The sequence below is a fragment of the Mycobacterium sp. URHB0044 genome, from assembly GCF_000620625.1.
Taxonomy (GTDB): Bacteria; Actinomycetota; Actinomycetes; order Mycobacteriales; family Mycobacteriaceae; genus Mycobacterium.
Map to the genome: position 1 here is coordinate 223,672 of NZ_JIAW01000006.1, position 56,951 is coordinate 280,622.

Consider the following 56,951-nt stretch of genomic DNA (forward strand, 5'->3'; position numbering starts at 1 on the left):
CATATGGGGCAGGTTGACCGTTGCCGACGCCGAACTCGTGAAACGACGCGTCACCCAACTCGCCGCCAACCCCTGCCCCCACGACCCCCGCACCATGGGTGAACGCCGCTCCGCCGCACTCGGGGTAATCAGCGCCCTCGGCCTGCGCGGCGCCGAGGACGCCCGTCTGCCCTGCACGTGTGGGCGCACCGACTGCACCGCACCGGGACCCGATGCCCGCGCCGACGCCATCGTCATTCACATCCTCACCGACACACTTCCGGACGCGGGACCACCACCCGACCCCGAGCCGAACTCAGATCCCGACCGTGGGCCGGACGCTGGACCGACACCAGACACAGATCCAGACCCCGAACCGGGTCCCGCCGAGCCGGAACCCGACGTCGAACCCTCCGCTACCTCCACGGCAAAGCACCCACCTGCGCCCGAAAACCGCACCACCACTCCGGGGTTGGCGGTAATCGCCGGCTGCGGAATCGTGCCCACCCCGCTGCTGGCCGACCTCATTCGGCTCGGCGCACCCGTGCGCCCGGTACCGAACGCCGCCGAACTGTGCACCGAACCGCACTACCGACCGTCGGCCATGCTGGCGCGCTTCGTGCGCAACCGAGACCTCACGTGCTGCTTCCCGAATTGTGGCCGGGCGGCCGAACGCTGCGACCTCGACCACAGCACACCCTACGGCCCGGGCGGCCTGACACACCCCGGCAACATCAAATGTCTATGCCGAAAACACCACTTGCTCAAGACATTCTGGATCGGCCCCGGGGGTTGGACCGACCAACAGCTCTCCGACGGCACCATCGTGTGGATCAGCCCCACCGGACACCGCTACACCCGACCACCGGGCAGCAGACTGCACTTCCCACGATGGGACACCACCACACCGCTACCGGCCGGCACCCGCACACCACCGGCGACCACCTCCCCGGACCGCGGCCTGACCATGCCCACCCGCAAATACAGCCGCGCGCAGATTCGCCGCCAACGACTGCACGCGGAACGACAGCGCAACCAACGAGCCATCGACGAGGAACCGCCGCCCTTTTAGGGCGCTCGCATTATGGGTTCGGTCACTGTCTAGTAGGCCGCCAGGATCGGTTCCAGATCAGATCAGCACGGGTTCGTAGGCAGGCAACGGATTGACGATCGGTAGCAGCGTCTCACGGGCCTCCGCCTGGGTGATGACTTCACTCTCGGGGATCTGCGTGATCTCGACGGGGCCGATCGCGCCCCCGTGCTCCCCGATGAGTCGTGCCCGCTCGTCGTACGGCCAGAAGCTCGCCACCATCGTGGTCTTCCGATACCAGGCATCCAGCTCGTCGACGTCGTCGCCCATCGCCCGCAAGACCTCGCCACGGAGAAACTGATGGAAGTATGCCTCTTGCCCGAAACCTGAATCGTTAACTGCGATCTGCTCGTCGGTGACCGCGATGACGTTCGCGCCCACCGCCCTCATCTGGCGATACATCTCGTGAACCTGCGCGCCACGAATGATCTGACCACCCGTCGCCCCGAATTCGAGGATGTACACCGGCTCTTCGATCGTCATGTCGGGTGCGAAGATTGGCTCCCATTCGCCGGCCACCTCGAGCAGCGCATGCCGGCGATAGTTCGCCACTATTCGACGGTGTCTTGGGTTGTCCAGCGTCTCCAACAACCGGTCATGGGCAGCCGCATTGAGTCCGATGTCGAGTTTCATATCGAGGTCCTCCGTTGGTTCAGGCTGGTCGGTAGTGGATGTGCGGCAACGCTCATGAGGCCTGTACCCCGGCGAGAGTGGCAAAGAGGTCGCAAACGGGGTCGCTACCGTCCCACGAAACCGCGGACCGCCGGATGTGCTCGAAAAGTTGGGTGAACTCCGGCGAGGTGAGGTCAGCGACCTCGATCGCCGTGCCGTCGACGTTGTCCGCCAGGAAGTACGCGAAGCGGGCCGCACCCGCGATCGAGCCCTCACAAGTGGGAATCAAACCCAGCTCGTCGAGCCTCTTCAGGTCGCCATCGTAGGTCTGCGTCCAGCCCGACACGTGGTGCAGGCCTGCGCCCTTCGCGAGGCTGAAGTTCCGCCACGGCGAAGGCGCGTCGTTGAGCTGTTGTATGAGTTCGATCTGCACGTCGCCAAGGTTCGCGAGCGCGATGTTCAGGTCAGGTGCCGACGGCTCACCGTGGTAGGTGAAGTAGTCCAGCGGAACGTGATCGAGCCGATAAAACGGCCCGACGCCAACAACCGTGGTCCAGTGTCGGATGGCGGCGTCGAGATCGGTGACGACGTAGCCGTTCTGGCGGATACCGCCGAAGAATTTACTCATGAAACCTGGGCCTTCCAATCGAGAATTCGTCTGACGCAATAGCTAATGGCGGCGAGTCAACGCGGAAGCAAACCGCCATCGACCGTCAGCACCTTGTTGGTGAGATAGCCGTTCTCGAGCATCGCTACGGCGAAGGCGGCCAACTCATCGGTGTTTCCGATGCGGCCGACAGGAATCGTGGCGGTGTAGGCGCGTGCCGAATCCTCATCCATCATCGCCAGGCTGTGTTCGCCAACCAGCGCCGGGGCGAGCGTATTCACAGTCACCCCATGCCGGGCCGCCGCTCCCGCGAAGTAATGCGTGAGGCCGTGCAAAGCGGCCTTGCTTGCCGAATAGTCCGGCCCGAACGGTCCACCCAGCCATGCCGCCAAGGACGACACGAAGAGTATGCGGCCCCAGGATCGATCGATCATCAGCGGGAGGGCCCGCCGAGCCATCAGATACGGAGCACGCAGATTGACCGCCATCGCCTCGTCGAACTCGACGGCACCGACTTCCTCGCACGACCTCGCCGCTCCCGCGCCCGCATTGGCGACCAAGATGTCGACCGACCCGAAGTTGTCGGCGACAGCGTCGACGAGCCGTTCAGCCGCGCCCCCGTCGCGCAGATCCGCGGGTAGTGCAATTGCTCGTCGTCCATTCGACCGAATATCCGCGGCGAGCTGTTCCGCGACCTCTCGGCCACTGTGGTACGCGATCGCGACGTCGGCGCCGGCAGCAGCGAGCGCTCCTATCAGGGCAGATCCGACATGGCCGGCCGCGCCGGTGACCAACGCGACTCGACCGTTGAGGCGCGTGTCACCGAAGGCGACCGCCGGCTGTTCGGTGGCCGTCATCGTGTTGCCGCCCAGGCGAGTTCGGGAAGCGGCCGAAGCAGGGGCAACAGGCGTTCGCGCGCACCGTCGAGACTGATGAAGTCCTCGGGTGCGACGTGCTCGATGCGGTGCAATGGCTTGTCCTCATAGACGCGCTCGCCGATCAACCTCGCCCGCTCGTCGTACGGCCAGACCATCACGAAGTGTTGGATCTCGCGGTAATAGCCCTCCGGGTCGTCGACCGCGAAACCCTTCTCGATCAGGTTGTGCCCACGCTGATAGGTGACGAAGTTGGAATCGGATGCGAATCCCCAGTCATCGACCCAAAGCTGCTCGTTCTCCACCAACATCACGCACGTCTGGGTTTCGGCCAGGTTCCGGTAGATGTCCTTCACGGCATCGGCGCCGTCGGCGACCACGCCGTCGAATCCCGTGATGTTGAAGTAGTAGACGGGTTCCTCGACCATCATGTCGGGGGCGAAGATCCCTTCCCACTCACCGCATATTTCGAGGATTGCGTGGCGGCGATAATTCTCCAAGATCGCTCGATGGCGCGGGTTCGCCGTGGTTTCAAGCAGTTTGTCTGCAGCGCTGATCGTCTCGGCGATATCTCTGCGTGCCATCGGTCCGTCCTTCGGGTGGGTGCTGGGGCTGTGTCCGAACCTAGGCCCGAAGATCGGCTCGAAGCGCGTCTGGGCGTGCACCGAGCCTTGCCGATACGTGCACGGTGCCCAAAGCGTCGCGTTCAACCAATGGGTCGGCTATAGGCTGATCCGATATGGCATCCACGCAATCTCAAGGCTCCCAGGACATATCGGACTTCGGGGTGCTAATCGTCGGTGGCACATCCGGAATCGGACGCGCCGCTGCCCGAGCGTTCATCGACGCAGGCGCACCCCGACTGGTCCTCGTCGGGCGCGACCGCGAACGGGGTGCGGTGGTCTGCGACGAGCTGAGCGCGCGTTCACGAGCCAAGGTGCACTTCGTCGCCGCCGATGTCACCGACGTCGAAGGCGCGCAGCTGGTGGCGAAGGAGGCGCAACGCCATCTGGACCACATCGACGTGTTGATCAACGCCGCGGCAGCCCGGCATCTGCCAATGCTGCTGCACGACAATCCGATCGATTCCCTCCTCGGAATCCTCACGGACATCACGCTGCCTCCCCTATTGATGACGCGAGCCGTGCTGCCCCTGATGCGCGCCCAGCACTCGGGGTGCATCATCAACGTCGCCTCCGACGCTGCGAAGGTGCCCACACCTGGCGAATCCATCATCGGCGCAGCGATGGCGGCGATCGTCACATTCTCGAAGACGGTGGCCATGGAAGCCAAGCGCAACGGCGTCAGAGTCAACGCACTGACCCCCTCACTCGTCGAGGGGACCGGCACCGCGGAACGGCTGTTCGCGGACGCATTCAGCGCCCGTCTCTTCGGCAAGGCACGCGAACTGGCGCATCTCGGCGTCAGCACACCCGACGATCAAGCCGCACTGATGGTCTTCCTCGCGGGCCCACATGGGCGGCGCATCACCGGCCAGGCGATCAGTGTCAACGGCGGGATCAGCTCGGCGTAGCGAGCGCTCGGAGCTCGTGTGGCGCGATCCCGTACTCGGCCTTGAACGCCCGGGCGAAGTGACTCGCATTCTTGTAGCCCCACTGGCCCGAGATGTCGATGACGGCGGCTTCGGGCTGAGACAGGAGCGCTTCGCGACCACGTTCCAGCCGATGATGGCGGACATAGTCGCTCACCGACTCTCCCGTGTTGGCGAACATCGCATGCAATGTCCGCAACGAGATCGCATTGGCTTCAGCGATTCTCGATGGCGTCAGCTCGGGATCGCGCAGGTTCCGCTCGATGTACCGACGCACCTGGGGCAACAGAGTGACCCGCAGCGGTGCCGAGTCGGTCGGCGGGCAGTCGCTCGCGGTGATCAGTTGCACCAACTCGAGGGTGGCTTTGGCGGCAACGGTCACCGCCGCAGCGGGCAACGCCGCAAGTTCGCGCACCAACAGGCTCATGTAGTCGCCGAGCAATCGTGCGATCGGCGACTGAGCCGGCAGCTTGTCGGGCAGCGGGCCACGCATCGACACCAGTGTTTTCGGGATGACCAGTGTCACGGTGTGGATGCGGCTGGGAATGTGGCAAGTGCCGGGCAGGGCCGAGTCGACGACGAACATGTCGCCGGGTTCCAGCGTCGCCTGCCTGTCGCCCTGTTCGACGATTTCACGGCCGGCCGTCACCAAGGTGACGACCAGCAAGTCCGACTTGGCGCCGTGCGGTGCGTACGTGTTGCCCGAAAACACGTCCGGGACATCGCAATCGAGTATCGAGAGGCCATCGAACTGCGCGCGTCGCACGATGCACGGCGATCGGCGGGCCCGTCCGACGGGCTGCGTGGCGATCGAGAAGGGCACCATGGTTTCCGCCATGACGGATTGCATGCGCGTGCTCGCATCAAGCGTCTCGGATTCGATCACCCACTCGTCGAATACCACGCCCTTCATGACGGGACTCCAGGGTCACCCGGTGTTCGAGCACGGTATGCGTCGACGATCGGTTCCAGCTCGGCGGGCGTCGCACCATGGAGTATCACGCCGTCCGCACCGAGTGCCAGCTGTTCGCCGATGGTGGCGACACAGTTTTGCGGGCTGCCCGTCGCCGCGGGTGCCGTCCACTCAGGTGGAAGCAACCCCGCAATGTGCTCGAGCTGGTCGACGGTGGTGGTCGGGCTGTCAATCACCTGCAACCCACCTTCGCTGAAGCTCTTGACGACCACGTCCTCTCGGAAGCGCTGCAGGACTTCAGGATCCCAGCGGTTCGTTCGCACCATCAGGTCGCCGTAGCCTTGCAGGTAGGTGGCAAGCCGGCCAACGAGCTTTCGCAGGCGCGTTTCCTCGGGGATGTGGTCACCGATGGTCGCCAGGCAGGACCACACCTTGACGTCGTCCGGGTTCCGGCCGGCTCGTTCGGCACTCGACTTCACGGTCTTGACACAGCGGGCCAGCGTCTCGTCGGTGAAGAAGGTGTGCAGAATGACTTGATCCATCACGCGGCCGGCCAACTCCAGCGAGTTCGGCGCGAACGCCACCATTCCCATGGGGATGTCGACGTCGTAGTCCTGGCCCAGCCGAAGCGCGGGATACTTTCCGATCGGGCCGTCATGCCCCACGATCGTCTCGCCACGGAAGAGCCGGCGCATGACGCCGACGAAGTCCTCCATCTGCGCGGTGGTGATTCGCGGCATACCGAACGCATCCTGCAGGGGTGGCACGCCGCGACCAAGGCCCAGGGTGAAGCGGCCGTTGCTCATCCCATGCATCGTCAACGCATAGGCCGCGGTGACCATGGGGTGGCGGGTGTTGTGATTGGTCGCGCCGGTGGCGATGCCGATGTGTTCCGAGACGGCAGCTGCTGCCCCGGACAACGTGCAGGCTTCCTTGGTGTTGAAACGCTCGGAGATGAAGGCGTGACCTAGGCCCAGCGCTTCGGCATGGCGTATCTCGTCGACGATCACGCGCGGTGACTCCGGTTGTCCTCCAAGCGCGTAGAAGCCCAGCTCGGGATGGTCGGTCGTGGTCACGCGTTCGTCACCTCGGTCAGTTCGGACCATCGGTCGTGGTCGTGAATGCACGGGTTCCACACCTCGACGATGCGGCCCTCGGAAACGCGGTAGACCTCAATCGAGGCGATGACATCCTGGGTGTCGTCCTGTTTGACGATGTCTGCCTGATAGACGATTGAGCAGAGTTCGTCGTCGGCGACGATGCGCAGAAGCGTGAAGTGCACCCTCTTGACTCCTGCACACAGGTCGCGCACCCGCTGAACCGCTTGTTCGTGCGTTTGCACGACGCGGCCGCCAGGCGTGTTGCGGACGATTTCCTCGCCGATGATTTCCACGGCGACGGCGTAGTTTTGGTCGTTCCAGAGCTCATAGTTGTAGCGTTCGATGACCGTTTTCGGGCTGACATTCGATGCGGTCACCGGGCAGCCAACGTTGCTTGCTTGCGCCGAATGTCCCGCGCCAAAAGGTTGCTCATGGCTCGCGGCGCATCGACGAGATACGAACTGGCACCGATGCGCCGAGGCAGGCGCACGGAGGCGTGCCCGCCCTCGATCGCGGCCAGCGTGGCGCGGGTGATTTCGGCCGGTGTGATCAACCTGCTGAGGTGCAGTCGGTACAGCCGTTGCACCAACGCGCTGAAAATCGGATCGGTCCGGCCCTTCTCCATCAAGCCGGTGTCGGCCACCTCGCCGATCTCTACCTTGGTGAAACCGACTGGGGTGTCTCGAAACTCGGCCGCGAGGTTGACCGTCAAGTGAGTGATGAACGCCTTGGTCGCCGCGTAGACCGCGAGATTGGGCGGACAGATGACACCACCGAACGAGGATATGTTCACCACGTGGCCGCGGCCCCGTTCGATCATCCGGGGTAGGGCTTGGCGCTGCAGTTCGACGACGGCATGGACGTTGAGGTTCAAGATGAACTCCAATGTCTCGGAGGCCATTTCGTCGAACCTGCCGACCTTGTCGTCGCCGGCGTTGTTGACGAGGACGTCGACGGGGCCGTCGACCTCGACGCGGTCCAGCAGCCCCCCAACCGCCTCGTGGTCCGTGAGATCGGTGGGATAGGCCTTGCCGCCGAGTTCGTCAGCCAAGGCGAACAACTCGTCCGAAGGACGCGCCACCAAGGCTACTGCCGCCCCTGCACGGTGCAGTCCGAGCGCGAGGTCGGCGCCGATCCCCCTGCTGGCGCCGGTGACCAGGGCCCGGCTGCCCGCGATCCTCATTCGGCGGCCCGGTTCTTAGCGGCCAGGTCCGGCTGCTGCTTCGTGGGAAGTGTAACCATGGTCACGAGTATTACTTGTGCGAGCACAAGTAAACAAGTACTTTTCTAATATGACTTCGATTGTTCGGCATTTCCCCCGCTCCGCACCCGAGCTGACGTCCGATTGGCTGACGACGGTCCTCCAGTCATCCGGCGCCATCGCGCCGGGCTCCAGCGTCACGACGTTCCGAGCGGACAGGATCGCTGAAGGAGTTGGCTTCGCGTCGTTCCTATACCGAGTTCATCTCGACCTCGACAGTGACGGGCCGGCAACGGTGATCATCAAGTGGCCGACCGACTACCCCACCTACCTCGAACTAGCCCAGTCGATTCGCCTCTACGAGCGAGAAGTGGCCTTCTACAACGACGTCGCGCCCACGGCGCCGCTCAATGCCCCAAAGGCACACTTCGCCGAGATCGACCAACGGTCGAACGACTTCGTCATCGTGATGGAGGACCTCGCCGAGCTGGAGAACGCCGACCATCTCGCGGGGCTGAGCTTCGGCCGCGTCGAAGCCGTCTTGGACGAGTTGGCGCAGTTCCACGCGTGGGGCTGGGACATGAAGCCGCCTGCGACCAACAACCCGGCGTTCCTGAGCGTCGACGATCCGCGGATGTCCGGCCTGTTCGCCGTGGGCGGCGCAGGGGGCTGGCCGATCTATGCGAAGGTCGGGCGGGCAACCGCCCCGCAGGGCTTGGTGGAGGTGATCGGGGATTTCACGTCCAGCCTGCCCGTCCTGCTCGGCGCGCTGACCGAACCGGCCACACTGGTGAATGGCGATCTACGCGCCGACAACCTGTTCTTCAGCACAGCGGGGGCGCACACCACCGTCGACTTTCAATTTGCGAGTCGTGGGTGCGGCATGTGGGACGTGGCGTACCTCGTTGGCCAAGGCTTGACGCCCGACGAGCGCGGCGGACGCGAGCGGGAATTGGTCAGACGATACGTGGATACCCTGGAGGGCTTGGGAATTCACTACCCCTTCGACCGCGCATGGCAGCAGTTCCAGCTTGCGGTCGTCTCGCAGGTGGCCCTTCCGCTGCTCGCGATGATCTCCTGGGAGACGCTCAATCCCCGCGGCAGGGAATTGCTTCAAGTTCTGATGGAGCGTTGCTTCCAGATCGTCGCCGACACTGACGCGGTCAGCGCAGTGCAGGCGCTCACGGGCTGAATGGTCATTCGCTCTGCAACCGTGTCGCCACGCGGTCATGCCAGCGCGCCAACGTCGATTGAAAGTCCATGGCGCCCGGCCCCATCACCCATGCGTAGGCGTAGCCGATACCGGTCGCCATGATCTCCGAACTGATGTCTTCGGCCCCGGATCCGTTCGCGATGGATCCGTCGGCCTGCCCCTCGACGACCGCATCTCGAAGCCTCGTCTGCAACCGGTCGAGCCAGCCCTGGATTCGCCGGCGCAGGACGTCACGATCATGCAGCGCTTCGAAATTCAGGCTGAACATCGCGCGCAACAACTGTGGGTCATGCGCCGCGAACTCCCGCATGCCGAGAATCGGCGCGAGGACGCGTTGCAGACCGGTGGCTCCCGGCTCCGGCGCCACGTCGATCCGACGCTCGTAGTCTTGCAGGATCGTTTCGAGCAGCGCCTCCTTCGATCCGTACCGTTCGTGCACCATGGCCCGGCTGTATCCGGCCCGGATACCGATCTCCTGGGCAGTGGTGTTGGTGAAGCCCTTTTCGGCGATCAGCTCGATGGCGGCTTCGACGAGTCGGCGCGATGACTCCTCGACACGTTCGCGCTGCGAACGCCGGGACGAAGTACTCACCACCGTCTCGACTCCACGGTGACCTCGGAGCACAACCGGTACCGCGACCGCCCACCTGCCACCCTCAGCGATCCAGCCTTTACTTGCACGCGTGCAAGTTTAGCGATTGAGGGGTCCATGGCCGGGCGCAATCAGACTCTAGTTCCTTTTTTTATTTCGTGTTAGATTATTCACGACAATCCACGGGCGGGCAAGCATCCCCGGATGTCGCAGGCCGCTACGGTTGCGCCCCGACGAATGTGGTCGACGACGACCACAGGAGGTACGTGAAATGACGATCAGCGACAAGGTGGACCTGGTGTCGACCGCCGCCCGAATCGGTACGGCGGTCGCGTGGGAACGGTGGGGGCGCAACCCCGCACTGGTAGACGCAGGGACCGTGCCACCATCTGCCGAGTCGATTACACCGCAATGGCTTTCGTCCGTGCTGTGCTCGAACGTCCCGGGCGCCAAGGTGGTCGACGTCTCGATTGCAGGAGGCCACGACGGCACCAGTGTTCGACGAGCGTTGACCGTCGCGTACAACACCGCGGGTATCGAAGCCGGCCTGCCGACGAGACTCTTCTCGAAGAGTACTGCGTCCTTCGGGTCACGAATGCTCTTGGGCATCACCGGTATAGCCGAGGGCGAAGCGGTGTTCTACAACCGTGCACGACCAGGTCTCACGCTTCGGAGCCCGAAAGCCCACTACTCCGGATACGATGCGAAATCTTGTCGTTCGCTCGTCTTACTCGAAGATCTGACAACCCGCGACTGGACTTTCCCCAATCCTCTCGAGAACCCCGTGACCCGCGCTGACGCCGAAGACATGGTGTCCGAGATGGCGGTCTATCACAGTGCGCTCTGGGACAGCCCGCGGATGAACACAGACCTCAAGCTCCTGCGTCCCGCACTTCAGTGGCAGGAGAACATGAATCGCAAGGTGGGCTTCGAGAAACGGACGCTAGTCGGCCTCGAACGTGCACGCGACGTCGTGCCTACCGCCGTGTACGACCGGCGCCAGGACGTCTACGGGGCCTTCATGCACTCGCTGCGGCTGCACCAAGGCGGCCCAAACACCCTCCTTCACCAGGATCTCCATCTAGGAAACTGGTTGCGCGACGAGAACGGACGCATGGGCCTCTACGACTGGCAGTGCGTGGCTCGTGGCAACTGGGCGCTTGACTACTCGTATGCGATGGGCGGAGCCCTGACCACCGATGACCGCCGAAACTGGGAGGAGGATCTGCTCCGCTCGTACCTCGAGCACCTCCGGGAGGGCGGTGTGCAGAACGCACCCAGCTTCGACGAGGCCTGGCTTGCCTACCGTCAACAGACGATGCACGGATGGGTGTTTGGCGTGTTCACCCTGGGAGGCAGCCGGTTTGAGCCAGAGCTGCAACCCCGGGACTACACCATGGCTGCGGTCAAACGGATCTCACAGCAAGTCTCCGACCTGGACTCGTTGACGGCGTTGGCTGCGTAGACCCGGCCGCGCAAAACCAAAGGATGGCCTCCCCATGAAAACCGGACCTCGCGCGATCGACGATCTCGACGCCTTTGCCGCGGCCTACTCCGCCGCATGGACCCAGGATCCAGTCGGTCTGCTCGACTTCTTCGACCCGGCGGGCAGCTACACCGACATGGCCATGGGCACGACCTACGAGGGCCACGACGGCATCCTGCGCTTCCACAAGTGGATGCTGAAGTTCGCACCGGACTCCGTGATCGAATTCGGCGCACCGGCTGCTCGCGACGGAGTGCTCTACCTGGAATGGCTGTGGGACGGATCCTTTGAAGGCTCACTCCGACTCACCGACGGCTCGCTCATCCCGTCGAACGGTCAGCGGTTCAGCGTTCCGGGGATCGCCGCCTGCCGATTCGGGGAAGACGGCAAGCTCACGAGCCATCGGGACTTCTGGGACATCACCCAGATGATCGCCCAGCTACGCGCGGCATGAAGCACCCACAGGCTGCCGACTACGTCGTCGTCGGGGCGGGATCGGCGGGATCGATCATCGCAAGTCGCCTGGCGTCGGCCGGCGCGAGCGTGATCGTCGTGGAGGCTGGCGGCACCGATCGACGTCCCGACGTCGCCCTTCCGCTGGGAATCATCAGCCTCTACGCAACGGCCAATTGGAAGTACCCCACGGCGGCCGATCCGAGCAAGGATGGGGAGACTGGCGCCTTCGCCAGCGGGCGGATCGTGGGCGGAAGCGGATCCATCAACGCGATGGTCTATGCGCGCGGGCGGCATGCCGACTACGACGGTTGGGCAAGCGCCGGCGCGACCGGCTGGTCCCACCGCGACGTGCTCCCCCATTTCAAGGCGTTGGAGACCTGGGCCGACGGAGCCGACGAGTATCGCGGCGGATCCGGGCCCATCGCGGTGTCGTGGTGCGGCCACCACCACGAGATCGACGACGCGTTCATTCAGGCGGCGGTCGACGCCGGCCATCGACTCAATCCGGACCCGAACGGATCGGACCAAATCGGGGTGGCGCGCAGCCAGGTAAACCAACGCCGCGGTCTTCGCAGTTCATCTGGTCGCGAGTTCCTCGGTCGTCTTCCCCGCGGGCAGCGTCCACACGTCCTGACGCGGAAGACCGTCACACGCATCGTCGTCGAGCAGGGACGGGCCGTCGGGGTCCAGATCGGCGACGAGATCGTCAGGGCCCGCCAAGAAGTCGTCCTCTGCGCCGGCGCAATCGGCTCCGCCTCTCTGCTGATCAACAGCGGCATCGCCGCGGGCGGAGACGTGGCGAATCTGCCCGGGGTGGGTGAGAACTTTCACGACCACCTCGTCGTCACTCAGGGTTGGGCGTCGAAGGTACCGACGATCAACACGATCGGCGCGGTCCGTGGCGCCAAGGCACTCCGTCAGTTCCTCGCAGGCGGCCACGGTCCGTTGACCACCACCCCGTTCGAGGCGCAGATATTCACCGACGAGTTTCAAATCGCCGTGAGCCCCATCCGATACGAGCTCAACCCCGTCACCGGCCGGGCCAGGTTGAAGCGCTCCGACGCGTTCACGGCCTACACGGTTCTGATGCACCCCGAAGGTCGTGGGCGGGTCCGCGTCCGCGGCGGCAAACCGTACATCGAATTCGACCGCCTCGGCCGGCCTGACGACTTCCGAAAGCTATTGGAGGGCGCGGCACTAACGCGCGACCTCATCGAGTCGCAGGCTGCCATGCGCGGAATAACCGGTGCCAATCTCACTCCGACTGGAGACGACGAGCGACGCTGGCTGTCGTCCGCCGAGGGCAGCATCTATCACGCGGTCGGCACCTGCCGCATGGGAACCGACGACAGGTCGGTCGTCGGTCCGGACCTCCGAGTGCACGGGCTCGACGGTCTGCGCGTCGCCGACGCCTCAGTGATGCCCGCCATCACCTCGGGCAACACCAACGCACCCACCATGATGATCGCCCTTCGTGCAGTCGACCTCATCCTGCACGGTTGAGGAGCTCACACGACGTTGACGCCGTCGAGGAAGTTCTCTCCGTATGCGGAGTCGCCGCTGATCACGATGTCGTGGTCATGCCAGGACGATCGGCGGGTTCCCCAACCCGGAAACTGTTCGGCCGCAGCGTCGATGACAGCTACCGCTGCCGGACTGGCGCCATTGGCGACGCCGCGTCGGTCGATCGTCCACGTGCCACTGCCCTGGCCGTGCAGTCGTAGCGACACCGGTCGGTCCATCCACTCGGGTGTGGCCGCGGCGAGCTGGTTGCCGAGCACTGCAAGCATCCATTCGATCACCACCGCCATCCTGTTCGCATCCGACGGCGGCGCTTCTCGGCTGAGGGCAGGAGCCATGTCGAACCGCAGGTGCGTGTGCAGATCGAACACCAGCGCACTACCCAGCAGAAACGCGACGGGGAATCTTCCGAGCTCGGCCAGCGGCAATCGGAGGCGCCCCAATGGCAAGACCGTGGGAACCATGGACAGCCCGACGGCCAGGCACTCCACCGCTCGTACTCGGCGAAAACCTTGTCGGGTGGCCATGATCGACGTGCATCTACCATCACATCGTTGGAGCGTTCGATGTCGCTGCTGCGCAGCAGGGACAGCGCGGCGGGGGTGAACAGGGCGTGGCAAGCACCGCCGAGGTGCGCCACGACGTCTTGGATTCGCCATCCGACGGCGGCACTCGCCCTGCACCATTCAGCGTCGTCGAGGACGCCGCAGAACGACAGCATTGCGGCCCGCTCGGCACGCAACGCGGCGGGCCGATCGATCACCGCTGCAACCGGCCGAGTTCTCGCCCCACGACTGACACGAACGACACGCAGCCACCCGGACGTCCACCGAGGTTGTGCGTCAGCGCCGTATGGGGATCGGACAATTGGCGGTCACCGGCAGCGCCGCGGAACTGCAGCCACGCTTCGTAGAGCATGCGTAGTCCGCTGGCTCCCACGGGATGCCCGAACGACTTGAGCCCGCCATCGGGGTTGATCGGCAGCCGCCCTCCTGCGTCGAAGTCACCGGCGAGTACGTCCTTCCACCCGTGACCGGCCTCGGAGAAGCCCAAGTCCTCCATGAGGACGATTTCGGTGGGGGTGAAGCAATCATGGACCTCGGCGAACGACAGTTGCGTAGCGGGACTGTCGATCCCGGCCTGGCCATAGGCGTCTCGTGCTGCTTTGACCACTTCGGGGAAGGTCGTGTAGTCGAATGCCGCGTCCATCGAGCCTCGCATCGAGCCGGCGACGAGGGAGAGTCCCTTCACGTACATCGGGGTATCGGTGTAGTCAAGCGCTCGCTCCGCGGGCACGATCAGGGCACACGCCGCGCCGTCGGAGACTCCCGAGCAGTCGAACACCCCGAGCCGTCCGGCCACCTTGGCGGCCTTCTCGATGGTCTCCGGCGCCACCGGTGAACGGAACTGCGCCTTGGGGTTTCGTGAGCCGTTGTCGTGGTTCTTCCACGCCACGTGGGTCATGGCTGCCCGCATCTCATCGGGGTGCACGCCGTGCTTGGCGCAATAGGCCGGGTCCAGGAGCGAGAAGGCCGCCGGCGCGGTCATCGACAACTCCGGCGACGTTCCGTCACTCGGCGGGTCGCTGCGCATCAGACCGGAGAAACCGGAATCCTTTAGCTTCTCCACGCCCATGGCCATCACGACGTCGTAGGCTCCGGCGGCAACGCCGTAGCACGCGTTGCGGAAGGCCTCCGACCCCGTGGCGCAGTAGTTCTCGACGCGGGTCACGGGCTTGTCGTCGGTTCCCAGTGCGCGGCTCAGCGTCAATCCGGACTGGCCGGAGCCGAGCGTGCCGAGCCAGTAGGCGTCGATGTCGCCCTTGCCGACGTTCGGCACCGAGTCGAGGCATTCACCGAATGCCTCCAGGATCAGATCCTCGGTGGAACTGTCCCAGCGTTCGCCGAACCGGGTGCACCCCATGCCGACGACGGCGACCCGGTCAGTGATTCCGCGGCTGGCCATCGTTCTCCGATCTCGTGTCCAGTAGATGCGACTTCCAGAAATAGTCGTGCACGCCGCCTGCCGTGAACAGCCGACGGAAGGTGAAGGCCACCCTTGCCCCGACGCGCAGACGTTCGGGTTCGGTATCGGTGACCTCGATGGTGCAGCGCCCGCCGCCGTCGATGTCCAGGACCGCCTGAATCATCGGCGGTGAGGGTGAGTAGGCCAGATAGTCCACGGTGTGGGTGACGATGGTGCCGCGGAGCGCCGCGACGGGGGTTGGGGCCATCTCGTCGGTCGCGCCACAGCTGCGGCACACCCGCACCGGCGGCAGGTGCACGAATCCACACTGGCGGCACCGGGTTCCGGAGAAGCCGAACTTCCACCCCTCGGCGCGGGCGGCCGGCGGCGCCGCGGGCCGGTCCGGTTCGGGGCGGCGGGGCGGTTCGAGTTCGACCAGTCCGTGCCACGACAGGTAGGTCAGATGCGGCACCACGATGCCCTCGGCTCGCTGGAGGCTGACCGGCGTCGACTGGCGACCCGCCGGTAGCTGCGGCGTGGTGCGCAGCAGGACGGCGTCACAGCCGTCGAACGCCGAGAGCACCAGGATGGTCTCGCCCGGTTCGGCGACGTCGAGCACCGCGGCCAGGGCGATGCCGGCATCGGCGGTCCCGGAGAACCCCACCGGTGACGTGCGGGTGGACTTGAGGGCCTTGACCAGCGTGCCGATCCGCTTGGTGATGGCACTGTTGGGGCAGGCGACCACGGCGTGATCGACCTCGGTCACGCCGCTGTCGTCGAGAACGCGATCCACGGCGGCGCGGATCAGACCCGAGTAGCGGTCGGCGCCGAAGCGCTCTTCCCACTGCTCCCCCGTGACTGCCGTGGGTGAGCGCCAACGGTCCAGGAACTCGGCCGTGTGCGACGTGGTGGCGAGGACGTCGGCGATCGCGGGGCCATCGCCGAACAGCAGCGCCGCGGCGCCGTCACCGCCGAGCCGTTCGTCGGCAGAGCCGGGACGGCCGACGCGGATGTCGGCGGTCACCGCGAGACCGCCGGTCGCAATCGCGGTCCGCCAGGCCGCAATGCCGCTGCGACCCGTGCCACACAGGTCCGCGGCGAACGAGGCGGACGGCAGGCCGAGCGCTGAGTGGATGGCCGTCGCGTTGGTCTTGTCGGCGTAGGCAGGGGTACTGGTTGCGAAGTACAGGTTCGTGGGCAGCTCGTGTCCGTCGAGGGCTCGGGCTGCTGCGGCGACCGCCATGGTGGTGCTGTCCTCGTCGTAGGAGGCGATGACGCGGTCGCCACGACGCAACCCGACGTCGCCGCCGGCCAGACGGTACCGCGGGACGTAGGTTGCGTAGGCGATCAGGGACGCGGTCATCCTGCGACTCCTCGGAACAGTGCTGCGATGCCCTGTCCGCCTCCGATGCACATGGTTTCGAGCGCCAATCCGCCTCCGCGGGTCTGCAATTCGTACAGCATCGTGGTGAGGATGCGAACGCCGGTAGCGCCGATCGGATGGCCGAGGGAGATGCCGGACCCGTTGACGTTGAGCCGGTCGTCGACGTCGGTGAGCTTCACTCCCCACCCCGACAGCACCGCCAGAACCTGCACCGCGAAGGCCTCGTTGATCTCGATCAGGCTCAGGTCGTCGAAGCCGAATCCCGTCTTGGCGAACAACTTCTCGACGGCACCGACCGGTCCGATTCCCATTCGCGACGGCTCACATCCCACGGCGGCCCAACCTTCGAGGTAGCCGATCGGCTCCAGACCAAGCTCGTCGAGTCGATCCTCGGCCACAACGAGACACGCTGCGGCGGCGTCGTTCTGCTGGCTGGAGTTCCCTGCGGTCACGGTGCCGCCGGGCGTCAACGTGCGCAGCTTCGCCAGCGTCGACGTGGTGGTGTCGGGGCGGATGCCCTCGTCGACGTCGAACGTCACGGCGTCTCCCCGGCGCTGGGGGATCTCGACGGGGACGATCTCGGCGTCGAACGCGCCGCGTTGAGCAGCAGCCGCCGCACGGTGGTGACTGCGCGCAGCGAATGCGTCCGCCGCGTCGCGGTCGATGCCGTAGTCCGAGGCCAGGTTCTCCGCTGTCTCGATCATGCCGCTGATCTCGCCGAAACGCCATGCGGGTTGGGATCTCTCGCGGCCACGGTCCAGTCGGTCGTACAGCATCTGACTTCCCGACCTGGCCCCCCAGCGCGCCGTGGTCGTGTAGTGCTCGATGTTGCTCATCGATTCGACGCCTCCGGCGATCACGACGTCGGCCGCGCCGGTCTGCACCGTCATGGCGGCCGTGATGACGGCCTGCAGGCCACCGCCGCAACGCCGATCGATCTGCAGTCCAGGCACCGCAACCGGGAGGTTGGCGTGCAACGCCACCCACCGCCCGATGCACGGCGCCTCGGAGTTCGCATATGACTGCGCGAAGACGACGTCCTCGATGCGGCCGGGGTCAACGCCGCTGCGCTGCACGGTCGCCTCGACCACCTTCGCGGCGAGGTCTTCCGCCCGCAGCGGGCGCAGGCTCCCGCCGAAGGTTCCCACTGCGGTGCGTACCGGAGCGACGATTGCCGCGCGCCTCATTCGTCGCCCCGCCAGCGGTCGGCGGACGGGTCCAGCAGCTGGGCGAGTTTGCCTTCGGGCAGCCAGATGATGGTCTCGAGTTCCAGCGCGTCGAGGTAGCGCACCCGTCCGGTGCGGAGGTCCTCGAGCCGCAGTCGCGGCGAGTTCGCTTCACCGTCGATGTTCACCGAGACGTGGGCGAACTCGCTTTCGACCACGGGGCCGATGCCTGGCGCATTGACGGGGGCAGTTCCGCCGAATTCGAGGGTCATCAGATCAGGAATCCCATCGTCGGGATGGGCTTGTCCTTGTCCACCAGGACCACCTTCTTGTAGGACATCCGCAGCGTCCCCTCATCGCGACGAAGCCGGTACGTCACGCGCCCACCCCACACGTGGTTGCCGCGCGCGCGTGATTCCAGCACCACGAAGTTGGCTCCCACCTCGAGGTCGATGCCGCCCGACGCAGCTTCCCGGCCGCCGAGTAGTTCGACGTTGGATATCAACCGCCGCAGGTTGGACGGCGGCGCCTGGGCGTAGCGCCTGCCGGTGCGAAGTTGCTTGAGCCGAGTGGAGATTCGATTCCGATTGTCGTAGATCACCGACATCTGTTCCATCGGGTCGGCGCTGTCGTTTCCGGCGGGAACCCAGTACAGCGCGTCGTCGGTCCACAGCGCCTCCCATGAGTCGTAATCGCTCTCGTCGGCGAAACGTGCTTCGCGATAGAGGAACTGCTCGATCTCGCGGACGTCGTACCCGTCGGGGACGGGGGTCAGGCCGTCGCCGGTCTGGATGGCGCCGGTCTGGATGGCGCCGGTCTGGATGGCGTTGGTCACGGTGCCTCCATCAACGTTGCGTAGTGCGACCAGAAGCCGCGCATACCGGTCTCGTCGGTGGCCGATCCGATGGTGAATCCGTTGTCGTCGATGCGCTCCCGGTGCAATCCCCGTCGGACGTCCAGCCATTCGGGCTGCAGCGACTCGATGCCGAGCTGGTTGCGCTCGTACATCTCGGTGTCGTCGGCCAGCAACATGCCCGCCGGACCCACGGAGCCGACGCACTGGGAGACCATCCGCTTGTTCAGTTCCGGTGCACCCGCGAGTTGGACCGCCGTCGAGTATTGGACGCACTGGTTGACCGACACGGGCTGGATGTTGAACACCTGAATCTCGGCGATGAAGAGGTTGGGGAAGATCATCACGTGCGGCGCCCCCTCGATCAGGATCTGATCGGCGGCCTCACCGTGACGTTCTCGCATTGCCGAGACGTAGTTCGGTACTCGTTGTTCCGTGGTGCCGAACCACCGCATCGGTTCGGCGAACTTGCGGAACTCCGGGCGTAGGTCGTTCTCACTGTGTCCGTTGCCGAGATTTCTGGTGACTGCCGTGGACGCGTCGCTGTACAGCGGTCCGATCGTGCTTCCGGTGACGCCGAAGATCGAGCCGTGCACGAATTGCGGGTGGTAGCCGTCGGTTTCGTTCTCCGCCAGCAGCTTCCAGTTGGCGCCCGTCTCGTGTTGCAACCACCCTGCGGTCAGGTCGACTCGTCCCTCCGGGGAAAGGCGCACCAGACGGTCGATCTCGCCAGCGGCCGCTCCGAGGTGCTCCCGCAGTGTGGGCCCCTCTTCGGCGAAGCTGCCGAAGACGAATCCCTCGTAGGAGTCGACGCGGGGAACCCGGCCCATCGCCAGATCGAGTTTGCGGCCGTTGTATCCCTTGAAGAAGGGGAAGCCGATGAGTTCGCCGGTGTTGCGGTAGGTCCAGCCGTGGTAGGGGCAGCGGAACGTCGAAGAGTTGCCCTTGGCGTCGTCGCAGACTTGGTTACCGCGGTGCGCACACCGATTCAGCAGCAGGTTCACCCCGCCGTCGCGATCGCGGGTCATGATGACGTCCTGCAGGCCGAGCTTCTTGCGCACGTAGTCGCCCGGTTGTGCCACTTCGCTTTCGTGGCCGACGAATACCCATGTGCGGTACCAAATCTTCTGCAGCTCATCGGCGAAGATGGCGGGATCCGTGTAGAGCGAGCCGTGTACCTTGTCGGGTTTGATCAAGGGTGCGACCCGGCTGGCGGGCGGGTTGACCGTGGTGGTTTCCGTAGTCACTGGGGGATTCCTTCCTGGGGGCCGAAGACGGGGCGACGCTTCTCGCGAAACGCGGCGATGCCTTCGGCGAAGTCGTCGCTGCCGAAGAGTGCGGCCTGATGGGCGGCTTCACGGTCGAGCACGTTGAATGGCGACAAGCCGGGCGCCACCGCGAGGAGAGACTTGATCACGGCGTGCGCCTGCGCCGGGCCCGCAGCGAGCCGGGTGGCGTCCGCGAGAGCCGTCTCGAAGGCCTTCCCCGGCTCGGCAAGCGCGTCGACGAGACCGATGCCGAGCGCCTCCTCGGCGGGAATCGGCTTGGGTAACAACAGCATCTGCCGTGTCCGGGCGACGCCGATGCGCGCGGGCAAGGAGGCATACGCACCCATGTCGCCGGCCAGCCCGACCGACGTGAACGTCGTGGCGAACCGTGCGTCGCGTGCGGCGACGACGCGGTCACAGGCGGCGGCCAGTGCGGTGCCGGCGCCGAAGGCCGCACCCTCGACGGCCGCGATCACCGGCTTCTCTGTGCTCCAGATCGCCCGAATCACGCGCTGCGCCAGCTGCGCCCGCTCGAGCGCTTCCTGCGGTGCCATCCGCTCCATCGAGCCGATGTCGCCTCCGGAGCAGAAGGCCTTACCTGCCCCCGTCAGCACGATGGCACGCACCGCTGAATCGCGGTCTGCGGCTTCGATCGCGTCGGCGAGTGCCAATCGCAGCGGGATGTCGATGGCGTTGAGTTTGTCGGGGCGATTCAGCGTCACCACCGCGACCGCGCCGACCTTCTCGGTGAGCACTGGGCGGGACCGGAATTGCTGCGGTGACGCCGTCATCGCTGAAACCTCGGCGGTCGCCGCTCGATGACCGCCCGCAGCCCTTCGAGCGCATCGTCGGTGCCGGAGAGCTCGGAGACCGTCCGGGCCTCCTCGGCCAGACGCTGTTCCACGGATGCCCCGATGCCGCTCCACACCAGACGCTTGGTCGCCGACAACGCTTGCGTGGGCAGCTCGGCGAGTTGCGTGGCGAGCTCCTCCGCGCGAGCCTGGAGTTCGTCGTCCCCCACGACCTCGGTGACGAGACCGATGCGGAGTGCCTCGGCGGCGGTGAGCGTCGGATTGGTCAACACGATCCGCAGTGCCTGCCGCAGGCCGACCAACTGGGTGAGCGTGACCGACACTCCGCCGTCGGGAGCCATGCCGACGCGGACGGCGCCGGAGAAGAACTTCGCCGATTCCGCGGCGATCACGATGTCGGAGGCGCACACCAGGCCGAGGCCGCCACCGCCTGCCGCGAAGCCTTGGACCGCGGTCACCACGGGGACTCGCAACTGGATCAACGCCGCCGATGCGAGCTGCAGCCAGGCCGTTGCCTCCCTGAGGTAGTCCGGCAGCCCGGCGCCCTTGGACTCGAACGTGTGGATGTCGCCGCCGGCGCAGAAGTTGCGCCCTTCGCCGGTCAACAAGACGACGCGGACTCGTGGATCCGCGTGACAGGTGAGCACCGCTTCGTGGAGGGCCTTGAGCAACTCCACGTTCAACCCGTTGGAGACCTCGGGCCGGCTGAGCCGCAGGCGGGCGATACCACCGTCCACGTCGAGCGTGACGGGCGCCGTCGAACCAATCGTCGTCACCGAACTCCTCCTCGTTGGTTGAAGGCGGACGCACCGTTGCGCCCCGCACCCTCGCTGATGTGGCTCACGACCGCGTCGAGTTCATCGTCGAGACCCGCGGCGAGGGGCTGCCGCGTCCCATTGGTCACCAATCGCTTGATGGTGGTCAGCGCGCTGCGGTCGCGGCCCGCCATCGCCGATGTGAATCGTTCTGTAGCAGCGTCGAATTCAGCAGGTGGAAAGCTGCGGTAGGCCAAACCGAGTTGGACTGCTTCGGTGCCGGAGATCCGGTCGCCACTGAGGAGCACGGCCATCGCCTGCTGTCGGCCGATCAGGCGCGGCAACCGCTGGGTACTTCCGCCGCCGGGGATCATGCCGAAGCGGATGTGGTTGTCGGCGATCCGCGCGTCGTCGCTGACGAGCACGATGTCGGCCGCCTGCATCAGTTCGAAGCCGCCAGCCGCGGCCACCCCTTGCACGGCGACGATCACCGGCACGTCGACATCGGTGATGACATCACATGCTCGCCGGAAGGCCGTGAACAACGTCTTCAGCGCGGCGGGCCCTGCCGCGCGCAGTCGTTCCACCTCGGCGAAATCACCGCCGGCGCAGAAGTTTCCTCCCGCGCCGCGAATCTCGATGACGTTCACCGCCGGGTCGGCACCCAGGGCCGTGAGCGCACGCTCGAGCTCGACACTCAGCTCGACGGTGATCGCGTTCAGCTGGTCCGGCCGGTCGAGGGTGATCCGACCGATGCCCGCACTGGTGCTGACCCGCAGTGGTGCAGACATGGACAACACTTACTCCGACCGTGTTCGTGGACTGTTTCTAATCAATATTAAACTACAACGTCGGCCGTTTCAACCAACCGGAGATGCGGTCGGCTTCCATGGCTGACCACGGACTTCACCGCCGCACACCGCAGACGGGTGGTTCAGTGCGTTGGGTTGCCGTCGAGAAGGGGGCCCGAAGCGCCCTGCGGAGATGTCGTTTCTAGTTCCACGTCAAACGGTGCTGCACCCTCGACTGGTTTTTATACTATGTTAAATTGCGCAAGGTCAGCCCGGAGTCGAAGGGAGCGTCGGATTCTGAATCGTCTTTCGGCCACGGGTCTCGAAGTGGACCAGGTGTCCGCACACGTGGTACGAATCCCGCTGCCGCTGCCCTTGGCGGATCTGCGCGTCGTGAACGTCTATGCCGTCCTGGGCAACGACGGCGTGACGTTGGTGGACTCCGGCTGGGCGGACGAGCCAAGCGAATCCGTTCTCCTCGAGGCGCTGCGCGGACTCGGCTTCGGCCCCGGTGACGTGCGACGCATCCTGGTCACCCACGCCCACTGGGACCACTTCTCGCGCGCCATCATGTGGCAGCGGCGCTATGGCACCACGGTGTTCTTGGGCCGCCAGGAGCGCCACACCATCGCGGCGTTCGACGAGCTCGACGGTGCGTACCCGATGCAGGCGCGACTGTTGCGCAGGGCGGGGGCACCCGAACTCGCGCAGACGATCGCCGATCTGGAGCTCGAACCGTTCGAACGGGACGTGCCCTTCGGGCCACCCGATGTCTGGCTCGACGACGGTGACGAGATCGATTGCGGCGGAACGCTCCTCGTCGCTCGGGCGACGCCCGGTCACACGCGGGGCCACATGGTCTACGAGGACCGGAGTGCGGGCCTGACGTTCACCGGTGATCACATCCTGCCCCGCATCACGCCGTCGATCGCGTTGGAGCGGATGCCGGAAGAGCTTCCGCTGCGGTCGTATCTCGCCTCGCTTCGACTGTTCCTCGACTTGCCGGATGCATCGATGTTGCCTGCACACGGCGCGGTCACTCCGAGCGTGAAGGCGCGGGCCGAGGAATTGCTCGACCACCACCGGGACCGTCTCGACGTGGTTACCGCCCTGGTGGCGAAGGGGTCGTCCACGGCGTACGACGTGTCACGCCAGATGTTGTGGACGCGGCACGAACGGACCATCGACGAGCTCGGTGCCGTACACGGCATGACGGCGATCCTCGAAGTTGCCGCCCATCTCGACCTGTTGGTGGCCCGCGGTGTGCTGACCAGCGAATCGCTGGGGCCGGTCAGTCACTACGCAGCCGCGGCGTAAGCGGCGCGCCGTCAACCGTTAGTCCTGCTAGCATCCCGGTGTCTCACATCCCCGGGCGAAGGAGGGCCGAGTGGCCCGCACACTGGCATTGTCAGTGCTCGCCGTCGCGGCCGCGATGACATGGATGGCGCCGGCGGCCACGGCGGATCCGGGAACCACCGTCTTCGCCATCGGCAAGTGCTTCGACCCAGGCCAGCCCCCACTGCAACGACCCGACCGATTCGCGTACAACTGCGACGACACCGGCGTGATGGAAGACATGACGTGGACGTCGTGGGACGCCGAAGGTGCACAGGGCATCGGCACGGACAAGTCGATCGAGTGTCAGCCGAACTGCGCGCAGGGCCCGCTTCTCACCAACCCCATTCTCGTCCACGCGTGGAATCCGTTGCCGCCAAACACGGCTGGCTGTCCGCCCGACGTTCAGTTCTACTCCGACATGACCATCGCCTACCCAAATGGTGTGCCGCCCTGGATCAAACCCGGGACATCGTGGACGGACGGGACCGATTTCGTGACCGTTGACGGCCTGCCCGCCGTGCACTTCTCCGACTTGCAGCCGGACTGTCGAGCGGTGCAGTTCGTGCCTCCGAGGCCCGCTCTCGCCTGACGCAGGACGCGTTGCGTGAGTTCGTGAGCGCGTCCGCACCATGGGCCCGTTCTTCGGCAATTTTGACGTCGTACCCCGCCGTTTGACTGCCCACAATACATTCGCCAGAACAATACGATTGCGAATGCAATAGCATTACATTCTGAATCATAACCACTCTGATCAGCATTGATCATGCAACTGCCGATACGTGCGACCATTCAAGATCATTTGCTGACTTTCGACGAAACGCTAACGAAGAATCGAACGCAGTGGGACGATCGCTCTACCTCTACGGAAGCCCGGGGTGTCCGACTAGAGCGTGAATATCGAAGTCGGGGCTTTCCATGGGGGCAATGATGGGTGCAAGTGCATACGTAGGTCGTGTCGGAGCTTTGGCGGTCGCGTTGGGGGTGGGCATCGCGGTGGCCGCCGGCCAAGGGGTGGCGTCGGCCGACACCCCGGATCCGAGTTCGCCATCGGCAGCGTCGACGACCGATACCTCGACCGAAGCGCCGTCGGGGACCTCTGGTTCGACGCAGCCAGCGACGCAACCGTCGAACTCGGCGCCGGCATCCGGCATCACGTCCAGGGGCACCGTGAGCGCCCCGTCTGGCGTGGCGGTCAGCACCGGAGGGGCACAACTCAGCGGCACCACGGTGCACGACGACGACCAGACCGCATCCGAGGAACTGGACGACGAGACCGTTGCGCCGAGTGCTTCGTCGGCACCGGCTCCGTCGTCTGAATCGCGGACCAGGAAGCTGTCCAACCGGAATGAGACCCCGCCGACTCTGGCTTCGGTGAGCCGCAGTTCGGTGTCACCAACCCCAGCGCGCCCGGCGGCCGCCGTAACCGACACGGTCGCAACCGCGAAACTCGCTGCGAAGGACGTCGCGGATACGGTCATCCACCGGGTAGCGGACGCCGTGGTGTCGATGGCCGTCGCCGAGCCGGCTCCCGTGAAAGCCGCAGCACCGGTCGCGATGACCGCCGCTGCCACCGAACCCTCCGCGCCGGTGACTGCGCCCGTGCAAACTCTGCTGTCGAACGTGTTGGCCGCCTTCGGATTCGGCCCGCTCGCCACGAATACGCCATTCATTCCCGTCCCGTTCCCGGGAGCGTTGGCGCTCTTGGCCTTTGGGGCACGCCGTGAATTCGAGCAGAATGTGTCCAGCCTGGGCGCGACCTCGACCACGAGTAGTACGCCGGTGGCCACCGCGGCGTTCGCGGCCGCCCCCACCGCAGCCGTCACGGTGCCGGTGACCACGCGCATCGGCTGGGTGACGGGCCCCAACGGCGTGAACGACACGGCCCGGCGGTTCGGCATCGCGGGTACCGACGTTGGGACCATGTGGGACAACGGGATCACCGCAGACAACCCGGCCACGACGATCGTCGAGCAGCGCGAAGTTCTCATGGCGTTCGGCGACACGTTCAGCGGTCCCGCCATGACTGGCGCATGGCGGATGAACACGCTCTTCCGCAGTCCTGACGTTGTGCTGTCGGACGGATTGTTCGTACCGACTGGCGTCGTACATGATCCGGGCGCCTACAGCGGCTCACCGATGACGTACCCGAACTTCTCCAGGGAGATCATCGGCAACTACCACTACGGCACCTCCCCCGAGGTGACGATGATCCCGACCGCCGGGATCGCCGTTCCGGGGGCGGGCGTGAACGGCGCGACGCGGCAATACATCAACTTCATGGCCGTGAAGTCCTGGGATACGCCGGGCCGGTGGACGACGAACTACTCGGCGATCGCGTACTCGGACGACAACGGCCAGAACTGGACCGTGGTGCCGCCGTCATCCGTCCGCGCGGCCCGGTGGGGTAGCGCAACCGTGCCCTACGTGCCGGGCAACGAGAACTTTCAGCAGGGCGCCTTCGTCAAGCCACCGGCCGGTTCTTCGGATGCCGCTGCGGGCTGGGTCTATTCGTACGGCACTCCCGCGGGACGCGGCGGCACGGTGTACGTGTCGCGGGTCAACCAGTATCAGATTCTCGACCAGACCAAGTATCAGTACTGGAATGGCACGACGTGGGTTGCCAACAGGCCGTCCGCCGCCACGCCGATCCTCCCGGGCACGAAGACGAGCGGGTTCTTCGGGTGGGGCGCCACCACGACCTACCCCAGCGTCAGCGAGATGTCGGTGCAGTACAACCCGTACTTGAAGCAGTACGTCATGCTCTACGCCGACCAGAACAACAACGTCGTGATGCGGACGTCGACTACGCCGCAGGGCACCTGGTCGGCGCCGAAGACGCTGGTGACCTCTGCGCAGTATCCCGGTCTGTATGCGCCGATGATCCATCCGTGGTCGGGAACGAGTCAGTTGAGAAAGGCCGACGGCACTCCGGAGGATCCGCAGTATCTTTACTGGAATCTGTCGCAGTGGAATGAGTACAACGTGGCGTTGATGCGCACCGACCTGAGCAGGGTGTAGTGCCGGGGACCATCCAGAACATCGGCATGGCCGTGACGACGGTCGTCGCGGTCGCGACGCTCGGGGTGCCAGCGTCTGCCTACGCGGATCCCGTTGTACCGCAGGCTGATAGCCCGTGTTCGGAGCAGCTTGCCGGGACGCTCACCAAGCTGCCCGACGGAACGACCGTCCTGCAGTGCCAGGCCGTGGCGGGCGCTCATCGATGGTCCACGTACGCCAGTCCCTATCCGAACACCGACACGTGGCTGAGCTACGGTCCCGGCTTGAGGCTGCACGGTCAAGGCAAGCGCAACCCGGAGATCATGTCGGGCCGCTGGGTTGGCTCGCCGCTGGACTCGGACGGCCAGTGCAGCGCAGAGCAGTCGGCGGTCGTCAGTGCCGGCGAGGTCGGTCCGCCCCAGCTGTCGAGGGGCCAGCCAGGACAACCGCTCGAATTCGAGGTGTTGCCACTGGTTTTCGACATCGCGCTAACGGGCGACTGCGTTTGGCAGAAGGTGGAGTAACCGTCGAGCTGAACCGGTTACTTGGACTTGGCCGACGCCTTGCCGCCCTTGCGACCGGCAGCCTTCTTCTGTGCGGTGTTTCCACCACTGCCGCTGCCACTGCTGCGCCTGCTTTGACTGCTGCCCGAGCTCTTGCCGCCTTTACTGGAGGATTCGGGCGAGTTCGAGATCGCCGCGGCCCGGGACTTGCTCATTCCCTTCTTGCGCAAGCCCTCGTACTGCTTGTCGTTCTTCACACTTGAACCATGATCCTTTGTCATCACGCCTCCTCGGTCGTGTTCGTTCCGAGTACCCATCTTCAGGTGGAGGACACCTGGCGGGGAGGGCGCGCGCGTGGCCTCGCCGCACGGTCCTTGGGCGCAGCTGCCAACGGGAAACTCTGGGCTGACGGTTATCTACGCAACCGTTGATAATGGCGTCGGCAGCAGCGATTCACACAAATAGAAGTTTGCTACACGTTATAGATATGATACGTGTTCACGACCCCGATGACGTCGCGAGACGACTTCATTAGAGACGCAAGGACGCCGCGCGGGCGTGCCCCCCTACTCGGGCTGCGCACATCGACGGCAAAGTGTGAACACGTGGAAACAGCAGCGCGAGCGTCGAAACGTGCTGCAGAGCAGCGATAATACGAACTCCGCAGGTGATCGTAGTTTGCGATCGTTCCAAGCGGCGTCTTCGTCGTGGTGATTATTCGATCGGCGAAGGATAGAAACCGTCTTTCCCATACGTCAATTTAAAGGCAACCCCGACCCCCTTTTTCCGCGTTGACGGATGCGGCGAATATGAGTGTGCTGGCCGGTCCGAATTTCGGCTCTTGACTGGCCAGTCAGGCGACCATACATTGTTTGCTGTTGGATTGTTACCAATATCACAGCAAGACCTGCTAGAGCGGGCCGGGCACATCTAGTCGAGGGGCTGCAGCATGGGAAAACATCGCAAGACAACGCGGATATCGGCTCGTCAGTACGCAGCGACGGGCGTGGGCGGAGCCGCCATGATCGGCGTCGGCGTACTGCTGGCCGCTCCTCCGGGCGCACCGTCGCCGGCCCAAGCCTCCCCCGCGGTTCAGCTGATGAACACCGAGTCTGCATTGGCGCCCCAATCCCCGGCCTTTTGGTGGCTGGGTGACGGCGACGGCAGCCTGATCGGGAACAGCGTCACCCCGAACGCGCTTCTCAGTGCACTCACTCCCAGCCCGCTGCTCGCTCCAGTCAACGGCTTCAACATCTTCAATCCCATCGGTGCGGGCGGCTGGCTGATCGGCGACGGCATCGACGCCCAGGCGGGCTGTGTGGGAGATGCGTGCAACGGCGGCAACGCGGGATTGTTGTTCGGCACCGGCGGTGACGGGTTCAACGGCGGCCGCGGTGGCGCCGGCGGATGGTTCTTCGGCACCGGCGGCGCCGGCGGGCAAGGCGTCACCGGTACCGCTGGCGACACTGCCGGCGAAGCGGGCGGCAAGGGTGGCCAAGGCGGCGTCGGCGGCGCCGGCGGGTTCTTCTTCGGCACCGGCGGAGTCGGCGGCAAGGGCGGGACCGGCGGCGACGGGTTCACCAACGGTGGAGTGGATCCAGGCGGCATCGGCGGCGCCGGCGGAGATGCGGGAGCCGGCGGCGGCGGCGGGTTCTTCTTCGGCAGCGCCGGCGGAACGGGCAACGGCGGCACCGGCGGCGATGGCGGCCAGGGCTCCAACTTCGACAACGCCATCGGCGGCACCGGCGCTGCTGGTGGCGCCGGAGGTGCGGGCGAGGTCGGCGGCACCGGCGGCTCGGGTGGCCAAGGCGGCACCGGTGGCGGCGGCTTCGGCGGCGGCACCGGCGGCTCCGGCGGCCAGGGCGGCACCGGCACCACGACCGGCGGCGCCGGTGGCGTGGGCGGCCAAGGCGGGACTGGCGACAGCAACACCTCTGCCGGCGGCGACGGTGCCGTCGGCGGCACCGGCGGCACCGGCGGGAAGGGCGGCACAGGCGCCACCGGTGGCGACGGCGGTCTCGGAGGCGGCGGCGGGACCGGCGGCGAGGGCGGCACCGGTGCGGGCTCCACCGGCGGCGATGGCGGCACCGGCGGCCAAGGCGGCCAGGGCGGAATCGGCACCAATGGCGCAGGCGGCGACGGCGCTACGGGCGGTACCGGCGGCACCGGCGGCTCCACCGGTGCCGGCGGGGCCGGTGGCAACGGCGGCACGGGCGGCGGGGGCGGCGACGGAGGCCCTGGCAGCAGCGGCAACACCCCCGGCACCGGCGCCAACACCGGCACCAACCCCGGCAACAACCACAACGGCGCCGAGGGCGGCGCCGGCGGTGCGGGCGGTGCAGGCGGCGGAGGCGCCCCCGGCGCCTGACTCCGGTACTCGCGATGGATCGAGCCGCACTCTGACCCTCAGTCAGGGTGCGGCTCGACCGCGAAATACTCAGGGCGACCGAGGAAGCTGCGCGCCCTCGGCGCGGACCGAGCCCCGTCGCTTGGCAACGCCGGCGGCGGCCAGCGGGGTGGCGACGTCCTCGAGCGATCTGCCTTCGGCATCGACGGCGAGGAACCACGCCACCAGACCGCCAATGACCATCACGGCGGCACCGAGCAGGTAGCCCAGGAACAGTCGGAACGGTTGGGAGCCGTCGCCGATGAGCGCTCCGTAGATGACCGGCCCCAGGGCGCCGAAGCATTGCGCGATCGCGAAGAAGACGGCGATGGCCTTGGCCCTCACCTCGAGCGGGAAGATCTCGCTCACGGTCAGGTACGCCGAGCTGGCGCCCGCCGAGGCGAAGTAGAAGACGATGCACCACGCGATGGTCTGGGTGATGGCGTTCAGCACCCCGGCGTTGAAGAGCACGGCGCTGATGGCCAGCAGGATCCCGGACAGGATGTAGGTGCCGGCGATCATCTTCCTGCGGCCGATCGTGTCGAAGAAGTGACCGATGGTCAGTGGCCCGGCGAGGTTGCCGACGGCGAACGCGATCAGATACAGCGGCGTCGCCTCCGAGGCGACGCCATAGAACTTGCCCAACACCAGCGTGTAGGTGAAGAAGATCGCGTTGTAGAGGAACGACTGGCTGATCATCATGACGGCGCCCAGAATCGACCGACTTGGGTAGTCCCGGAACAGCACTCGGGTCAGCGCGATGTAGCCGATCTTCTCGGTGGGCCGCAGTTCGATGGCCTTGCTCTCGTCGACGCGGGGCAGTGCGACGCCGCTGGCCTCCACCTCCTCCTCGATGAAGGCGATCGACTGTTCGGCGGCTTCTTCGCGTCCGTTCATGACCTGCCAACGCGGGCTCTCCGGGAGGTTTCGACGTACCACCAGGATCACCAGACCCAGCACGGGGCCGATCAGGAAGGCGAGCCGCCAACCCAGGCTCAGGTCGATGACCCTCAGGAAGAGGAATGTCCCCAACGTTCCGAGAACCGCTCCCGCCCAATAGGTTCCGTTGATGGCGATGTCGACGCGGCCCCGGAATCGCGCCGGGATGAGTTCGTCGATCGCCGAGTTGATGGCCGCGTACTCGCCGCCGATGCCCATGCCGGCGATGAACCGGGTGACGTAGAGGAAGGCCAACCAGCCGGCGCCGTTGCCCAGGGTCAGCGCCGTCAGGCCACTGCCGGCGAGATACACGCCCAGCGTGACCATGAACAGGTTGCGTCGGCCCAGCTTGTCGGACAGGCGCCCGAAGAACAGTGCGCCGACGACCTCGCCTGCCAGGTACACCGTGGCCAGGAGTCCTACTGCGGCCGACGACAATCCGAGCGTCTCGGGCTGTGTCAGCGTCTCGGCGACGGCGCTGGCGACGGTGATCTCGAGTCCGTCGAGGATCCAGGCCACCCCGAGCGCCACGACCATTCGCGTGTGAAACGCCGACCAGGGCAGTCGGTCGATGCGGGCTGGAATCAGACTGCGGATGGCACCTTCGGTGTCGGTTGGGCTCGCCATGTTCGCCTCCTTGCGCACGGGCCTGTAGGCAATCGGGATTTCCCGGCGAGGTGTGGTTGGAAACACCGAACGACGAGCAAATACGCGGCCGCAAGATACGCGATGAAAGGGCTAACTACCGCTTCTTTGCCGGTGCCACCTTCGGCTTCACGTTGCGGTGCTCGTTGCAGCGCCAGCAGTCATAGGACGAGTCGGCTTCCGGGATGTCGTTCTCGGCGCCGCAGCGTGGACACACGAACCGCTGGCGTCCGGGAGCGGCCTTCCGCTTCACCTCCGGTGCAGGTGTCGGCAGCACCAACGGGTCCATCGCACCGTGGGGAGCGATCAGCGCGAAGCCGACGCCGAACGGGCCGAGGAAGAAGAACGTGGCGAAGAACCACCCAACGCCGTTGCGGCCCTTGTTCTCCGCGATGAGCGCCGCCACGACTGCAGGCAGAAGCCACACGAAGACGATCAGCAGCAGGACGAACAGCACCGGACCCAAGAAGATGATGGGATTCCAGTTGTCGTCGGCGGCCAGTAGTTCCATTCCCCCAGTACCTCCCCGTTGACGCGCTCGGGGCAATCTTTCCAGCGCGAAGGTGGTCAGAACATCCGAACCGTGGGGAAGTACCCGATTCTTCGTACTCGTGATCTGCGCCGGTCGCCGCCGCCGTGATCGCTCTCTGCTGGGCGGCGGTGATATTGGCCGCTCCGATTGCCAGCACCGTTCTGCTGGGCAACGGGCTCGACATCGAGGTGCTACCTCGACAACACCAGCAATCAGATGAATGCGTGACGATGGGCTCGGTGCCCACGGTGCACGGCGGCTACGGCGTCGACCCTGCACGTGATGATCAACCGGAAATCAAGCCGAATACCCCTACCACTGCATCAACGGCCAGACCGCGAGCTGGGGTCTCGGGACCGACCCCAACGCGACGTTCACGTTGGGGTTCAGGCCTGTCGCAAGAAGGACCTCGAAGGCGACTGATGCACGGCGTATTCGGACTACATCTACCCCGCCGCCACAGCCGGTGAAGTGTCCGTCCTACTCGCCTACTCCAACCGTTCCGGCCGGCCAAAAGTGTGCTCCGGCTCCGGAAGTGACCCAGACGGCGACACCGGGGGCGCCGCTCGGTGGCGGTACCCCAGCACTGCCTCCCCCGGCAGGGCACACCGTGCTCGAGGATGCGCAGCTATATGACGTGCCTGGCGGCGAGGGCACCGTGATCGGTGAGCTCAAGAAGGGTGACGCGGTCACGCTGAACGGCCCGTGCCCGATCAAGCTCGCCGACCCCGGTGACCCGAACAACGGCTGGTGCAAAGTCACCGACACCACACTGAAGCTGGCGGGTGCGGTGTGGGGAGACGCGATTTCGAAGTAGGGACGTACTCGCGTTGAGCCGCCAGCCCTCGCGTTGCCTTGGGACAATTTGTGCCCGGTCGAAAGCACGGCTGCGCGAGTGCGGAGCGATCGTTGAAAGTTGGCAGGCGGGTACAGTGCGGTCAGGCCAAGAATGCGACCCTGCTTCGATAGGCTCGCAACATGCTAGCCCCCGCAAAGGACGGCCGCACGTCCCAGGCTGAGTTAACGGAGCTTCGGCTTCGTTCATTCAAGAGCGTGCGCGATGCAATTATCCCCATCAACTCATTGACACTGATAGTGGGGCGAAACGGCTCCGGTAAGTCAAATGTGCTTGATGGCCTCACTGTGCTGTCTGCGCTCGCCGAAGGCGGTGACTTGAGGGATGCTTTAGATGGTGGGCGAGGCGGGCCGGTAGTAAGGGGCGGGTCTGAGGGCTGCGCTCCGCTTGGGGCGTCCACCTTCGAGGTCGGATGCACTGCGACCTATGAGGGCAGTGAGTACTTTCTGGACCTTGAGGTACAAGTTAAGCCCACAGTTCAGATTAGATCCGAGCGATTATGGGCGGTGCGCACCTCCGGAAATAAGAGAGGTGAGCCCATCGAGTACCTCAAGTCGGATCCGCCGGATCAGTACTCGGCTGACATTGCCGTCCGGTGGCATAACAACCAAAGAGGCGTGAATCCGGCTGTGGCGATGAGAGCAACTCAGCTCCTTATTTCTCAGGCTGCCACGCGGGTACCCGCGACCACTCAAGCGGGACGAAAAGTGCAGGAAGTGGCTGCCGTAATGCTGTCCGCGATCTCCGGCATCTTCATACTCGATCCGGTACCGCACCAGATGCGCGAGTATGTGCCGGAGCGCGATTTCGTGCTGCGACGAAATGCGGACAATCTCTCAGCAGTCTTGAGGCGACTTGCATCTGAGCCCGATGCCAGCGACGTCCTGCTATCGGTGACTCGATACCTCCTAGAGGCGCAGGTGTCGAATCTCGCGTCCGTCTCCAGTGAACTCGGCGACGTAATGGTGACCATAGAGGAGAAGATCGGCGGTGCAACTCAACCTGTTTCGGCTCGACTGATGAGTGATGGAACATTGCGTTTCTTGGCAATCATCGCCGCGCTGCTCGATTCGCCGGTCCGTTCGCCAAGTGAGATCCCGAGCGGCAGGGTCTTGGTGGCAGAGGAACTCGAGAACGGCTTACACCCTTCGCAAGCTGCGCTTCTGCTGGGGCGACTGAAAAGCACCGCGTTCGAGCGGGATATCCGTACAGTCGCAACGACTCATAGCCCGGCCATCCTGGATGCACTCAACGGTGACGACCATCGCTCGGTCATGGTGTCAACGCGGGACAGCGAGGGGTGGAGTCGAGTCGACCGACTCACGGACTTGCCAGGTTATTTCGAGGTAGTCGGTCGAACGTCTCTGGGCGACAGTGCCGTCCAAGACAGACTCAGACCGCAGACCGTAGACCGTGCCAAGACCCAGGCGACGCTCGATACGATCTTCGGATCCTAGATGGAAGGCCCTAGAGTCCTTTTCGTCGACACCAGCGTGCTTTGCAACCTATTGCGTGTGCCGGGACGATGCGAACGCGCTGCAGAGATGCAGAGCATTTTCCGCGACCTCCTAAGCGAGGGTGTTGGTTTCGTCCTGCCGATCACCAGCGTCATTGAGACTGGAAACTTCATACAACAGTGCACCGATGATCGACATGCCGCAGCGACCCGGTTCCGAGAGGCGTTGCAGGCCGCCGCTACGTCAAGCCCTCCGTGGATAGTCCATAACTTGGACTGGGATGAAAAGTTCCTCGCCGCGCTTGTCGCCGGTGATTCAACCGGGTCCACGTTGGTCGAGCATTTCACAAATAAGCTGCTCGGCGCTGGCGATCTCTCAATCCTCGTTGAGCGGGACATGTACGCCGCCAAACGAGCTGTGGCTTCCGTGGAGATTTGGACGATCGACGAAAAGTTGGATGCCTACCGCCGTGACTAGGTGCCCACGTCGTTCACGTGTGCGCCAGTCGCCGAGCGGCCTGATGGCGGTTCTTGTCGGATCACGAGCGACGGGACTCGCGTGGGAACGCCTGCCACCCAACGGGCTGACGCGCCCGCACGATTCGATCTCTCTGATCAGCTCGCCCGACCCCAGCGGCTGCACGCAACACGGCTGTTCGCTGCGGGCCGAGGCGCGAGCTATCAAGTAGCGACCTGAATTGACAGAAATTCGAACGCGTGCGACGTGCCCACCGCAGTAATGTCCACTTTCTCGACCACGATCGTGGTACGGTTTTTGGACATCGACTCCCGAGTGAGAGAAGCTGCTGTGGCCGAGTACCAGCTGGTGCATCCTGAAAACGCTGACGACCGCCTTGCGGAGTTCGACCTGACGGTGGCCGAGGTCCATGACCATGTGGTCCGCGCCGGGCTGCAGGCTGCCGGTGGAGTAAGTCCACTGGCACCTCCCGGCGCCGCTGGCCGCCACGCTCACGATGGATACGTGGCCGGCCTGCGTGAGCTGCTCGTCCCACGCGGTTGGGAGATCGTGCAGCAGGACATGGTGGCCCGAACGGTGCACCGTGAACGACAGCTTGCGATCCTCATCTCCGGTGGAAACGAGTTCACGGCCTTGCCCGACGGGGCCAACTACTTGACGTCTGCGTGGCCCAAGGGGAATTGCGCGCTCGCCGGTGCCATTCTTCCGCACCAGGATGGCTTCGAGGCAGTCGATGCCTCCGGCTTCAACTGGGCCTCCGACGCACTGGATGATCCCGAGTGGGTTGTGTGGTATCTCCTGCACCACCACACGGAGACCGAGGTGCGGCTTGAGCTAAGTGCTCCGACTCGCCTCGATGATCGCGACTTTCCGCGCGGCTGGACGAACCGGATCATCCTGCCGCCTTACGTCCTTGGACAGGTACATGTCAATGACGATCAGGACGATGACGACACCGGTGGCGAGCCCAACGTCCCAGTCATCCCGCGATGACATCGCGCGAATTCGTACCGTCGCGGTTGGAATTCGCACGAAAGCGCCGCGGGATACCTCGTACCAAGCTCGCAGAACAGGTCGCCCTTGCGCCGAAGACCATCCAGCGGTGGGAATCCGGCAATGGTGAGCCTGACGACGAGCAAGTGGCGGCGCTCGCCCAACAACTGCGTGTTCTGCCGACGTTCTTCTACGCCTACGAAATCGACCAACTACCCAACGCAGCAGTGAGTTTCAGAGCGCTGTCCAAGATGTCCGCCTCCGAGCGCGACGCGGCAACCGCTGCCGGTCGCCTTGGCGTAGAGATAATCCGCTGGATCGAAAGCAAGTTCAAGCTTCCTGATCACGATGTTCCTAGCCTCACTGGATGGTCGCCTGAACTAGCTGCCGACGCGGTACGGGAGCGGTGGGGACTTGGTAGCGGACCGTTGAAACATCTCGTAGCTACCTGTGAGCTTCACGGCATTCGCGTTTTAGCCGTTGCGCCCGATTACCGGAGCGTTGATGCATTCAGCTTCTATGACGCGGGAACACCATTCGTGTTCTTGAACACTTCAAAAACGGCGGAAAGAATGCGATTCGATTTGGCACACGAATTGGGCCATCTCGCGCTACACGGTGAACACGAGTGTCCACAGGGCCGCACAGCGGAGCAAGAAGCAAACGACTTCGCAAGCGCATTCTTAATGCCGCGCGAGAGCGTGCTTGCCGCCCGTCTCGTCAGCGCCACCGTCGATGATGTCATCCGAGCGAAGTCGCGGTGGCAAGTGTCGGCCATGGCCCTTGCACGGCGCCTAGACGCGCTGGGGCTCATTACCGATTGGGTGTATCGCTCGATCTGCATTGAGTTGAGCAAGCGAGGCTTTCGCAGTAGCGAGCCTGGTTCTGAGCTAGTGCCAGAGTCATCTCAAGTGTTGAAGAAGGTGCTGACTGCACTGCGCGCCGACGGCATATCGACGCGGAAAATTGCCGCTCAGTTTGGACTTCCACTCGCGGAGTTGAACAGTTATCTGTCTGGGTTGGCCGTCGTCGCGGAAGACGGCGCAGGTAGCGGCGGCGTTGCTTTAAGGCCGAAGCTAGAGGTCATCCGAGGCGGTGGCTACGGCTAACCCCATCGGCACGCCATCGTAGCGGCACGACGTTGCTCGCGGTCTCGCCTCCGCATACCGGGGCGGGAGTCTCTGGCAGGGTGTTGAGTGCGCCGCCGTCCTACTCGACGATGTAGTCACCGTAAGTGTCGAGCGTGAGCGTGAAGGTGCTGTGTCCCAGCCACTTTGATATCTACATGAAGTGGGTGTCCGCTGAAAGTTGGAGGACTGCGAAGTTATGCCGTAGGCCGTGAAGGCGGACGCCTCGGGTCGCGGGGTTACCTGGGTGAGCAGGTTCGTTAGAGCCTGCGCCTTCCTACAGAGGACCCGCGCGGTCCGACATGATGAATTTTGCGTCTCTTGTATTTCCCTCGCGACTCAAGCTATCTTTAGCGCGTGTTGTAGCTCTCTCGACGCTCCCGTGGACACTCCGCAGGTGGAGTGTGTCCGGGGTCAGGCGAAGGAGAGGGAGCAAGTGACAACACTTCTGGGGATTATCTTTCTTATTAGTACGATTGTGCTGGCAGCGAGCCGCACGCTCGCTATTGCCATCGCTATCAAGGGTGCTGACTCGCGGCATCGCGCAGACATATTGCGCGGTCTTGCAGACTGCATGCGGTGGTGGAAGAGGTGAGAGCGGCGTCCAGGGCATCGCCCCCATCCCGGATGGGAAGGGATACGCCTACTTCGGTTCCAACGAACCGAAATAGTCAGTTTCAACCTTTATTTCCTCCACGACCCGCTTGGTGGTGGTAACGCCGATGGCGTTGTCCTTCAACAGATCGCACAGCCGGTCACCGTCGATCAAGTCGATGGGCGGCGCGCCGTCACGCTTTGATTCCTCTCGGGCATCGCTAGTGAAGCTGCCCGTGGTTATCAACAGACCTTTGTCGCCCCGCCCCGCCATTGCGCCTCGGAAGTCTCTGACTGCTCCCGACCCAACACTGCCTTTGTAGCGCTTGCATTGAAAGAAGACTGGGAAGGTCAGCAGATTCATTTGGTAAATGCCGAGACCGTCAATGCCGCCGTCGCCCGACTTCCCCGTCACCTTGACACTGGAGAATCCCGACTCCCGCAGAAGCCTTTGTGCAAGTCGTTCGAAAGCGACTGGCGACATCGCGAGGAGCGTGCTCAGCAATTCGTCCTTCCACTTCTCCTCAGCTTTTGCCTCGACCTGGTCAAGCTCGCTGCCGACCTCAGATCCGCCGCCTCCGTTCCGCTTCTTACCCCCCTTGCTTGCCTTTTTACGATCCGCCGCGAACGCGGCGCGTAGCGGCCCAAGGCTCTCCTGAGTTGCAACCTGCCCCTCGGGCGTCACCGACCAAACGCCCCGCGCGCTATTGGCGAAGAGGCCCATTCCCTTCAGGTACGTCCGCGCCCACGCAAGCCTGTTCTGGACTACTGTCTGCGGCCCACCACTAAGCAGCACGCTCTGCTGCTCAGGTGTCAGTCCCTCAAGTGCGATGACCGCAGCATCTAACTCAGCGATTGATGCTGAGCCGCCGAGTTCAATCGCGGCCTGGAGCGTCGGCCAAAGCAGGTCAGAGTACGCAGGAACCGTCACAGTCACCGTTCGAGCATGTCAGACCCCTGCGACAGTTAGCTAGCGAGTTGACCTCCCTGCCGCGATCCGGGCGCGCGCCGGGGCGAACAAGTTGCGAGCCGATCCAGTACGGTACTAAAACGCATCTACCAGGCTTATCCTGTGCCCCCAGTGAGATTCGAACTCACACTTGGCGGATTTTAAGTCCGCTGCCTCTGCCGATTGGGCTATGGGGGCCGTCGCGGCCTAGAGCACCCTATCGCTCGCCTTGCCGCGCTTCGCGGGCCTCGCGATGCCGCGTCGGTCGGCCTTGCCCATCGATGCGCAGAGGCACGTCCCCCGACGACCATTACATTCAGCGACGCCACGGTACCTTCGACACCATGAGCGCCACGGCGACCGCGCCTGCCCTGGCCTGGCAGGATGCCCTCGACACCACGGCTCGGCCCTGATGGCAGAGCCGCTGTCGCGGGTCGAGTCGACAGGCGACTCCATCGCCCACGCGCTGCGTGAAGAGATCCTCGCCGGCCGTCTCGCCGCGGGCGAGCGTCTGGTCGAAGAGGCCATCGCCAAACGCTATGGCGCATCCCGTGTTCCGGTCCGCGACGCACTGAACCGGCTGCAGTCCGAGGGCTTCGTCACCATCGTTCGGTACCGCGGCGCAGCGGTATCGGAGACCCTCGTCCAGGACAGCAGGGAGCTGCTCCAGATCAGGCGCGGGCTCGAGATCCTCGCCGCTCAACTCGCCGCCAAGAACCGCGGTGGGGCCGTCGCCGAGGAACTCAAGGCCACCGCAGAGGAGCGGGAGCATGACGAATCCAGCTCCGGCCGGTCGTTTCACGAACTCGTCGCTGCAGCCTCGGGCAACCGGCAGCTCGAAGAGATGCTCGCCAACGTCAACCGTCGCGTGCAGTGGGGACTGGGCCACAACCCCGACGCGACCGTCAGCGATCACCGGGTGCTCGCTGTCGCCATCATCAACGGTTCGGTCATCCAGGCCGGATACCTGATGGACGAGCATTTGCAGCGCGACGAGGTCTACTTCGCGGAGAAGTTCGGCGACGCCGCTCCCTGAGATTGTTCTACAATCTGGCATGATTTTTCGTGTTCGTAACGAGAACACCCTGCTCGGCAATCGGGGCGTAACAGTTTTCGTATACAAATTGCTCCAGCATGATTTCCCGAATCAACCCTGGAGCCCGCAATGTCCATCACTCGTTCCGTCCCTGCCGTTCCCCCTGACACCACCCCGACCAGCGATCCGGCCGCAGCGCCTGGCCTCTCCTCAGCTCTCGACCGGATCGGATTCGGCCGCGTGCAAGCCGCACTGATCCTGCTGCTGATGGCCGGATTGTTCTTCGATTCCCTCGAACAGAACTCGACCGGGGCGATGGGCCCCTTGCTCAAGGAGTCCTTCGGCATCGGCAACGCCGAGCTGACCATGATCAACACCGCCACGGTGGTGGGCGGTCTGGTCGGCCGGCTGATCGGCGGCTACCTCGCCGACCGCTGGGGGCGCCGCGCCGCACTCAGCCTGAACCTGCTGGTCTACACCCTGGGCGGACTGATCAGTGCGGCAGCCGTGAACTACGACATGCTGCTCGCCAGCCGATTCATCGTCGGCATCGGCCTGGGTGGCGAATTCACCGTCGGGCTCGCGATCCTCGCCGAAATCGTCGCCACCCGCCACCGCGGCTCCTTGCTCGCCACACTCAACATCTCCTCGGGCGGCATCGGCAACATCGCCTCCTTCGGCTTCTTCTGGCTGGTCCTGGGACCACTCAACGGCACCCTCGGCGGCAACGACACCGCGTGGCGATGGACCTACGTCATCCTCGCCGTCCCCGCCTTGCTGGTCGTGTTCTTCCGCCGCTATCTGCCCGAATCCCCACGCTTCCTGCTGTCGAAGGGCCGCGTCGAGGACGCCAACAAGTCCCTCACCCGACTGGCCGGCGGAAGGATCGCCGGACTCCGGAAGCCCGGTCCCACAGAACAATTCGTCACCGCTGCCGACATCCCGCTGCAGACCAAGAGCAGCTACGTCGAGGTGTTCAAAGGCCAGAACCTGCGGCGCACCGCCGCCATCGGCGCCGCGTCGTGGATGTCGTTCGGTGCGCAAGTGACGCTGCTGTTCCTGATGCCGATCCTGCTGGTGTCACGCGGCTACTCCCTGGCCGACTCGCTGGCCTTCACGATGATCATGAACGTCGGCTCGCTGTTCGGCGCCTGCGCCGCGTCCTATCTCGCAGGCAAGTCGCCACGACGCCTCACGGTCACCGTCGCCGCAGTCCTCGGCTGCATCTCGGCGATCTGCTTCGCATCGTTCGCCAACACGACGGCACTAATCCTGGTTCTGGGCATGATCTTCCAGTTCTTCACCATGATGCTCAACACCATCCTTTCAGTGTGGTCACCCGAACTGTTCCCCACCTCCGTACGCGCGATGGGCGCCTCCGTGGTCAACGGGATCGGCAACGTCGCCGGCGCAGTGATGCCCTTCGCCGCACTGTTCTTCTTCGACCGAGCGGGCGTGGCGGGGGTCTTCCTCATGATCGCCGTCATGTACGCCTTGCTCGTGGTCGCTGCCCGCTTCGGCCCCGAGACCTTCGGCAAGTCGCTGGAGGCCGTCGCCGAAAAACCCGCCCTCGTCAACGCCTGACACGAATCCACCAAGGAGTCGAAACATGTTGCACCTCAATATCTCCGCCACCGCGCATGCACCAAACTACTTGCCGCAGTACTACGCCGACGCCCTCGGGCTGTTCGCCGACCGCGGCCTGAGCGTCACGGCCACCGCTCGCGATCCCTGGACCGGGGTGCTCGACGACCTGGACAGCGGTGTCGCCGACGTAGCGCTCGGCGGCCTGTGGGTGCCTGCCATGTACTGGAACACGCCACGCGAATTGACCGTGTTCGCCCAAGTCAACCACCAGTTCCCGAAGGCACTGGTGACCCGGACACCGCGAGACGGCTTCACCTGGTCACAACTGAAGGGGGCGACGGTCCTCGCGCCGGGCATCGGCGGCAGCGCCCCCTACGCGTTCACCGCTGGACTGATGCGCGAGGCAGGCGTCGACCCTGCATCGGCGACGTTCCTGCGCGACCTGTCCACCCCGATGTTCGTCGAACTCTTCGAAGCGGGTCTGGGCGACGCGATCGTCCTCGATCTCGTCAACGCCGAGATCGTCGCGGAACGGGGCACGGGGTTCATCGCCGAGGAGTACACCCAGACCGGCGGATTGGGGCCCAACAGCGTGTATTACTGCCGCACCGACCGTTTCGCCGAACTCACCGAGCGGCTGGTCGCCTTCACCTCGGCCTTGCAGGAGTCGATGCAGTTGATCAAGTCGGTCGAGCTGTCGGACCTGCAGCCGTTGTTGGCGCGACACTGGCCGAACACGCCAACCGCTCCGCTGCGCAGGGCGTGCCAGCGAATGCTGGGATCGCACACCTGGGATACGGTGCGCATCGACCCCGCGGCCACCGAACGCTGGATGCGAATCCTGTACGACGAGACGATGATCCGGCACGCACCGACGTTCCACGAGCTCATCGATACCAGCGTCGTCGACCACCTGGGACTGCCCGCAACGGCATCGGCGCGATGACGCTGATCCTCGCCCATTCGGACATCACCGCGCTGCTGGATCGCGACGAAGTCCGCAAGGCAATCGAAATCGCATTCGCCGGCCTGGCCTCCGGCGAATGCGCCAACCCCGCACCGCATGCGCTCAGCCTGCCCGCCAACGGAACCGCCATCCCCATGGCGGCCGCAACGTCCGACCGGGTCGCGGTAAAACTCCTCTGCGACCTACCCGCCAACCGCCTCCACGGCAGGCCAACTCAACGCTCCACGATCATGCTGACCTCGGCACTGACCGGCGAATGCCAAGCGATCCTGGACGGGCGCGCCATCACCGCGATACGCACCGCCGCGGCCGGCGCCGTCGCCACCGACCACCTCGCAACACGGTCCGCGCGCGTACTCGGGCTCGTCGGCGCGGGCAATCTCGCCATCGAGCACGCATACGCGATCGCGGCCGTCCGCGACATCGAGGCCATCGTCGTGTGGTCGCGAAACGCCGACACGGTGCAGACCTTCCGCGCCGCGACCGAAAGCCTCGGCGTCACCGTCGAACGCGCTCAGTCACCCGCCGCGGTGGTTGCCGAGGCCGATGTCGTCTGCACCCTCACGCCGTCGCGCGACCCCATCGTGCTCGGTGACTGGCTGCGCGCCGGTCAGCACGTCAACGCCGTCGGAGCCCCACCTCGCCCCGACCATCGGGAGATCGACGCGACCGGCATGCGCCGCGCCCGCATCGTCGTCGACAGTCACCCCACGGCGATGGCGAAGTCGGGAGAGGTTCTGCTGGCCATCGCGGCAGGCGCGATCACCGAAGACGACGTCCGCACCGAGTTGGGCAGCGTCATCGCGGGATCGGCGACAGGCCGCACCACTGACGACGAAATCACCCTGTTCGACTCCGTCGGCATCGGACTACAAGACCTCGTCACCGCAGACCTCGTCGTGTCCCGAGCCCGCGAGTACGGCGTCGGGACCGAGATCGACCTGTCAGCGTGACCGTCGAACGTGGGGCCTAGGAGTCGCCGGGGTCCGACGACGGCTTCGGGTCGGTTCCCGAGTCCTTCGCCTTCGGCTCGTGCTTGGCACTGGAGTCCTTGGCACCCGCGTCCTTCGCGGCCCCGGGCGTTGCCTTCTTGACGGTGTCGTCGGCGGACTTCTTCGGCGGGGTCGCCGGTTCGGTCGGATCATCCGCATCGTCCGAGACATCGCCGGCAGCAGGCGGTTTCGGCGCATCGTGCACCTCGGCGCCGGCATCGACGACCTTGGGCTTCTCCACCGTGGTTTCCTCGGCAGCGGGAGTCGTCTTGTCCTCAACGACGCTCGGCGCGCTTTGACCGACGGGCTCTTCCGCAGCAGGACTGAGTTCCTCGGCACTCGACGAAGAGGGCACGCTGATGGTCCGCTCGACGGAGAGGGTGCGCAGCGAGGAGACCTCCGCCACGGTGGGGACGGGCGGTGGCGGCGTCGCCAACGCCGTGGCGATCCCGAACTGCGCGGACTCGATCCCGTCGACGATCGCCCCAGCCCCGGCACCGAGGGCGGTGACGAAGTTCTTCGTTCCGTCGAGCGCGGCATTGATGATGTTGCTCAGGTTCAGAGTGAGCAGCGCACCGATGAAGTCCTGCGTGCCGACGATGAGAGACGTCGTGACCACGTTGCCCGCCACCAGGAAGCCGTTGACCACGTCGATGAACGCCTTCGGCACGGCGGCCTGCAGCGCGGTCTCGACCGCGTAGAACTTCTGGTTGCGCCAGATCAGCGAGTCCAGCAGCGGTTGCCCCACGGCGATCACCGCATTGCGCGCCGCTGACGTGAACGTATCGAACGCGCCGACGAAGTCGAGGGCCAATACCTGTTGGATGATCTCGGCGGTCACTCCGGGGATCGCGACCAGCGAATCCACCAGTCCCACGCCGGCCTTGCCGAGCCCGGCCAGGTAGACCGCCCAGTTCTGGGCCCAGTTGACGAATTGCTGTCGCAGGATCGGCAGCGTGAGGATGTACGGAAGGTCGAGCGCGGCCAGCTGGAACTCCGTCGACACCGTCGACATCGCCGCCGTCGCCGCAGCTCGCACGTCCAGCGTGGGCGCCGACGGACTGATGGGTGCCAGCGCTATCGCGCTAGCGCCGACCAGCGCAATCCCCGTGGTGTACCACGGTCGTATTGAAGTCTCCACGAGTAACCCCCACCCCTAGACAATCCGGCTATCAAGGCGAACGCTAACCCGCGGCAACGCCTCCGCGCGGCGCTATGCCCTAATTGACGTCAGCGACAGTAGTGCAGAGGTCGACGAGTTCGCCCGCGTTCCAGGCCGGGGAAACACCGGGCGCCCGCAACAGATAGGCCGCACGCTCATCGGCGGTCCAGCCGAACGTCTCCTCGAGGCCGTCGAGCATGGTCCGGAGGTAGGGCGCCGACGGGGGCGTGTGCTCGAGGTCCTGCAGTGACGTGATGGTGAACATCGGCACCCCGTCGCGGTCGTCGACGTGCAGCAGCGTCTCGTAGACATACGACGACACTCGCCAGCGTCGGTCGACGCCGTCCTCCAGCACCAGATCACTTTCGACCGGACGCCGGGTTTCCTGCGCCACCACGTCACTCAGTTGTCCGAACGTGAGAAGGTATGCGCGGCCGGCCAATTCATTGGCGGCGCGCGGGTCGTAGAAGGCGATGCCGCCGCCCCAGACCGTCGACTCTCCCGCGAAGCTCAGCCCACCGGCCAGGCGAATCCCCACGTCGCGGCGCGGGGGCGACTGGTCGCGGCAACCCAGATAGGTACGACGTGCCCCCGGAGGTCGACCGCCCGACACGTAGCAGCCGAAACGCGCTGCGCTCATGTTCGATCCGTACGCGACGTACCAGACGGGATCGTCGGTTCTCAGTGCGGGGCTCAACCGACGACGGCCTCTTCCTCGCACGCCTGCTCTGCCTCTCGGAGGAGCACCGCCTGCGCCTCCTGGTAGATCCGCTCGGCGTCCTCTGGGGTATCCCCCACTGCGGTCAGGCCGACGCGGCCGCACTCGGTGAGGCAGCTGATCATGTGAAACACCACCCCGGTGCGGCGGGCCTGGTCGAAGTGCAGCCCGTTGTTCACGACGATGTCGAAGAGGTCGGTGACGGTGAGCGCCTTGAGCCGCTCGTCCTCGAAGTGATCGGTCGCCACCAAATACTTGGGCGTGCCCGCCGGCGTCAGGAAGACCCCGCGCTCGCCGTCGTACGTCCCGTCGGTGAGGAACTGCAACGTCAGGAACGGATGGGTGGTCCCACCCTTGCGCAGGTTCAGTTCGATGGCATACGGCGTCCAGGCGCCGCTCTCGTCTTGCACCACGACGAAGTCCACCGCGAAGCGGCCGAGCACGCCGAGGCCGGCGAGATGCCGCCCGATCACCATCGCGGGCTCCGAGATCAGCGCCGCATAGTCGGGATTCGCCGGGAACACGCAGCCGAGGTACTGCTGGCCGCTCTTGCCGCCGAGCAGTTGGTCGTGGGTGGACAGCAGCTCGACGGTGCCGTCGGGCAGGGCCCGCATCTGGACGCTCGGGCTTTCCAGTGTGACGCCGCTGATCCGTTCCTCCACGATGCCACCGTGTTTGGCGAACGCGGCCAGATATGCGTCGACCGTAAGTTTCTCTGATTCCGGCTCCATGCCCATCAGGCGTTCGGTGATCGCGGCCGCCTCGTCCGGTGACCCAATGTCGGGCAGCCCGTGCAGGTCCACCGAGGCGTTACCGGCGCCCGAGACACCCTCGTTGAGTTTGACGATCGCCTGCGTGAGCGACGGCCTGCGCGCCCGCATGCTCCGAACGCCTGCCACGATGTCGTCGACGGTGTACAGGTTCTCCGCACCGACCGGGCATGGCACGCCCAGCTCCTCGAACATCGTGCGGCAGCCCGTCTTGCTGCCGAGATCCGCGAGCCGCGGATCGGCGCCGTACATCGGGAGGCCGAGGCTCAGCGCGACGTCCCGCTCGAGCGGCGTGGTGTTGTAGGGGATGAGGTGACTGCGGCCCGGGTTGGGGATCTGGGCCCGGATCTGCCGCAGAAGTCGCGGCCGCGCAAGCAGTTTCGCGCTCAACGGGATCGCCGACGCGTCACCGACCGGGATCAAGGTGAGCCTGGCGCGGGCGTGGCTGGGGATGACGCCGGGCAGCAACCCGAGGTAGTACTCCACGATCGACTCGGACACCGGCTGCGACGTCACGTAGATCATCCGCAGTCGCGGTTGGCGAAGGAGCAGCAGCAGGAACAGTGCCCGTTCCTCCATCGCCTGCATGACGGTGCCGCTGCCGGGGGTGGTGCGCTCGATGCTGATCGAGGGGACGACGACGACCGATTCGTCGTCGAGGTCGAGCCGCATCGACTCCCATACGTCCGGCATCGCGCGTTGCAGGTCGTCGAAGACGCGATAGCGCTCGCTGTCGTCGAGCAGCGATAGCGGTCGACTCTGAAGTTGTGTGGTCATGACGTCACCTGTCCGTCCTTGAGGGCGCTGATGTTGTGGACTCGCACGGAGCGGCTGAATCCCTTGGGCTGAACGTCGCCGACGACTTCGGATACGGCGACATGCTCGGTGGCTGCGAGCACGCGATCGGTGACCAGCACCTGCCACGGACCGGCGTCGGAACACAGCCGGGCAGCGAGATTCGTGACGCTGCCGATGGCCGAGTAGTCGAAGCGGCCCTCGAAGCCGATCCTGCCGAGGGTCGCGAAGCCCTGGGCAATGCCGATGCCAAGAGCGAGATCGTGGCCCTTCCGAAGCCACTGCGCCGCAAGCTCGTTCACGGCGTCGCGAATGCCGAGCGACATCCGGACCGCACGCTCGGCAGCGTCGTCGCACGGGACCGGGTCGTTGAAGAACACCATCATCCCGTCGCCGGTGAACCGCTCCAGCGTGCCCTCGTAGGCGTGCACCAACGAGCCCATCTCGCGGTGGTATTCGCCGAGCACGCCCATCACCTCCTCCGGCTCGCTGGCCTCCGCGAAGGGGGTGAAGTTCCGGAGGTCGCAGAACACCACGACCACCTCGCGGCGATGGCTTCGCAGCAGGTCCTCGTCGCCGACGACCAGATCGGCCAATTGTGGTGAGAGGAAGTGCCGTAGCCGGCTGGTGCGCTCCAACTCGGCGACCTGCTCGGCGACGCGGGTCTCGAGTTCGGTGTTCCACTTCGCCAGTTCGTCGGCCTGTCGCCGGATGGTGTCGTGATAGCGCTTGATCCGCGCCAGCGACGCCACGCGGGCCAGCAGCTCGCTCTGGTCGAAGGGTTTGGTGACGAAGTCGTCGGCGCCCGACTGCAGGGCGGCGAGCCGTTGTTCGCTTCCGCTGGCCGTGATCATCACGACGGGAAGGAATTCCGTCGCGGGAGTCGCTCGAATCCTCCGGCAGACCTCGTGACCGTCCATGCCGGGCATCACGATGTCGAGTAGGACGATGTCGACGTCCTCGGACTCGAGCAGCGCGAGCGCCTCGGTTCCCGACGGCGCGGTGATCACCCGATGCCCGTGCGGCGTCAGGACCGCGTCCAGCAGCCGCAGATTCGTTGGCTGGTCGTCGACGGCCAGCACCGTCACGGGAACGTCCATCAGCGTCCCGCCCCTGCGAGGAACGCCTCGACCTGGCCGGGTAGCGCCCCGACGCTGATCGGCTTCTCGAGGTAGCCGTCGAAGCCGGCAAGGGATGCGCGGTTTCGGTCCTGGGTCATGGCGAAGGCGGTGACGGCGATGACGGGCACATCGGGCCCAATGGTGCCCTGCCGCAACCTGTTCAGCGTTTCGACGCCGTCGATGCCCGGTAGTTGAAGATCCATCAGCACCAGATCCGGCGGATCCGTCTCGGCGACGAGCAGGCCCTCCTCCCCCGACTGCGCCGCGACGACGTCGTACCCGGCGAACTGGAGGACGTCGCGCACCAGCTTGAGATTCAGCGGATTGTCCTCGACCACGAGGATCCGGCGGGCCGTCACGACGCCTCCAAGGAGCTGGAGCCGGGCAGCGCACCCACGCGCCGCAGCGCGTCGAGCAACTCGTCGCGCCGAAGGGGCTTGAGCAGATACACGGCCGCACCGAGGGCCAGCCCGCGCGATCGCTGGTCGTGCACCGAGGCGATGATCACCGGGATGGCGGCGGTGGCGGCGTCCGCCTTGAGTTCGGCCAGTACCTGCCAGCCGTCGAGCCGCGGCAGCCCGATGTCGAGCACGACGGCGGCAGGCAGCACCTTGCGGACCAGCTCGAGTGCCTCGACGCCGTCCCGCGCCCGCAGTACCTGGGCAGGCGAACCGTCGAGGTACGCCGAGAGCAGATCCAGTGATGCCCGATCGTCGTCGACGATGACGACGGCGGGAAATTCGTTGCCCTCGTACGCGGCTGCCTCATCCGTCCGCACCGGCAGCCCTGGAATCGAGAAGCCGAACGTGCTTCCGATGCCAGGCGTGCTCTGCAGCCAGATCCGCCCTCCCATCAGCCCGACGATGCGCCGCGACAGCGTCAGCCCGAGACCGGTGCCCTCCTCCTTCGGAGCCCCGCGGCCGCCCTGCTGGAACGACTCGAAGATCCGTTCCTGGTCCTCGGGTGGCACGCCGATGCCGGTATCGGCGACGGTGACGACCAGTTCGTTCCCGTCGCGGCAGGCTCGGACGGCGACGCTGCCGCCGTCGGGCGTGAACTTGACGGCGTTGGCGACCAGGTTGAGCACCACCTGTTTGAATCGCAGCTCGTCGGCATCGATGGTGTCGACGTCGTCGGCGACGTCGAGCGTGAGGGCGATGGCGTGCTGCGCCGCCCGCTCCCGCACCATCGCGAGGGTGTACTCGAGGACGCCGTCGACCGGGAACGTGCCCGGCTCGATCACCATCTGACCGTCTTCGATCTTGGAGAGATCCAGGATCTCCTTGATCAGTTCGAGGAGGTGCCTGCCGGAGTTTCGGATGTCGCGCAGATATTCGTCCTGGCGCTCGTTGATGTCGCCGAACATGCGACCCAGCAGCACCTCGGAGAAGCCGATGACCGCGTTCAACGGGGTCCGCAGTTCGTGCGACATGCTGGCCAGGAACTCGGACTTGTGCCTGCTGGCGATCTCGAGCTCCCTGGTCTTGGTCTCCAGCTGGCCGAACAGGCGGGCGTTGACGATGGCCAGCGCCGACTGGCTGGCGAACGTCTCGAGCAGCTCGATCACGTCGGGCGGGAACCGGCCCGTGCCGCGGCGCCGGATCACCAGCACGCCGACCATGTTGTCGCCGCGCAGCATGGGCACCGCGAGAACCGAACGCCAGCCGTTCCTGAACAGGGTCTCCAGATGCGGGTCGAGCTCCGCCTGCGCGAGATCGGGCACCTCGAGGGGACGGCGGGCCAGCGCCGCTCGACCCACCAGCGTCGATTCGCGGCTGATCGTGATCTCCCCCAACTGCCTCAGCAGTTCCGGGCTGCCGAGGGCGGCGCGCACCTGGAAGGAGTCGGTCGACTCGTCGTACTCCATGATCGATCCGCCGTCGGATCCGAGCGTGATGTCACCGAAGCCGCGGTTGGTGAGCCGGACGGCGTTCTTGATGATGCGGTCCAACACTTCGTCGATGTCGAGGCTGGAGCCGACGGCCTCACCCACCTCGCGGAGGGCCTCGAGTTGCGCCACCTTGCTGCCCAGTTCGTCCGTGCGCGACTTGAGTGCGTTCATCAGGTTCACCTGCCGCAGCGCGATGGCACCCTGCGCAGCGAACTCCTCGAGGTGCTCGCGCTCGTGGTCGTCGAAGGGCGCGACGTCCGTCCGCCACATCGACAGCACGCCGACGACCTCGTCTTCCAGGATCATCGGGGTGGACAGCAGCGTGCGGAAGCCGGTGAGCTTCTGGAGGTCGCCGCGTGCGTACTCCGCGTCCTTGAGGACGTCGGCGATCTGGTTGGTGCGCTTGTCCTCGGCCGCGCGCCCGACGGCGGACGACCGGTCCCTCGCGATGGGGTGTTCCCGCAGATACTGGCGATACTCCTCGGGCGTCTCGCCCGCCACTCGCGAAACGCGGAACACGTCGCCGTCGAGGAGGAACAACTGGGCGGCCCGCGCACCGCACAGTCGCGCGGCATACTCGACGACGATGTCCAGTACCGCCCCGGGATTGGCGACGTCTCTGCTGAGAGCGGCGAGAATCTCGCGGCTTGCCGCGGACTGATGGCGCGCGTCGCGCAGTTCCTTGGCCTGCCGGAACGAGGCGCGCGACGTGCGAGTGGTGCGTTCTACCGGGTCGGCCACAGTTCCCCCTTCCGGGCCTCGTGACAGTCTGAGCCCCATTGCTGGTCAGGACAATGAAATGGCTGGATTCATCTCCGGCGGCGGTGCCGGCCGTCAGCAGGCGATGTCGACGTAGACGGTGTTGCCCGTGACCGTCGTGACGATGTCATCCCACGATCCTGGTTTGCCGGATCCCGTGTCGGAGCGCGAGTACAGCTGGCCGGGGCGGACGGCGGTGACCGTGCACTGCTCGGTCGGGGCGGTGCCAACACGGTTCACGATGACGTCAAGTCCGCGCGCATGCAGTTGGTCGATCGTGGCGTCGACGGACGAGGGTCCGGCAGGCGCGGCGTCGGCGGGTGCGGTCAGTCCGAGCGCTGCCACCGTGAATGCACTTGCGACGAGGGACGTGAATAGTTTCTTCATGGTTCTGCCTTTCTCGGTCTGTGCGGATCGGTTGTGGTGCAATGACTCCGCAATGGAATCGTCGCCCGCGGCGGGTTCGGGAAGCTCAGTAGCGCGGTACTGCAATCTGGCCGGGACGTGCGGCAGCGGTACTTAACCGCGACGACGGCGGTGCAGCAGATTGGCGAGTTCTTCGCGGCTACCTGCTCCGGTCTTGGACATGGCGCGGTAGACGTGGCTTTCGACGGTACGGGGCGAGAGCGTCAATCGTTCGGCGATTGCGGGGCTCGACAACCCTTCGGCGATCAACGTCGCGATCTCGAGTTCCCGTTCGGTCAGCGGCAACTGCTCACTGGATTGACGAAGCGCCGGGGTGCTGGCGACACCGCAACGTTGCGCCAGGTCATCGGCGCGCGTGGAACAGTTCAACGCCGACCCGTGCATGTCGTCGCGGCGATGGACGACGGCCGCGAGCGCGGCCGCATCGATGGCGGCGACGAGATCGCCCATGTTCTCGAAGTCCGCTGACACCGCTTGCAACTCGCCCGCGTCACCCGCGTGCAGCGCCTCGGCGAACCGAGCGGCGAGGCCGCACCGTGGCCCCTCGACGATCGCCTCGAGTTCACGCAACCGGGGACCGCTCGATCGGTCCCCGAATTGTGTCGCGGTCTGCAGGCAGAACACTTCTGCAGCGAATTGCCCTTTCGCCGTGGCCCTTTCGGCCGCTGACAATGCGCTGGTGATCGCCTCGCTGGTGGCGCCCTGGCCTGCGGACAGCCACGCGCGGGCCAGGCTTCGCTCGTAGTCCAGCGACCGGAACGGACGTTGCAGTTCGTCGAGCGCAGCGAGCGCGTCGGCCGCCTCGCCGATCGCACCCCGGATGGCGAGGGCGGTCGAGCGGGGGAAGTGGTAGCGGTAGCCCCAGCCGATGGCGTGGCCGGAGGCGGACAACGCCACCGCCGCCTGCTCCAACGACGAACTCGCCGCGTCGAGGCGTCCTGCGCCGAGCGCAGCCCGTCCCGCGACCGCGGCACCGAGTAGGTGCGCGGCGCCCGGGAGGTCGGCTGCCTGCTGGTGCACCCGCTCCGCGACGTCGACGGCCTCGCCGACCCGCCCGGACAACAGCAGAGCGCTGACGTGGGCATCGGCGATGTTGAACCTCATCTGCGGAGCGTCGAAGGACCGCGTCGCAACGGCGTATCCCCCGTCGGCGATGGCCACCGCTTCGTCCGTCCGCCCCGCCTCCGCGGCCATGACGGCGAGCACCCAGGCGATCTCGGCGTCGACGACGGCGGGTAGGTCGTCGAGCGCAAGCTCGTTCGACGCTTGCATCGCCAAGCCGGGCTGATCCATCGCGAACCAGTACACCGTCAGGAAGGCGTCGACGTAGCGCCGAGACTGCCGGGACGTCGTGTGCGACGCGTCGTCGATGAGCTCCTTGGCGCGGGCCGGGTCGGCGAGCACCCAGAGCATGTTGCTGGCCCGCAGGAACGCGAATCGGGCGCGGTCGTCGTCGGTCAACTCGTCGGGGCGAATCTCGGCGAACACCGCTTCGGCGTCCTCGCCGCGGCTGAGCCACGACAGGGCATGCGCGCGAATGAAGTTGGCTTCGGGTCCGGCTCCGGCGCGCATCGCCGCCTCGGCCAGTCGGTCGGCGAGCGGCAGATCGGCCAGCCAGACGGCGCCGTGGGCCGCCCTGACGAGAAGTTCGGCGTCGTGGGGCACGTCGGAGTCGAGACTCAACGTGGCGCGGCGGACCACGACCCGCGGGTCGTCGCGGTCGTCGGACGCGGCGAGTTCTGCGGCGACCCGGCCGCGGAGCCGCCGCAGCCGGGTGGGCGCCGCGCGCTTCCTGCGCACCTCACCGTAAAGCGGGTGTGCCAGGCGCACTTCCACGCCGCCGACGACGGGCTCGAGCGTGATGAGCCCGCGGGTGTCCGCGTCCTCGACCGCCGCGGGATCCGAGACCCGCATGAGTGCGGCCAACGCGATCGGCTCGCCGACGGCCAGCGCGTCGATCACATCGCCGACGGGCCCGGGCAGGGCCCCGATGCGCATCTCGATCAGCTCGACGAGACCGGGCGCCACGATGGGTTCTCCGCTCCACTGCCAACGCCCGTGCTGCGATTCGAGTCGGCCGTCGGCCACCTCGTGCTCGACGATGGTGCGCAGATACAGAGCGTTGCCGCGCGTGAGCGTCCAGAGCCGCGCGGCGGTGTCCGGATCCACCGATCCGTCCAGGGCGGCCGCCAACAACGCGGTGGTCTGGTCGGTCGAGAGCGGCTGCAGATCGATCCGGTCGAACTGCCCACCGGTCCAAATCTCTTGTACCGCTGCGGGAACCGGCTCACCGTCGCGCACGGTGAGCACGACCTTCGCCGCGCCGCGCTGCACGACCTGCTGCACGACGAACGTCGAGAGGTCATCAAGGCGGTGCACGTCGTCGACGACCAGCAGCACCGACGCGCCCGATGGTGCCGCCGTCAGCGACTCGATCACCCCACGCACCAACTGGACGGTGTCCGTGACGCCCGACTCCGCCCACGCGGTGAACGCGCCCAGTGGCAGGCTCCGCGCCGACGACGTGCCGACCGCCCACCGGCCCTCCCAGCCGCGGGCCACGGCCGCTGACAACGCCTCTCTGACGATCCGGCTCTTGCCGACCCCTGCGGCGCCGGACACCACGATCCCGGAGACGTCCGGGGCCGAGATGGCGGCCTCGATGGCGCGCATCGCGTCCGAACGGCCGGTCAGCGGCCACGCCAAGCGCATTCCTATGGGCTCTGCACGATCGTGATCGTGGTCCAGGCGCCGACGTGGATGCGATCGCCGTCGGCGAGCGCCACCTCCTCGCCGTTCTTCAGGAGGTCATCGCTGCCGTTGAGGCTGGTTCCGTTGGTCGACCCGAGATCGGTGAGGGTAAGGCCCGAATCCCGGAGCCGCAGCACCGCATGCTGCGTGGAGACGCCGCGGTCGACGGGATGGATGCCGAGGTCGATCTCGGGTTCGATGCCCTGGTCGCGGTTGTGCCTGCCGATCAGAGTGGTGTTGGCGTGCAAAGCGATTCGGCGTTCGGGGAAGAACTGCGGGAATTCGACCGTGTCGGGGCCACCGCGGGCGATGACGCGTTCATAGAACTCCCGGTCGGCGGCGACGACGGCGGTCCACCCGGCCGTTGGCGCCTCCGGTATGGGCTGTGGCGGCGAAACCGGTTGTGCCTGCGGGGGTGCCGGCAAAGCCGAATCGTGTCCACACGTCTCACAGAAGCGGCCGCTGATCGGCGTGCCGCAGGCAGGGCACGCCTTGGTGACCGCCGGGGCTGGTCCTCCCGCCGGCGGCCCGATCGGAGCTCCGCAGACGTCGCAGTAGTCCTCGGCGGTAGAGGTGTGTCCTTCGACGCAGGTCGGCATCAGCTCTCCTTCCGCACTCTGGCGGTCTTGGTCGAGCGTGCGTCGAGTGCCATCTCGTCCGCCGCGGCCACTTCTCGTTTCAGCCGAGCGGTGCCGGTGTGCTCGTCGACCTCGATGACACCCCTGAGCAGCTTGGCGGTTCCGTCGTTGCCGGATTCCACGGCCAACTCCATCGCCCGCTGCAGTTTGGCCGTCGCCGTCGCGACGTCGCCGCCCTTGCGCGCGCTCAATCCCTCCTGGACCGCCTGCGCCAGCTCTGCCTGGCCGGTGTAGTGCGCCACCCGCCGACTGATCTGGGCCGACAATCCCGTGTCGGCGGTCCATACCGCCTTCACCAGGCCCTCACCCAGAACCTCCTCGCCCGCAACGACGCTCACGCGCGCGGCCAGCTTCTCCCGTCCGGCCGCGGCGGGTTCGACCTCGACGCGCACGTGGTAATCCCGGTCCTCGGCACCCCACGAGCCCAGCGGGTAATCCCCGCGCTGAGTTCCCGATTCGACCCGGCGATGGGTCAGGTCCTCCACGGTCGGCGCGACTTGCTTGACGAAGCCGATGCGCGCACCCGCTGGCGTCCACAGGCGCAACGTCAGGTCCGCGATCGACTTGCCCATCGACGTCCGCATCATCTCCGCGAAGTCGGCCTCGAGATCCGCCGGATCCGCGACGATGTCGACGGTGCCCAGCAGCGCGGACGAGATGGACCGCAGCTCCTCGACGTGCCAGCTGGTTCCCACTCCCCGGCAGTCACAGGTGAAAAGCCCCTCACTGAGGGCGATTTCGTTCTTCAGTTGTTCGGGCGTCTCGTGCTCGTCCTTGCCGTCGGTGAGCAGGATCGCGTGAATCAGCGCACCAGGATGTTGCGTGACGATCTGGCGGACGTGCGCCAGCCAGGTGCCCAACGCGGTGCCGCCTTCGGGCCGCAGGCCGTCGACGGCTCGGGTTGCCGCAGCCCTGGTGGCCGCGCTCGCCAGTGCGGGTTCCGACTCGGCCGGGTATACGAAGGTGGCCTTCTCGGTACCCGCGATGATCGTGAAGTAGGTGCCGTCGACCAGTTCCTCGATCGCCGCCTTGGTGGCGCGCCTCGCCGCCTCGAACTTCTCGAACGGTGACTGCATGGAGGTCGAGCAGTCGATGATGATCGCCTCCACCCGGTCGGTCGCCGCGGCGCTCGCGGCGACGTCGGGGCCGGCGGAGATGCTGACGATCGCGTCGACCGTCCCCGTTCCCTCGGCGAGGTAGGGATTGTGGTCGACGTCGACGGTGATGCCGGAACTGCCTTGCTCTTCAGTCGAACTCACAAAGGTCCTCCGATCGGGATGATGACGACGGTGATGTTGTCGTGGCCGCCGCACTGCAGGGCGTGCTCGGTCAGTGCACGCGCGGCCGCGGCGGGGTCGGAACCGGTGCAGAACCGTGCGATGTCGGCAGGGTCGGGCAGGTAGTTCCATAGTCCGTCGCTGCACAGCAACAGCGAGCCGGGGCCGGTGACGGTAGCCGTCTGCACACTCGATTCCGACCACGGCACCGGTTCGGCGTCGGCGCCGAGCCATCGGGTGAGGGTGTGCGCGCCGCGTTGCACGGCCTCGGAGTCGGCCGACGCACCGGCGGTGATCAGTTCCTGCGCCAACGAGTCGTCGACGGTCAGCTGTCGTGCGGGCTCAGGTGGTTCGGGAAGCCAATACGCCCGGCTGTCACCGACGTTGCCGACCGCGATCTGCACCGTTCCCGGCGCAGTCGGTACCACTGCCGTCGCGGTGTAGGTGCACGACGGCGCCGTCGTCGGATCCGTCGGCTTCACGGCTGCGGCCTTCGCCGCCTCGGTCAGACCCGCCAGCACCGCTGGGCGTGGCTTTCGGGACCCGACGAGCGCGGCGAGCATCGCGTCCACTCCTGCATTCACGGCGGCGATCGCGGCCGTGTGGGCGTCCCCGGACGTCGAGACGCCGTCGCAGACGACCAACGCGTATGCCCGCTCGGCGCCGGGGCCTGCGAGGAACCCCGCGGCGGCGGCGTCCTCGTTGCGGGGGTGTTGGATACCGCGGTCGGTGATCAACGCGATCTCGCCGAGCTCCGCCTCGTCGCGATCGGGCTCGGCGCGCCGGTGGCCGCAGTGGGCGCAGTATTCGTCGACGAACGCATCGTTGCCGCAGTCCGAACACGGCCCCTCCGTCGCTCGTCCCGGCCGAGGGATCGCGACGCGGTGAACCTCGGCCAGCCCCGCTCCGCAGCTCTCGCAGAACCGGTCGGCGCCACGGACGACCGTGGCGCATTGGGGGCAGACCGCCTGGTCGCCGCTCATAGCCGTGTCCTCGGGCGAACGGCGTTTGCCTTCTCCACCAACGCTATCCGCTCCCAGACGTCGGTCATCTCGTGGGCCAGATCGCGGTAGCACCGTTCCATTCCGGCCCGGATGCCCGGCTCGTCGAAGTCAGCACCGAGCAACCGCGGAGCCGGCGGCTTCTTGCCGGCCTGTAGCCAGCCCAACGCCGCGCCGAGTACCTGCAGCCGAATCATCGCCCGCTTGGTGGCGGACTCGAGTGTCAGTGCGCCTGCGCGCTTTCCGGCATCGAGCAGCGTCTGGCCGTCCAGGTCCTTGGGTTCCCGGCCGTCGAGCAGTATTTCGATGGTCGTCGCGGCCGCGGCGGTGTGATGAGCGGACGCGGTGGGCACTTCGTCCAGCGCCTTGACTGCCGCCGCCCGGTCCCCCGCACGCGCGCGTTGACGCGCGAGCCCGAAGGCGGCGCTGACGTAGCCGTGGTCGGTCCGCCATACGGTGTCGTAGTAGCGGGCCGCGTCGTCGTGGGCGCCGCGCAGTTCGGCGGTGGCGGCGATCGCGAGCTTGGGCGCGAGTTCACCGGGAAGCGTGGCCAAGACGGCCTCGAAATCATATGCCGCCGTGCCGTAGTCGCCCTCGAGCAGCGCGCACTGCGCGTTGTACCAGGCCAGCCGCCAGTCCCCGGGGATCACCGAACCCAGTTCGGCGAGCCGCTTCCTGACGTCCTTCGGGGACCCCATCTCCAGCGCCGCGCGCACCAGGCGTAGCGGAACCTCGACCGACGAACTCTTGATCTGGCGCTCGCCGCCGCGCGCCAGATAGAGCGCGTGCTCGAGCTGAGCGGGTGGCGTGCCGCTGGTGGTGGCGAGCACCGCGGCGCCCGAGTCGTTGGGGTCGACGATGGGCACCGGCAGCGCCGCAATCAGATCGCCGGTATCCACGGGCACGTCGCGCTCCGTGCCGTAGACCGCGCGTTGCGGACTGAAGTAGTGCGACAACCGCGGCTGCTCGACGCCACTGTCGAGCGCCGCGATCTCGTGCAGCACGCCGGTCAGCTGGTCGGCGAACTCCTCCATCGACGAGAAACGTTGGTCCGGATCAGAATCCGTGGCGCGGCT

Annotated in this window: 55 protein-coding genes, 1 tRNA gene and 3 pseudogenes (2 of these 59 only partly in view); 20 read left to right on the forward strand and 39 right to left on the reverse strand. The window is 65.8% G+C overall.

All coding sequences use genetic code 11. The annotated features are described in order from the left end of the window. A protein-coding gene (locus N536_RS0114985; RefSeq protein WP_231514531.1) for an HNH endonuclease signature motif containing protein crosses the window boundary here: on the forward strand, positions 1-1,051 show its 3' portion. Its footprint begins 578 nt before the window's first position; the window shows 1,051 of its 1,629 coding nt (coding positions 579-1,629); its start codon lies off the left edge, out of view; it ends in the stop codon at positions 1,049-1,051. Between the two features lie 57 nt (positions 1,052-1,108). On the opposite strand, the gene N536_RS0114990 is transcribed toward N536_RS0114985, so the two are convergent. From N536_RS0114990 to N536_RS0115005, 4 genes are read right to left on the reverse strand one after another with little or no spacing between them, the layout of a single operon-like run. Then, the gene (locus N536_RS0114990; protein ID WP_064751550.1) at positions 1,109-1,702 is read right to left on the reverse strand and encodes a hypothetical protein; all 594 of its coding nucleotides are present in this window, start codon (positions 1,700-1,702) and stop codon (positions 1,109-1,111) included. A gap of 52 nt (positions 1,703-1,754) precedes the next feature. Beyond that, on the reverse strand, positions 1,755-2,309 hold the full coding sequence (locus tag N536_RS0114995) for a VOC family protein (RefSeq protein ID WP_029114353.1): 555 nt from the start codon (positions 2,307-2,309) through the stop codon (positions 1,755-1,757). 56 nt (positions 2,310-2,365) lie between these two features. After that, positions 2,366-3,145, reverse strand: coding sequence for an SDR family NAD(P)-dependent oxidoreductase (locus tag N536_RS0115000; RefSeq protein WP_051574506.1), 780 nt, complete (start codon positions 3,143-3,145; stop codon positions 2,366-2,368). After that, complete coding sequence (locus tag N536_RS0115005) at positions 3,142-3,747, reverse strand: hypothetical protein (protein WP_029114355.1); 606 nt, start codon at positions 3,745-3,747, stop codon at positions 3,142-3,144. The genes N536_RS0115000 and N536_RS0115005 overlap by 4 nt, the downstream gene beginning before the upstream one ends. Positions 3,748-3,902: 155 nt before the next feature. On the opposite strand from N536_RS0115005, the gene N536_RS0115010 reads away from it, so the two are divergent. Beyond that, positions 3,903-4,697, forward strand: a complete 795-nt coding sequence (locus N536_RS0115010) for an SDR family NAD(P)-dependent oxidoreductase (RefSeq protein WP_029114356.1) — start codon at positions 3,903-3,905, stop codon at positions 4,695-4,697. Here N536_RS0115010 and N536_RS0115015 read toward each other — a convergent pair. The 4 genes from N536_RS0115015 to N536_RS0115030 are packed head-to-tail and all read right to left on the reverse strand — an operon-like array spanning position 4,684 to position 7,911. Then, on the reverse strand, positions 4,684-5,628 hold the full coding sequence (locus N536_RS0115015) for a helix-turn-helix domain-containing protein (protein WP_029114357.1): 945 nt from the start codon (positions 5,626-5,628) through the stop codon (positions 4,684-4,686). The two genes, N536_RS0115010 and N536_RS0115015, sit on opposite strands and share 14 nt — an antisense overlap. Next, positions 5,625-6,704: a TIGR03857 family LLM class F420-dependent oxidoreductase gene (locus N536_RS0115020; RefSeq protein WP_029114358.1), complete on the reverse strand. Its 1,080-nt coding sequence runs from the start codon at positions 6,702-6,704 to the stop codon at positions 5,625-5,627. Before N536_RS0115020 ends, N536_RS0115015 begins: the two co-directional genes overlap by 4 nt. Continuing rightward, complete coding sequence (locus N536_RS38505; protein WP_051574508.1) at positions 6,701-7,105, reverse strand: nuclear transport factor 2 family protein; 405 nt, start codon at positions 7,103-7,105, stop codon at positions 6,701-6,703. The genes N536_RS0115020 and N536_RS38505 overlap by 4 nt, the downstream gene beginning before the upstream one ends. Then, positions 7,102-7,911: an SDR family oxidoreductase gene (locus N536_RS0115030; RefSeq protein ID WP_029114359.1), complete on the reverse strand. Its 810-nt coding sequence runs from the start codon at positions 7,909-7,911 to the stop codon at positions 7,102-7,104. Before N536_RS0115030 ends, N536_RS38505 begins: the two co-directional genes overlap by 4 nt. A 109-nt stretch (positions 7,912-8,020) precedes the next feature. Between N536_RS0115030 and N536_RS0115035 the strand changes: the two genes are divergently transcribed. Further along, positions 8,021-9,121 (forward strand): phosphotransferase, encoded by a 1,101-nt coding sequence (locus N536_RS0115035; RefSeq protein ID WP_051574509.1) that lies wholly within the window; start codon positions 8,021-8,023, stop codon positions 9,119-9,121. Positions 9,122-9,125: 4 nt separating this feature from the next. Here N536_RS0115035 and N536_RS0115040 read toward each other — a convergent pair whose 3' ends face one another. Continuing rightward, a complete protein-coding gene (locus N536_RS0115040; protein WP_064751554.1) occupies positions 9,126-9,734 on the reverse strand; it encodes a TetR/AcrR family transcriptional regulator in 609 nt (202 codons plus the stop codon). A 271-nt stretch (positions 9,735-10,005) separates the two neighbouring features. On the opposite strand from N536_RS0115040, the gene N536_RS0115045 reads away from it, so the two are divergent. Genes N536_RS0115045 through N536_RS0115055 form a run of 3 tightly spaced genes read left to right on the forward strand, consistent with a single transcriptional unit; the run spans position 10,006 to position 13,179 of the window. After that, positions 10,006-11,199: a phosphotransferase gene (locus N536_RS0115045; protein WP_029114362.1), complete on the forward strand. Its 1,194-nt coding sequence runs from the start codon at positions 10,006-10,008 to the stop codon at positions 11,197-11,199. 34 nt (positions 11,200-11,233) lie between these two features. After that, on the forward strand, positions 11,234-11,674 hold the full coding sequence (locus N536_RS0115050; protein WP_036436442.1) for a nuclear transport factor 2 family protein: 441 nt from the start codon (positions 11,234-11,236) through the stop codon (positions 11,672-11,674). After that, positions 11,671-13,179 (forward strand): GMC family oxidoreductase, encoded by a 1,509-nt coding sequence (locus N536_RS0115055; protein ID WP_029114364.1) that lies wholly within the window; start codon positions 11,671-11,673, stop codon positions 13,177-13,179. Before N536_RS0115050 ends, N536_RS0115055 begins: the two co-directional genes overlap by 4 nt. A gap of 5 nt (positions 13,180-13,184) precedes the next feature. On the opposite strand, the gene N536_RS43000 is transcribed toward N536_RS0115055, so the two are convergent. From N536_RS43000 to N536_RS0115105, 11 genes and pseudogenes are all read right to left on the reverse strand, one after another. After that, entirely contained in the window at positions 13,185-13,724 is a 540-nt protein-coding gene (locus N536_RS43000) for a hypothetical protein (RefSeq protein WP_231514532.1), read from the reverse strand. A gap of 146 nt (positions 13,725-13,870) precedes the next feature. Further along, positions 13,871-13,918, reverse strand: a pseudogene (locus N536_RS43540) (hypothetical protein); the annotation flags it as partial. Positions 13,919-13,956: 38 nt separating this feature from the next. Continuing rightward, complete coding sequence (locus N536_RS0115065) at positions 13,957-15,162, reverse strand: acetyl-CoA acetyltransferase (RefSeq protein ID WP_029114366.1); 1,206 nt, start codon at positions 15,160-15,162, stop codon at positions 13,957-13,959. Continuing rightward, positions 15,140-16,525 (reverse strand): OB-fold domain-containing protein, encoded by a 1,386-nt coding sequence (locus N536_RS0115070; RefSeq protein WP_029114367.1) that lies wholly within the window; start codon positions 16,523-16,525, stop codon positions 15,140-15,142. The genes N536_RS0115065 and N536_RS0115070 overlap by 23 nt, the downstream gene beginning before the upstream one ends. After that, a complete protein-coding gene (locus tag N536_RS0115075) occupies positions 16,522-17,733 on the reverse strand; it encodes an acetyl-CoA C-acetyltransferase (RefSeq protein WP_029114368.1) in 1,212 nt (403 codons plus the stop codon). The genes N536_RS0115070 and N536_RS0115075 overlap by 4 nt, the downstream gene beginning before the upstream one ends. Continuing rightward, positions 17,730-17,984, reverse strand: coding sequence for a hypothetical protein (locus N536_RS38510; RefSeq protein ID WP_036436445.1), 255 nt, complete (start codon positions 17,982-17,984; stop codon positions 17,730-17,732). Before N536_RS38510 ends, N536_RS0115075 begins: the two co-directional genes overlap by 4 nt. Further along, the gene (locus N536_RS0115085) at positions 17,984-18,451 is read right to left on the reverse strand and encodes an aromatic-ring-hydroxylating dioxygenase subunit beta (RefSeq protein ID WP_081809229.1); all 468 of its coding nucleotides are present in this window, start codon (positions 18,449-18,451) and stop codon (positions 17,984-17,986) included. The genes N536_RS38510 and N536_RS0115085 overlap by 1 nt, the downstream gene beginning before the upstream one ends. A 92-nt stretch (positions 18,452-18,543) precedes the next feature. Next, positions 18,544-19,812, reverse strand: coding sequence for a Rieske 2Fe-2S domain-containing protein (locus N536_RS0115090; protein ID WP_029114371.1), 1,269 nt, complete (start codon positions 19,810-19,812; stop codon positions 18,544-18,546). Beyond that, positions 19,809-20,624, reverse strand: coding sequence for an enoyl-CoA hydratase/isomerase family protein (locus N536_RS0115095; RefSeq protein ID WP_051574511.1), 816 nt, complete (start codon positions 20,622-20,624; stop codon positions 19,809-19,811). Before N536_RS0115095 ends, N536_RS0115090 begins: the two co-directional genes overlap by 4 nt. After that, complete coding sequence (locus N536_RS0115100; RefSeq protein ID WP_369798427.1) at positions 20,621-21,412, reverse strand: enoyl-CoA hydratase/isomerase family protein; 792 nt, start codon at positions 21,410-21,412, stop codon at positions 20,621-20,623. The genes N536_RS0115095 and N536_RS0115100 overlap by 4 nt, the downstream gene beginning before the upstream one ends. Before the next feature lie 5 nt (positions 21,413-21,417). Next, positions 21,418-22,191, reverse strand: coding sequence for an enoyl-CoA hydratase/isomerase family protein (locus tag N536_RS0115105; protein WP_036436536.1), 774 nt, complete (start codon positions 22,189-22,191; stop codon positions 21,418-21,420). 336 nt (positions 22,192-22,527) lie between these two features. Here N536_RS0115105 and N536_RS0115110 point away from each other — a divergent pair, with 336 nt between their 5' ends. Both N536_RS0115110 and N536_RS38515 read left to right on the forward strand, forming a co-directional pair. Then, positions 22,528-23,508, forward strand: coding sequence for an MBL fold metallo-hydrolase (locus tag N536_RS0115110; protein ID WP_231514533.1), 981 nt, complete (start codon positions 22,528-22,530; stop codon positions 23,506-23,508). 70 nt (positions 23,509-23,578) lie between these two features. Continuing rightward, positions 23,579-24,118: a hypothetical protein gene (locus N536_RS38515; protein ID WP_051574512.1), complete on the forward strand. Its 540-nt coding sequence runs from the start codon at positions 23,579-23,581 to the stop codon at positions 24,116-24,118. Between the two features lie 271 nt (positions 24,119-24,389). On the opposite strand, the gene N536_RS43005 is transcribed toward N536_RS38515, so the two are convergent. Then, positions 24,390-25,100 carry a hypothetical protein gene (locus tag N536_RS43005; RefSeq protein WP_231514534.1) on the reverse strand — a complete coding sequence of 237 codons (711 nt, stop codon included), beginning with the start codon at positions 25,098-25,100 and terminating at the stop codon, positions 24,390-24,392. Positions 25,101-25,116: 16 nt separating this feature from the next. Here N536_RS43005 and N536_RS0115120 point away from each other — a divergent pair, with 16 nt between their 5' ends. Continuing rightward, on the forward strand, positions 25,117-26,547 hold the full coding sequence (locus tag N536_RS0115120) for a DUF4185 domain-containing protein (RefSeq protein ID WP_231514535.1): 1,431 nt from the start codon (positions 25,117-25,119) through the stop codon (positions 26,545-26,547). Continuing rightward, positions 26,547-27,050 (forward strand): hypothetical protein, encoded by a 504-nt coding sequence (locus N536_RS0115125; protein ID WP_231514536.1) that lies wholly within the window; start codon positions 26,547-26,549, stop codon positions 27,048-27,050. Before N536_RS0115120 ends, N536_RS0115125 begins: the two co-directional genes overlap by 1 nt. Before the next feature lie 17 nt (positions 27,051-27,067). Here the strand turns inward: N536_RS0115125 and N536_RS0115130 are convergent, their stop codons facing one another. Continuing rightward, positions 27,068-27,286, reverse strand: coding sequence for a hypothetical protein (locus N536_RS0115130; RefSeq protein ID WP_231514537.1), 219 nt, complete (start codon positions 27,284-27,286; stop codon positions 27,068-27,070). A 1,127-nt stretch (positions 27,287-28,413) separates the two neighbouring features. On the opposite strand from N536_RS0115130, the pseudogene N536_RS43435 reads away from it, so the two are divergent. After that, a pseudogene (locus N536_RS43435) lies at positions 28,414-29,397 on the forward strand (PE family protein); the annotation flags it as partial. A 69-nt stretch (positions 29,398-29,466) separates the two neighbouring features. On the opposite strand, the gene N536_RS0115140 reads toward N536_RS43435, so the two are convergent. Next, positions 29,467-30,981 (reverse strand): MFS transporter, encoded by a 1,515-nt coding sequence (locus tag N536_RS0115140; protein ID WP_029114379.1) that lies wholly within the window; start codon positions 30,979-30,981, stop codon positions 29,467-29,469. A 115-nt stretch (positions 30,982-31,096) separates the two neighbouring features. Next, the gene (locus N536_RS0115145) at positions 31,097-31,510 is read right to left on the reverse strand and encodes a hypothetical protein (RefSeq protein WP_029114380.1); all 414 of its coding nucleotides are present in this window, start codon (positions 31,508-31,510) and stop codon (positions 31,097-31,099) included. A 556-nt stretch (positions 31,511-32,066) separates the two neighbouring features. Here N536_RS0115145 and N536_RS42210 point away from each other — a divergent pair. The 5 genes from N536_RS42210 (at position 32,067) to N536_RS41085 (ending at position 36,423) form a co-directional block, all read left to right on the forward strand. After that, positions 32,067-32,348, forward strand: a complete 282-nt coding sequence (locus N536_RS42210; RefSeq protein ID WP_155948603.1) for a hypothetical protein — start codon at positions 32,067-32,069, stop codon at positions 32,346-32,348. A gap of 161 nt (positions 32,349-32,509) precedes the next feature. Next, the gene (locus tag N536_RS38525) at positions 32,510-33,844 is read left to right on the forward strand and encodes an AAA family ATPase (protein ID WP_036436447.1); all 1,335 of its coding nucleotides are present in this window, start codon (positions 32,510-32,512) and stop codon (positions 33,842-33,844) included. Between the two features lie 87 nt (positions 33,845-33,931). After that, on the forward strand, positions 33,932-34,321 hold the full coding sequence (locus N536_RS0115160; RefSeq protein ID WP_051574514.1) for a hypothetical protein: 390 nt from the start codon (positions 33,932-33,934) through the stop codon (positions 34,319-34,321). 330 nt (positions 34,322-34,651) lie between these two features. Beyond that, on the forward strand, positions 34,652-35,314 hold the full coding sequence (locus N536_RS0115165) for a hypothetical protein (RefSeq protein WP_029114383.1): 663 nt from the start codon (positions 34,652-34,654) through the stop codon (positions 35,312-35,314). Next, entirely contained in the window at positions 35,311-36,423 is a 1,113-nt protein-coding gene (locus N536_RS41085; RefSeq protein WP_029114384.1) for an ImmA/IrrE family metallo-endopeptidase, read from the forward strand. The genes N536_RS0115165 and N536_RS41085 overlap by 4 nt, the downstream gene beginning before the upstream one ends. Here the strand turns inward: N536_RS41085 and N536_RS43545 are convergent. The 3 genes and pseudogenes from N536_RS43545 to N536_RS0115185 all read right to left on the reverse strand — a co-directional run. After that, positions 36,398-36,664, reverse strand: a pseudogene (locus N536_RS43545) (site-specific integrase); the annotation flags it as partial. The gene N536_RS41085 and the pseudogene N536_RS43545 overlap by 26 nt on opposite strands. 420 nt (positions 36,665-37,084) lie before the next feature. Further along, positions 37,085-37,972, reverse strand: coding sequence for a restriction endonuclease (locus tag N536_RS0115180; protein ID WP_029114386.1), 888 nt, complete (start codon positions 37,970-37,972; stop codon positions 37,085-37,087). 136 nt (positions 37,973-38,108) lie between these two features. Beyond that, positions 38,109-38,182 (reverse strand) — tRNA-Leu (locus tag N536_RS0115185). Positions 38,183-38,396: 214 nt separating this feature from the next. Here N536_RS0115185 and N536_RS38530 point away from each other — a divergent pair. From N536_RS38530 to N536_RS0115210, 4 genes are all read left to right on the forward strand, one after another. Further along, positions 38,397-39,020, forward strand: a complete 624-nt coding sequence (locus tag N536_RS38530; protein WP_051574516.1) for a GntR family transcriptional regulator — start codon at positions 38,397-38,399, stop codon at positions 39,018-39,020. Positions 39,021-39,149: 129 nt separating this feature from the next. Beyond that, positions 39,150-40,604 carry an MFS transporter gene (locus N536_RS38535; RefSeq protein ID WP_231514538.1) on the forward strand — a complete coding sequence of 485 codons (1,455 nt, stop codon included), beginning with the start codon at positions 39,150-39,152 and terminating at the stop codon, positions 40,602-40,604. Positions 40,605-40,629: 25 nt separating this feature from the next. Continuing rightward, complete coding sequence (locus tag N536_RS40760) at positions 40,630-41,553, forward strand: ABC transporter substrate-binding protein (RefSeq protein ID WP_051574517.1); 924 nt, start codon at positions 40,630-40,632, stop codon at positions 41,551-41,553. Continuing rightward, on the forward strand, positions 41,550-42,527 hold the full coding sequence (locus N536_RS0115210; RefSeq protein ID WP_029114387.1) for an ornithine cyclodeaminase family protein: 978 nt from the start codon (positions 41,550-41,552) through the stop codon (positions 42,525-42,527). Before N536_RS40760 ends, N536_RS0115210 begins: the two co-directional genes overlap by 4 nt. A gap of 16 nt (positions 42,528-42,543) precedes the next feature. Here the strand turns inward: N536_RS0115210 and N536_RS0115215 are convergent, their stop codons facing one another. The 12 genes from N536_RS0115215 to N536_RS0115270 all read right to left on the reverse strand — a co-directional run. Then, positions 42,544-43,707, reverse strand: a complete 1,164-nt coding sequence (locus tag N536_RS0115215; protein ID WP_029114388.1) for a hypothetical protein — start codon at positions 43,705-43,707, stop codon at positions 42,544-42,546. Between the two features lie 79 nt (positions 43,708-43,786). Next, complete coding sequence (locus tag N536_RS0115220; RefSeq protein ID WP_051574532.1) at positions 43,787-44,368, reverse strand: hypothetical protein; 582 nt, start codon at positions 44,366-44,368, stop codon at positions 43,787-43,789. A 53-nt stretch (positions 44,369-44,421) separates the two neighbouring features. After that, positions 44,422-45,993: a peptide ligase PGM1-related protein gene (locus N536_RS0115225; RefSeq protein ID WP_036436449.1), complete on the reverse strand. Its 1,572-nt coding sequence runs from the start codon at positions 45,991-45,993 to the stop codon at positions 44,422-44,424. Further along, on the reverse strand, positions 45,990-47,111 hold the full coding sequence (locus N536_RS0115230; RefSeq protein ID WP_029114391.1) for an adenylate/guanylate cyclase domain-containing protein: 1,122 nt from the start codon (positions 47,109-47,111) through the stop codon (positions 45,990-45,992). Before N536_RS0115230 ends, N536_RS0115225 begins: the two co-directional genes overlap by 4 nt. Beyond that, on the reverse strand, positions 47,111-47,491 hold the full coding sequence (locus N536_RS0115235) for a response regulator (RefSeq protein ID WP_029114392.1): 381 nt from the start codon (positions 47,489-47,491) through the stop codon (positions 47,111-47,113). Before N536_RS0115235 ends, N536_RS0115230 begins: the two co-directional genes overlap by 1 nt. Next, positions 47,488-49,764 carry a GAF domain-containing protein gene (locus N536_RS0115240; RefSeq protein ID WP_029114393.1) on the reverse strand — a complete coding sequence of 759 codons (2,277 nt, stop codon included), beginning with the start codon at positions 49,762-49,764 and terminating at the stop codon, positions 47,488-47,490. The genes N536_RS0115235 and N536_RS0115240 overlap by 4 nt, the downstream gene beginning before the upstream one ends. A gap of 93 nt (positions 49,765-49,857) precedes the next feature. Next, positions 49,858-50,169: a hypothetical protein gene (locus N536_RS0115245; RefSeq protein ID WP_029114394.1), complete on the reverse strand. Its 312-nt coding sequence runs from the start codon at positions 50,167-50,169 to the stop codon at positions 49,858-49,860. A 132-nt stretch (positions 50,170-50,301) separates the two neighbouring features. Continuing rightward, a complete protein-coding gene (locus N536_RS0115250) occupies positions 50,302-52,920 on the reverse strand; it encodes a LuxR family transcriptional regulator (RefSeq protein ID WP_029114395.1) in 2,619 nt (872 codons plus the stop codon). 2 nt (positions 52,921-52,922) lie between these two features. Continuing rightward, positions 52,923-53,558: an FHA domain-containing protein gene (locus N536_RS0115255; protein WP_029114396.1), complete on the reverse strand. Its 636-nt coding sequence runs from the start codon at positions 53,556-53,558 to the stop codon at positions 52,923-52,925. After that, entirely contained in the window at positions 53,558-54,856 is a 1,299-nt protein-coding gene (locus N536_RS0115260; protein ID WP_051574518.1) for a VWA domain-containing protein, read from the reverse strand. The genes N536_RS0115255 and N536_RS0115260 overlap by 1 nt, the downstream gene beginning before the upstream one ends. Continuing rightward, the gene (locus N536_RS0115265) at positions 54,853-55,857 is read right to left on the reverse strand and encodes a PP2C family serine/threonine-protein phosphatase (RefSeq protein WP_029114398.1); all 1,005 of its coding nucleotides are present in this window, start codon (positions 55,855-55,857) and stop codon (positions 54,853-54,855) included. The genes N536_RS0115260 and N536_RS0115265 overlap by 4 nt, the downstream gene beginning before the upstream one ends. Further along, positions 55,854-56,951, reverse strand: partial view of a tetratricopeptide repeat protein gene (locus N536_RS0115270; RefSeq protein ID WP_369798424.1) — the 3' portion only. It continues 1,179 nt past the right edge of the window; 1,098 of the gene's 2,277 nt are visible here — the last part of the coding sequence; the start codon falls outside the window, past its right edge; its stop codon occupies positions 55,854-55,856. Before N536_RS0115270 ends, N536_RS0115265 begins: the two co-directional genes overlap by 4 nt.

What these genes read in the sequence shown, in the direction of transcription:
- N536_RS41085 (WP_029114384.1), top strand. Translation starts at nt 35,311, where the DNA reads ATGACATCGCGCGAATTCGTACCGTCGCGGTTGGAATTCGCACGAAAG.
- N536_RS38525 (WP_036436447.1), top strand. Translation starts at nt 32,510, where the DNA reads ATGCTAGCCCCCGCAAAGGACGGCCGCACGTCCCAGGCTGAGTTAACG.
- N536_RS0115070 (WP_029114367.1), bottom strand. Translation starts at nt 16,525, where the DNA reads ATGACCGCGTCCCTGATCGCCTACGCAACCTACGTCCCGCGGTACCGT.
- N536_RS0115015 (WP_029114357.1), bottom strand. Translation starts at nt 5,628, where the DNA reads ATGAAGGGCGTGGTATTCGACGAGTGGGTGATCGAATCCGAGACGCTT.
- N536_RS38535 (WP_231514538.1), top strand. Translation starts at nt 39,150, where the DNA reads ATGTCCATCACTCGTTCCGTCCCTGCCGTTCCCCCTGACACCACCCCG.
- N536_RS38530 (WP_051574516.1), top strand. Translation starts at nt 38,397, where the DNA reads ATGGCAGAGCCGCTGTCGCGGGTCGAGTCGACAGGCGACTCCATCGCC.
- N536_RS0115145 (WP_029114380.1), bottom strand. Translation starts at nt 31,510, where the DNA reads ATGGAACTACTGGCCGCCGACGACAACTGGAATCCCATCATCTTCTTG.
- N536_RS0115230 (WP_029114391.1), bottom strand. Translation starts at nt 47,111, where the DNA reads ATGGACGTTCCCGTGACGGTGCTGGCCGTCGACGACCAGCCAACGAAT.
- N536_RS40760 (WP_051574517.1), top strand. Translation starts at nt 40,630, where the DNA reads ATGTTGCACCTCAATATCTCCGCCACCGCGCATGCACCAAACTACTTG.
- N536_RS0115160 (WP_051574514.1), top strand. Translation starts at nt 33,932, where the DNA reads ATGCAGAGCATTTTCCGCGACCTCCTAAGCGAGGGTGTTGGTTTCGTC.
- N536_RS0115220 (WP_051574532.1), bottom strand. Translation starts at nt 44,368, where the DNA reads ATGAGCGCAGCGCGTTTCGGCTGCTACGTGTCGGGCGGTCGACCTCCG.
- N536_RS0115140 (WP_029114379.1), bottom strand. Translation starts at nt 30,981, where the DNA reads ATGGCGAGCCCAACCGACACCGAAGGTGCCATCCGCAGTCTGATTCCA.
- N536_RS0115095 (WP_051574511.1), bottom strand. Translation starts at nt 20,624, where the DNA reads ATGACGGCGTCACCGCAGCAATTCCGGTCCCGCCCAGTGCTCACCGAG.
- N536_RS0115010 (WP_029114356.1), top strand. Translation starts at nt 3,903, where the DNA reads ATGGCATCCACGCAATCTCAAGGCTCCCAGGACATATCGGACTTCGGG.
- N536_RS0115030 (WP_029114359.1), bottom strand. Translation starts at nt 7,911, where the DNA reads ATGAGGATCGCGGGCAGCCGGGCCCTGGTCACCGGCGCCAGCAGGGGG.
- N536_RS0115225 (WP_036436449.1), bottom strand. Translation starts at nt 45,993, where the DNA reads ATGACCACACAACTTCAGAGTCGACCGCTATCGCTGCTCGACGACAGC.
- N536_RS0115045 (WP_029114362.1), top strand. Translation starts at nt 10,006, where the DNA reads ATGACGATCAGCGACAAGGTGGACCTGGTGTCGACCGCCGCCCGAATC.
- N536_RS38510 (WP_036436445.1), bottom strand. Translation starts at nt 17,984, where the DNA reads ATGACCCTCGAATTCGGCGGAACTGCCCCCGTCAATGCGCCAGGCATC.
- N536_RS0114990 (WP_064751550.1), bottom strand. Translation starts at nt 1,702, where the DNA reads ATGAAACTCGACATCGGACTCAATGCGGCTGCCCATGACCGGTTGTTG.
- N536_RS0115035 (WP_051574509.1), top strand. Translation starts at nt 8,021, where the DNA reads ATGACTTCGATTGTTCGGCATTTCCCCCGCTCCGCACCCGAGCTGACG.
- N536_RS0115065 (WP_029114366.1), bottom strand. Translation starts at nt 15,162, where the DNA reads ATGGCCAGCCGCGGAATCACTGACCGGGTCGCCGTCGTCGGCATGGGG.
- N536_RS0115075 (WP_029114368.1), bottom strand. Translation starts at nt 17,733, where the DNA reads ATGAGGCGCGCGGCAATCGTCGCTCCGGTACGCACCGCAGTGGGAACC.
- N536_RS0115005 (WP_029114355.1), bottom strand. Translation starts at nt 3,747, where the DNA reads ATGGCACGCAGAGATATCGCCGAGACGATCAGCGCTGCAGACAAACTG.
- N536_RS0115050 (WP_036436442.1), top strand. Translation starts at nt 11,234, where the DNA reads ATGAAAACCGGACCTCGCGCGATCGACGATCTCGACGCCTTTGCCGCG.
- N536_RS0115210 (WP_029114387.1), top strand. Translation starts at nt 41,550, where the DNA reads ATGACGCTGATCCTCGCCCATTCGGACATCACCGCGCTGCTGGATCGC.
- N536_RS0115055 (WP_029114364.1), top strand. Translation starts at nt 11,671, where the DNA reads ATGAAGCACCCACAGGCTGCCGACTACGTCGTCGTCGGGGCGGGATCG.
- N536_RS0115255 (WP_029114396.1), bottom strand. Translation starts at nt 53,558, where the DNA reads ATGCCGACCTGCGTCGAAGGACACACCTCTACCGCCGAGGACTACTGC.
- N536_RS0115250 (WP_029114395.1), bottom strand. Translation starts at nt 52,920, where the DNA reads ATGCGCTTGGCGTGGCCGCTGACCGGCCGTTCGGACGCGATGCGCGCC.
- N536_RS0114995 (WP_029114353.1), bottom strand. Translation starts at nt 2,309, where the DNA reads ATGAGTAAATTCTTCGGCGGTATCCGCCAGAACGGCTACGTCGTCACC.
- N536_RS0115265 (WP_029114398.1), bottom strand. Translation starts at nt 55,857, where the DNA reads ATGAGCGGCGACCAGGCGGTCTGCCCCCAATGCGCCACGGTCGTCCGT.
- N536_RS0115245 (WP_029114394.1), bottom strand. Translation starts at nt 50,169, where the DNA reads ATGAAGAAACTATTCACGTCCCTCGTCGCAAGTGCATTCACGGTGGCA.
- N536_RS43000 (WP_231514532.1), bottom strand. Translation starts at nt 13,724, where the DNA reads ATGGCCACCCGACAAGGTTTTCGCCGAGTACGAGCGGTGGAGTGCCTG.
- N536_RS0115105 (WP_036436536.1), bottom strand. Translation starts at nt 22,191, where the DNA reads ATGTCTGCACCACTGCGGGTCAGCACCAGTGCGGGCATCGGTCGGATC.
- N536_RS0115000 (WP_051574506.1), bottom strand. Translation starts at nt 3,145, where the DNA reads ATGACGGCCACCGAACAGCCGGCGGTCGCCTTCGGTGACACGCGCCTC.